Origin of the sequence: Pseudomonas gozinkensis (genome assembly GCF_014863585.1) — a bacterium.
In the GTDB taxonomy this organism is placed as follows: Bacteria; Pseudomonadota; Gammaproteobacteria; order Pseudomonadales; family Pseudomonadaceae; genus Aquipseudomonas; species Aquipseudomonas gozinkensis.
Genome location: NZ_CP062253.1, coordinates 4,431,766 through 4,489,436 on the forward strand (window position 1 = coordinate 4,431,766; position 57,671 = coordinate 4,489,436).

General features: G+C 60.4%; 49 protein-coding genes (2 of these 49 only partly in view). 19 read left to right on the plus strand and 30 right to left on the minus strand.

The features are described 5' to 3' along the window. The 3 genes in view from IHQ43_RS19640 to IHQ43_RS19650 are tightly spaced (at most 41 nt apart) and all read right to left on the minus strand, a layout consistent with a single transcriptional unit that may run on beyond the window. Positions 1–845, minus strand: the 5' portion of a protein-coding gene (locus IHQ43_RS19640) for a glycosyltransferase (RefSeq protein WP_192561792.1). Its footprint begins 232 nt before the window's first position; only the first 845 of its 1,077 coding nucleotides appear in the window; its start codon is at positions 843–845; the stop codon falls past the left edge of the window. 41 nt (positions 846–886) lie between these two features. Further along, the gene (locus IHQ43_RS19645; RefSeq protein WP_007951619.1) at positions 887–3,109 is read right to left on the minus strand and encodes a polysaccharide biosynthesis tyrosine autokinase; all 2,223 of its coding nucleotides are present in this window, start codon (positions 3,107–3,109) and stop codon (positions 887–889) included. 38 nt (positions 3,110–3,147) lie between these two features. After that, the gene (locus tag IHQ43_RS19650) at positions 3,148–3,588 is read right to left on the minus strand and encodes a low molecular weight protein-tyrosine-phosphatase (RefSeq protein WP_192561793.1); all 441 of its coding nucleotides are present in this window, start codon (positions 3,586–3,588) and stop codon (positions 3,148–3,150) included. A gap of 290 nt (positions 3,589–3,878) precedes the next feature. Here IHQ43_RS19650 and IHQ43_RS19655 point away from each other — a divergent pair, with 290 nt between their 5' ends. Both IHQ43_RS19655 and tal read left to right on the plus strand, forming a co-directional pair. Continuing rightward, a complete protein-coding gene (locus IHQ43_RS19655; RefSeq protein ID WP_192561794.1) occupies positions 3,879–4,823 on the plus strand; it encodes a glycosyl hydrolase family 5 in 945 nt (314 codons plus the stop codon). 190 nt (positions 4,824–5,013) lie between these two features. Next, on the plus strand, positions 5,014–5,940 hold the full coding sequence (gene tal / locus IHQ43_RS19660; protein WP_007951616.1) for a transaldolase: 927 nt from the start codon (positions 5,014–5,016) through the stop codon (positions 5,938–5,940). Between the two features lie 73 nt (positions 5,941–6,013). Here the strand turns inward: tal and rssC are convergent, their stop codons facing one another. From rssC to IHQ43_RS19675, 3 genes are all read right to left on the minus strand, one after another. Next, complete coding sequence (rssC, locus tag IHQ43_RS19665) at positions 6,014–6,496, minus strand: anti-sigma factor antagonist RssC (protein WP_003226553.1); 483 nt, start codon at positions 6,494–6,496, stop codon at positions 6,014–6,016. Continuing rightward, positions 6,496–7,677: a two-component system response regulator RssB gene (gene rssB, locus IHQ43_RS19670; RefSeq protein WP_041475374.1), complete on the minus strand. Its 1,182-nt coding sequence runs from the start codon at positions 7,675–7,677 to the stop codon at positions 6,496–6,498. Before rssB ends, rssC begins: the two co-directional genes overlap by 1 nt. 322 nt (positions 7,678–7,999) lie before the next feature. Next, entirely contained in the window at positions 8,000–8,689 is a 690-nt protein-coding gene (locus IHQ43_RS19675; protein ID WP_192561795.1) for an MlaA family lipoprotein, read from the minus strand. Positions 8,690–8,874: 185 nt separating this feature from the next. Here IHQ43_RS19675 and pcrP point away from each other — a divergent pair, with 185 nt between their 5' ends. Both pcrP and IHQ43_RS19685 read left to right on the plus strand, forming a co-directional pair. Continuing rightward, the gene (gene pcrP, locus IHQ43_RS19680; protein WP_192561796.1) at positions 8,875–9,495 is read left to right on the plus strand and encodes an HAD superfamily inactivated hydrolase PcrP; all 621 of its coding nucleotides are present in this window, start codon (positions 8,875–8,877) and stop codon (positions 9,493–9,495) included. A gap of 108 nt (positions 9,496–9,603) precedes the next feature. Beyond that, positions 9,604–9,867: a DUF4404 family protein gene (locus tag IHQ43_RS19685; protein ID WP_192561797.1), complete on the plus strand. Its 264-nt coding sequence runs from the start codon at positions 9,604–9,606 to the stop codon at positions 9,865–9,867. A 63-nt stretch (positions 9,868–9,930) separates the two neighbouring features. Here the strand turns inward: IHQ43_RS19685 and queF are convergent, their stop codons facing one another. Both queF and copI read right to left on the minus strand, forming a co-directional pair. After that, positions 9,931–10,761 (minus strand): NADPH-dependent 7-cyano-7-deazaguanine reductase QueF, encoded by an 831-nt coding sequence (queF, locus tag IHQ43_RS19690; RefSeq protein WP_192561798.1) that lies wholly within the window; start codon positions 10,759–10,761, stop codon positions 9,931–9,933. 61 nt (positions 10,762–10,822) lie between these two features. Beyond that, complete coding sequence (gene copI / locus IHQ43_RS19695) at positions 10,823–11,356, minus strand: copper-resistant cuproprotein CopI (protein ID WP_192561799.1); 534 nt, start codon at positions 11,354–11,356, stop codon at positions 10,823–10,825. A 154-nt stretch (positions 11,357–11,510) separates the two neighbouring features. Between copI and IHQ43_RS19700 the strand changes: the two genes are divergently transcribed. Together IHQ43_RS19700 and IHQ43_RS19705 are read left to right on the plus strand one after the other, a co-directional pair. Further along, positions 11,511–12,191 carry a heavy metal response regulator transcription factor gene (locus IHQ43_RS19700; protein WP_007951608.1) on the plus strand — a complete coding sequence of 227 codons (681 nt, stop codon included), beginning with the start codon at positions 11,511–11,513 and terminating at the stop codon, positions 12,189–12,191. After that, complete coding sequence (locus IHQ43_RS19705; protein ID WP_192561800.1) at positions 12,191–13,528, plus strand: heavy metal sensor histidine kinase; 1,338 nt, start codon at positions 12,191–12,193, stop codon at positions 13,526–13,528. The genes IHQ43_RS19700 and IHQ43_RS19705 overlap by 1 nt, the downstream gene beginning before the upstream one ends. A gap of 124 nt (positions 13,529–13,652) precedes the next feature. Here the strand turns inward: IHQ43_RS19705 and IHQ43_RS19710 are convergent, their stop codons facing one another. The 3 genes from IHQ43_RS19710 to IHQ43_RS19720 form a co-directional block, all read right to left on the minus strand. Beyond that, positions 13,653–14,897: a lipoprotein-releasing ABC transporter permease subunit gene (locus tag IHQ43_RS19710; RefSeq protein ID WP_011335181.1), complete on the minus strand. Its 1,245-nt coding sequence runs from the start codon at positions 14,895–14,897 to the stop codon at positions 13,653–13,655. Positions 14,898–14,960: 63 nt separating this feature from the next. Beyond that, complete coding sequence (gene lolD / locus IHQ43_RS19715; RefSeq protein ID WP_162831788.1) at positions 14,961–15,644, minus strand: lipoprotein-releasing ABC transporter ATP-binding protein LolD; 684 nt, start codon at positions 15,642–15,644, stop codon at positions 14,961–14,963. Positions 15,645–15,651: 7 nt separating this feature from the next. Next, on the minus strand, positions 15,652–16,902 hold the full coding sequence (locus tag IHQ43_RS19720; protein ID WP_192561801.1) for a lipoprotein-releasing ABC transporter permease subunit: 1,251 nt from the start codon (positions 16,900–16,902) through the stop codon (positions 15,652–15,654). 94 nt (positions 16,903–16,996) lie between these two features. Between IHQ43_RS19720 and IHQ43_RS19725 the strand changes: the two genes are divergently transcribed. Together IHQ43_RS19725 and IHQ43_RS19730 are read left to right on the plus strand one after the other, a co-directional pair. Beyond that, positions 16,997–17,578 carry a PilZ domain-containing protein gene (locus IHQ43_RS19725; protein ID WP_192561802.1) on the plus strand — a complete coding sequence of 194 codons (582 nt, stop codon included), beginning with the start codon at positions 16,997–16,999 and terminating at the stop codon, positions 17,576–17,578. A gap of 17 nt (positions 17,579–17,595) precedes the next feature. Beyond that, positions 17,596–18,318: a glycerophosphodiester phosphodiesterase gene (locus IHQ43_RS19730; protein ID WP_007953017.1), complete on the plus strand. Its 723-nt coding sequence runs from the start codon at positions 17,596–17,598 to the stop codon at positions 18,316–18,318. 42 nt (positions 18,319–18,360) lie between these two features. On the opposite strand, the gene sthA is transcribed toward IHQ43_RS19730, so the two are convergent. After that, complete coding sequence (gene sthA / locus IHQ43_RS19735; RefSeq protein WP_007953019.1) at positions 18,361–19,755, minus strand: Si-specific NAD(P)(+) transhydrogenase; 1,395 nt, start codon at positions 19,753–19,755, stop codon at positions 18,361–18,363. Positions 19,756–19,952: 197 nt separating this feature from the next. Then, the gene (locus IHQ43_RS19740) at positions 19,953–21,002 is read right to left on the minus strand and encodes an FAD:protein FMN transferase (protein WP_192561803.1); all 1,050 of its coding nucleotides are present in this window, start codon (positions 21,000–21,002) and stop codon (positions 19,953–19,955) included. A 53-nt stretch (positions 21,003–21,055) separates the two neighbouring features. On the opposite strand from IHQ43_RS19740, the gene tcuC reads away from it, so the two are divergent. Further along, on the plus strand, positions 21,056–22,357 hold the full coding sequence (gene tcuC / locus IHQ43_RS19745) for an MFS transporter (RefSeq protein ID WP_192561804.1): 1,302 nt from the start codon (positions 21,056–21,058) through the stop codon (positions 22,355–22,357). 181 nt (positions 22,358–22,538) lie between these two features. On the opposite strand, the gene IHQ43_RS19750 is transcribed toward tcuC, so the two are convergent. Continuing rightward, a complete protein-coding gene (locus IHQ43_RS19750) occupies positions 22,539–24,002 on the minus strand; it encodes a glyceraldehyde-3-phosphate dehydrogenase (protein ID WP_007953026.1) in 1,464 nt (487 codons plus the stop codon). A gap of 354 nt (positions 24,003–24,356) precedes the next feature. On the opposite strand from IHQ43_RS19750, the gene mfd reads away from it, so the two are divergent. The 3 genes from mfd to IHQ43_RS19765 are packed head-to-tail and all read left to right on the plus strand — an operon-like array spanning position 24,357 to position 31,085. Continuing rightward, a complete protein-coding gene (mfd, locus tag IHQ43_RS19755; RefSeq protein ID WP_192561805.1) occupies positions 24,357–27,806 on the plus strand; it encodes a transcription-repair coupling factor in 3,450 nt (1,149 codons plus the stop codon). Positions 27,807–27,816: 10 nt separating this feature from the next. After that, positions 27,817–28,383, plus strand: coding sequence for a CsiV family protein (locus IHQ43_RS19760; RefSeq protein ID WP_192561806.1), 567 nt, complete (start codon positions 27,817–27,819; stop codon positions 28,381–28,383). Between the two features lie 11 nt (positions 28,384–28,394). Next, on the plus strand, positions 28,395–31,085 hold the full coding sequence (locus IHQ43_RS19765) for a DEAD/DEAH box helicase (protein WP_192561807.1): 2,691 nt from the start codon (positions 28,395–28,397) through the stop codon (positions 31,083–31,085). A 114-nt stretch (positions 31,086–31,199) separates the two neighbouring features. Here IHQ43_RS19765 and IHQ43_RS19770 read toward each other — a convergent pair whose 3' ends face one another. The 3 genes from IHQ43_RS19770 to IHQ43_RS19780 all read right to left on the minus strand — a co-directional run bounded on the left by IHQ43_RS19770 (position 31,200) and on the right by IHQ43_RS19780 (position 33,826). Then, complete coding sequence (locus IHQ43_RS19770) at positions 31,200–31,937, minus strand: S-methyl-5'-thioinosine phosphorylase (protein ID WP_007953033.1); 738 nt, start codon at positions 31,935–31,937, stop codon at positions 31,200–31,202. A 12-nt stretch (positions 31,938–31,949) separates the two neighbouring features. Beyond that, positions 31,950–32,960 carry a beta-N-acetylhexosaminidase gene (gene nagZ, locus IHQ43_RS19775; protein WP_192561808.1) on the minus strand — a complete coding sequence of 337 codons (1,011 nt, stop codon included), beginning with the start codon at positions 32,958–32,960 and terminating at the stop codon, positions 31,950–31,952. 158 nt (positions 32,961–33,118) lie between these two features. Continuing rightward, a complete protein-coding gene (locus IHQ43_RS19780) occupies positions 33,119–33,826 on the minus strand; it encodes a TetR/AcrR family transcriptional regulator (RefSeq protein WP_007953037.1) in 708 nt (235 codons plus the stop codon). Between the two features lie 230 nt (positions 33,827–34,056). On the opposite strand from IHQ43_RS19780, the gene lexA reads away from it, so the two are divergent. Further along, positions 34,057–34,665: a transcriptional repressor LexA gene (gene lexA / locus IHQ43_RS19785; protein ID WP_007953044.1), complete on the plus strand. Its 609-nt coding sequence runs from the start codon at positions 34,057–34,059 to the stop codon at positions 34,663–34,665. 10 nt (positions 34,666–34,675) lie between these two features. Next, complete coding sequence (gene sulA, locus IHQ43_RS19790; protein ID WP_007953046.1) at positions 34,676–35,149, plus strand: SOS-induced cell division inhibitor SulA; 474 nt, start codon at positions 34,676–34,678, stop codon at positions 35,147–35,149. Positions 35,150–35,232: 83 nt separating this feature from the next. Here sulA and IHQ43_RS19795 read toward each other — a convergent pair whose 3' ends face one another. The 7 genes from IHQ43_RS19795 to IHQ43_RS19825 all read right to left on the minus strand — a co-directional run bounded on the left by IHQ43_RS19795 (position 35,233) and on the right by IHQ43_RS19825 (position 43,680). Continuing rightward, positions 35,233–35,466 carry a hypothetical protein gene (locus tag IHQ43_RS19795; protein ID WP_007953047.1) on the minus strand — a complete coding sequence of 78 codons (234 nt, stop codon included), beginning with the start codon at positions 35,464–35,466 and terminating at the stop codon, positions 35,233–35,235. Between the two features lie 106 nt (positions 35,467–35,572). Continuing rightward, on the minus strand, positions 35,573–36,097 hold the full coding sequence (locus IHQ43_RS19800; RefSeq protein WP_192561809.1) for a DUF6586 family protein: 525 nt from the start codon (positions 36,095–36,097) through the stop codon (positions 35,573–35,575). A 171-nt stretch (positions 36,098–36,268) separates the two neighbouring features. Next, complete coding sequence (gene topA, locus IHQ43_RS19805; protein ID WP_192561810.1) at positions 36,269–38,899, minus strand: type I DNA topoisomerase; 2,631 nt, start codon at positions 38,897–38,899, stop codon at positions 36,269–36,271. Between the two features lie 114 nt (positions 38,900–39,013). Beyond that, a complete protein-coding gene (locus tag IHQ43_RS19810) occupies positions 39,014–39,250 on the minus strand; it encodes a DUF1653 domain-containing protein (RefSeq protein ID WP_007953059.1) in 237 nt (78 codons plus the stop codon). 99 nt (positions 39,251–39,349) lie between these two features. Further along, on the minus strand, positions 39,350–40,525 hold the full coding sequence (gene fadA, locus IHQ43_RS19815) for an acetyl-CoA C-acyltransferase FadA (RefSeq protein WP_007953060.1): 1,176 nt from the start codon (positions 40,523–40,525) through the stop codon (positions 39,350–39,352). A 29-nt stretch (positions 40,526–40,554) separates the two neighbouring features. Beyond that, positions 40,555–42,702, minus strand: coding sequence for a fatty acid oxidation complex subunit alpha FadB (gene fadB / locus IHQ43_RS19820; RefSeq protein ID WP_007953061.1), 2,148 nt, complete (start codon positions 42,700–42,702; stop codon positions 40,555–40,557). Between the two features lie 540 nt (positions 42,703–43,242). Continuing rightward, positions 43,243–43,680, minus strand: coding sequence for a hypothetical protein (locus IHQ43_RS19825; RefSeq protein WP_192561811.1), 438 nt, complete (start codon positions 43,678–43,680; stop codon positions 43,243–43,245). 103 nt (positions 43,681–43,783) lie between these two features. Between IHQ43_RS19825 and IHQ43_RS19830 the strand changes: the two genes are divergently transcribed. Continuing rightward, a complete protein-coding gene (locus IHQ43_RS19830; protein WP_192561812.1) occupies positions 43,784–44,221 on the plus strand; it encodes a universal stress protein in 438 nt (145 codons plus the stop codon). A gap of 74 nt (positions 44,222–44,295) precedes the next feature. On the opposite strand, the gene IHQ43_RS19835 is transcribed toward IHQ43_RS19830, so the two are convergent. After that, complete coding sequence (locus IHQ43_RS19835; RefSeq protein ID WP_192561813.1) at positions 44,296–46,218, minus strand: ATP-binding cassette domain-containing protein; 1,923 nt, start codon at positions 46,216–46,218, stop codon at positions 44,296–44,298. Positions 46,219–46,433: 215 nt separating this feature from the next. On the opposite strand from IHQ43_RS19835, the gene IHQ43_RS19840 reads away from it, so the two are divergent. After that, positions 46,434–48,362 (plus strand): transglycosylase SLT domain-containing protein, encoded by a 1,929-nt coding sequence (locus tag IHQ43_RS19840; protein ID WP_192561814.1) that lies wholly within the window; start codon positions 46,434–46,436, stop codon positions 48,360–48,362. A gap of 85 nt (positions 48,363–48,447) precedes the next feature. Here the strand turns inward: IHQ43_RS19840 and IHQ43_RS19845 are convergent, their stop codons facing one another. Next, positions 48,448–49,482 (minus strand): Fic family protein, encoded by a 1,035-nt coding sequence (locus tag IHQ43_RS19845; protein WP_192561815.1) that lies wholly within the window; start codon positions 49,480–49,482, stop codon positions 48,448–48,450. 65 nt (positions 49,483–49,547) lie between these two features. Next, the gene (locus tag IHQ43_RS19850; protein WP_192561816.1) at positions 49,548–51,323 is read right to left on the minus strand and encodes an ABC transporter transmembrane domain-containing protein; all 1,776 of its coding nucleotides are present in this window, start codon (positions 51,321–51,323) and stop codon (positions 49,548–49,550) included. Positions 51,324–51,582: 259 nt separating this feature from the next. On the opposite strand from IHQ43_RS19850, the gene IHQ43_RS19855 reads away from it, so the two are divergent. Then, complete coding sequence (locus IHQ43_RS19855) at positions 51,583–51,762, plus strand: PA1571 family protein (protein ID WP_085686838.1); 180 nt, start codon at positions 51,583–51,585, stop codon at positions 51,760–51,762. Between the two features lie 57 nt (positions 51,763–51,819). Here IHQ43_RS19855 and pdxB read toward each other — a convergent pair whose 3' ends face one another. Beyond that, positions 51,820–52,962, minus strand: coding sequence for a 4-phosphoerythronate dehydrogenase PdxB (gene pdxB, locus IHQ43_RS19860; protein ID WP_192561817.1), 1,143 nt, complete (start codon positions 52,960–52,962; stop codon positions 51,820–51,822). A 179-nt stretch (positions 52,963–53,141) separates the two neighbouring features. Between pdxB and IHQ43_RS19865 the strand changes: the two genes are divergently transcribed. Then, positions 53,142–54,551 carry an MATE family efflux transporter gene (locus tag IHQ43_RS19865; RefSeq protein ID WP_192561818.1) on the plus strand — a complete coding sequence of 470 codons (1,410 nt, stop codon included), beginning with the start codon at positions 53,142–53,144 and terminating at the stop codon, positions 54,549–54,551. 49 nt (positions 54,552–54,600) lie between these two features. On the opposite strand, the gene tusA is transcribed toward IHQ43_RS19865, so the two are convergent. Then, positions 54,601–54,852, minus strand: coding sequence for a sulfurtransferase TusA (tusA, locus tag IHQ43_RS19870; RefSeq protein WP_007953079.1), 252 nt, complete (start codon positions 54,850–54,852; stop codon positions 54,601–54,603). A 65-nt stretch (positions 54,853–54,917) separates the two neighbouring features. After that, positions 54,918–55,991: a 23S rRNA (cytidine(2498)-2'-O)-methyltransferase RlmM gene (gene rlmM, locus IHQ43_RS19875; protein ID WP_192561819.1), complete on the minus strand. Its 1,074-nt coding sequence runs from the start codon at positions 55,989–55,991 to the stop codon at positions 54,918–54,920. A 221-nt stretch (positions 55,992–56,212) separates the two neighbouring features. Here rlmM and acnA point away from each other — a divergent pair, with 221 nt between their 5' ends. Continuing rightward, positions 56,213–57,671, plus strand: the 5' portion of a protein-coding gene (acnA, locus tag IHQ43_RS19880; RefSeq protein WP_192561820.1) for an aconitate hydratase AcnA. 1,283 nt of this gene lie beyond the right edge of the window; 1,459 of the gene's 2,742 nt are visible here — the first part of the coding sequence; the start codon lies at positions 56,213–56,215; its stop codon lies off the right edge, out of view.

The following is a 57,671-nucleotide window of genomic DNA, read 5'->3' on the forward strand; positions in this document are numbered from 1 at the left end:
AAGCCCAGCGCCATGCCTTCCAGCGGCACCATGGCAAAGCCTTCCCAGCGACTCGGGACGATCAGCGCATCGGCTTTCTGATACAGCGCGTGCACTTCGGTTGGCGTCACCCAAGGCAGGTATTCCACCCCATCCAGCGGCGGACATTCGACGACATCCTCGTTCACCGCACTGCCGACCACCGTCAGTTTCAGGTCGCTGCGCTGTGCTTCGCTGTAGGCCTTGAGCAACACGTCGAAGCCTTTCTGGTAGTCGAGGCGGCCGACAAACAGCAGATGAATCGGTGCCGGATCGTTGGCCTTGCGTTCGTCATTCTTGTGATCAATGCCGTTGTAGATCAGCGTCATGCGCTTGCGCTCGATGCCAAACTTCGCGGCCTTGTCCAGCTCGAACTGGCTGACGCAGATGATCGTGTCCGTGACCTTCTGCAGCACCCGCTCAATCCCCGCATAGATTTTCTGCTTGATCGGCGAGCTTTCCATCAGGAACGAAAACGCATGGGGGCAGTAGACGATTTTCGGCTTGCGCCACGGTCGCAACAGCACGCACACACAACGGCCGATCACCCCGGAAAAGGTGCTGTGCAAATGCACCACGTCGGGTTTTTCCTTGAGCAGGACCCGCGCCAGTTGCCAGGCAAAACGCAACAGCGACGGCACATTCCGCCCGCTGCGGGCGAAGGTGCGGATCTGCTGTGCATCGATGCCGTGCAGTTCTTTCTTCTGGTCGAGCGGGACCAGATACACCAGCTCATAGCGCCCGTCTTCCGGCGCCGCCGAAATCGTGCGGATGACCGTCGCCACCCCACCTTTGATCGTTTCCGCCACGTGCAGTATTTTTTTCACAACCCACCCACTTTCATGCCTGTAAGGACCGTCGCTGAGATTCAGGACTGGTCGGACGCGTATTCGTAGTTGTAATAGCTGCCGTTGCCGTAATAGCTGGCCGCACGCTTCTCGACGCCGTTGAACACCGCGCCCTTCAACTCGATACCGTTCTGGGCGAAACGACGGATCGTCATTTCGATTTCCTTGGCCGGGTTCACCCCGAACCGCGCAACGATCAGGCTGATGCCGGCTTCACGGCCGACAATCGCCGCATCCGTCACGGCCAGCAGCGGTGGCGTGTCGATGATCACCACGTCATAGCGCTCGCTGAGCTGCGCCAGCAGTTCGCGGAAATTGGCGTGCATCAACAGCTCGGAAGGGTTCGGTGGAACCTGGCCACGGCTGATGAAATGCAGGTTGTCGACTTCGACTTTGTTGATCGCCTGATCGAGGGTGCAGCGCTTGACCAGCAGATCCGACAAACCGTTGGTGATCGGCGTGTTCAGGGTCTTGTGCAGGTGCCCTTTGCGCATGTCGGCGTCGATCAGCACCACGCGCTGCCCGCTCTGCGCCATGACCGCCGCGAGGTTGGAAGAGACGAAGGTCTTGCCGACCTGCGGGCTCGGGCCGGAAATCATGATGCGGTTGTTGGTCGAATCCAGCGCCGCGAAGTGCAGGCAGGTGCGCAGGCTGCGGATCGATTCGATGGACAGGTCCGTCGGGTTGCGCAGGGCCAGGAGGTACGCCGGCGTGTCCGCCGCGACTTTGGCCCGGACTTTTTTGCTGTCCTCTTCCTGTTGCAGGGCGCTGTAGGGGATCGACGCGTAGACCGGCAAGCCGAGCTGCTCAATGGCTTCCGGCCCTTCCAGGCCTTTGCTCAAGGATTTGCGCAACAGCACCAGCGCCACGCCGACGAAGGCGCCGAGGAAAGTGGCGATCAGCACGATCAGGGCTTTTTTCGGTTTGACCGGGCTGGTCAGGTCGACGTCCGCCGTATCCACCAGACGCACGTTACCCACGGCACCGGCGCGGATGATGTCCAGCTCCTGGGATTTGTTCAGCAACTGGGTGTAGATCTGCGAGGCGACTTCGACATCGCGGGTCAGGTTGAGCAGTTCCTGCTGCGTGGCCGGCAGGTCCTGAACCTTGCCTTCCAGCGAACGCTGTTGCTGGGTCAGTTCACCGATCTGGGTCATCAGCGCGCGGTAGGCCGGGTGCTGTTTGGTGAACTTGCGGTCCATCTCCGCCTGTTGCAGCTTCAGCTCGGAAATCCGCGTTTCGAGCGCCACGGACTGGCCGAGCACCGATTGGGTTTCCAGCGAGATATTCACGGTCTTGCCGTGGGTCTGGTAGGCGTTGAGCGCATCGCTGGCCTTGGCCAGATCGCGCTTGACCTGCGGCAACTGACTTTGCAGGAAGGCCAGGCTCTGCGCCGCCTCGGCGGAGGTGCGGCGTACGTTCTGATCCACGTACAGCGAGGCAATCTTGTTGAGGATCTTCACCGCTTCGGCGGCGTCGCTGCTGGCCAGGGCCAGACGGATGATCCCCGATTCCTTGCCTTGCTCGGAGATGTCCAGAGCGTCCTGATACCCCTGAATGGTCACGATTCGTGGGTAGCGCACCACTTCGAAACGGGTACCGGGGTTGGCCAACAGTTGCGCGACCTGCCCTTCTACGCCGTCCTGCGCGAAGGCTTCGCCCGCCACGCCGTCGACCAGCAGGTTGTCGTTGTCATCCAACAGCTGGAAGCGATGTTGTTCGCCGGCGATCAAGGTGAGCTTCTTGCCCAGCAGTTCCTTGGGCAGATTGAGTTTTGCAAACTCCAGGCGTTCACCGCCCCAGGCGTAGCTGCTCAGGCCGAAACGCGGCGGTGCGACGCTGAGTTCGGTCTCACCGCGATAGCGCCGGGAAAGAAAGCCGCCGATCAGCGGAAAGGTGTTGGGGGTGACGTCGATATCCAGCCGCAGGTCGTCGACCGTCTTGCCGATCACTGCGCGGGATTTGATGATGCCGATTTCGGTCACCGACGGCGATTGCCCGCCGAGCATGCTGTTGAGGTCGGAAAAACCGAGCATGTCGTTCTTTTTCGGTTCGACCTGCACCAGCGCGTTGGCCAGATACACCGGCGTGGCCAGAATCGCATAGGCGACACCGGTCATCATGAACGCGCCGGTGAAGGCGCCGATCAACCATTTCTGATCGATCAGGCTGCCGAAGATGCCGAGAAGATCAATACTGTCTTGATCGTTGTCGCGGGTGCCGATTACTGACGGTAACTGCATAAGTCTTTCTTACCATTCACTGAACTGAAGAATATTCATCAACGCGCCAGGCGTTGCGCCCATGAGCTAACAGCATCTTCAATCAATGCATGGGCATGAATAAAAGCGGCTTGCCCCTGACGATACGGGTCCTGTATTTCTCGTTCGCTCTGCCACTTGCCCAGCAGAAACACTTTGCCCCTGGCGTGAGAGGCAATCTTCAGTACTTGATTAACATGTTGTTTTTCCATGACCAGAATCAGGTCTGATTCATTGACGATGTCCGCTGTCAGTTGCCGAGCCTTGAACCCTTCGGCACTGTGTCCGTGGTCTTCCAGCACCTGGCGCGCATTCGATTCCATGCCTTCGCCGACCCGTGCAGACAGGCCTGCGGAGGTCACGTTGATCGCCGAGGGTGTCAATGCATTGCGCAACAGAAGTTCCGCTGTCGGACTTCGGCAGATATTGCCTACGCAAACGACAAGAATCTTTTTGAACAAGGTTTACTTTCCCGTGTAATGTCAAACGGCCAACATGCCTGGCAAATTCGAATGAACCCGCAAGACCTTCCCTCACTCGGAAATAGATTCACCCTTAATACCGATGCATTAAGTACCACGGCCTCTAAAAGTCCCCCAACCAGAATTACCGGACTAAAAATAACTGTGATTTTCGGGCGAAAGTTTTCCGACAAAAAATAACATTTGTGCACTTCGCGCCCACTTCGCCATCGAAATACAGGCAACGAGATAACTATTGGCTAGATGTCATTCTCATCAGGAGAGCCGACATGAAATCAGCACATCTCAAACATCTTGGTGCCGCCGCCCTGTTGATGCTCAGTGCAACCGCACAGGTTCACGCCAGCGCGCTGTTCCCGTCGCTACCCGCCAGAACCATCGGCGTTCAGGTCAAGATCCAGAACTTCACCCCGGCCGATGCCGAGCAGATCAAAGCGGCCGGGTTCAGTTTTGTACGCTTCGGCGTGTGGAGCGACAGCCTCGGCGCCAAGGCCTACCAGAAACAGATCAGCGATGCGTTTGCGGCGGCGCGATCGGCCGGGCTCCCGGTCTTGATGACTGTGCGCGCCACCAAACCGTTGACCGGTGACCTGGCGAGCGCCGGTGAAGCCTTCGCCAACGCGGTGACCGGGCTTGAGCAAGCCTGGAGCGCGCAATTGGTGGGAATCGAAATCTGGAACGAACCGGACCTCGACACCTACTGGCCCACCGGAGACTTCAAAAACACCTTCGTGCCGTTCATGACGGCCATGTGCAAGACGCTGCAGGGCAAGCCGCAATCGACGCCTCTGGTGGGATTCGGTTTCGCCCGCCCGCCGACGGCCGGCTCTGCCTCGACCGTGGCACTCAACAGCATTCTTGGCACCTATCCCGAGTGTCTGGATGCCATTTCCTATCACCCTTACGGCATGACCGCGACGCAGATCGGTAACGCGCAGTCCTTCATCCAGCAAAATTTCCATTTGCCGGGCGTCATCAGTGAATGGGGCATCTCGGCGCTCGCTTCCAACGGCGGGCCGGACGGGCAAGCGAGTAAAATCGGCGCGTTCATCGCCGATGTTAAAAAACTCAACATCCCGCTGACGTCGATTTACGAATGGAAGAACAGCGAGTCGGGCAGTAACGACCGGGAGAAGAATTTCGGCCTGCTGACCTCCGACGGCCGGGCGAAACCGGCGCAAACGGCGGCCTCGACCCAGCTCAACGCCGAATAGGCACTGCGCAACGGGTCGGTTGCTTTGAACCTGTGGTCCTTTTTGGCATCGTATTGATCGATAACGCGCCCCGCCTTTCAAACAGTCGTTTTCAGGTTGTTGCCTGCGGGGCGCTCGATACGCCGACATGCCCTTGAGTGGCTGTCGGCGCTCGGGTAATGTCACCAGACCCATAGGACAGAGCACGCTCATGACTTCCAAGCTGGAACAACTCAAACAGTTCACCACCGTCGTGGCCGACACCGGCGACTTCGAAGCGATTGCCCGGGTCAAACCGGTCGACGCCACCACCAACCCTTCCCTGCTGCTCAAGGCCGCGGCGATTCCGGCCTACGCCGAACTGCTGAACGCCAGCGTGCGCGACTGCAAGGGCGATGTCGGCCTGGCCAGCGACCGTTTCGGCGTCGCGGTCGGTCAGGAAATCCTCAAGGTCATTCCGGGCCGCATTTCCACCGAAGTGGATGCGCGCCTGTCGTTCGACAAGGACGCGATGCTCAAGCGTGCGCACCGTCTGATCGAGCTGTACGACAAGGCCGGCGTTGGCCGTGACCGCGTGCTGATCAAGATCGCCTCGACCTGGGAAGGCATCCGCGCCGCCGAGATCCTCGAGAAGGAAGGCATCCAGACCAACCTGACCCTGCTGTTCTCCTTCGCTCAGGCCGCTGCCTGCGCCGATGCCGGCGTGTTCCTGATCTCCCCGTTCGTGGGCCGCATCTACGACTGGTACAAGAAGGCCAACGGCAACGACTACACCGGTGCCGACGATCCGGGCGTGCAGTCGGTGACGCGCATCTACAACTACTACAAGGCCAATGACTACAAGACCGTGGTCATGGGCGCGAGCTTCCGCAACCTCAACCAGATCGAGCAACTGGCCGGCTGCGATCGCCTGACCATCAGCCCGGACCTGATCGAGAAGCTGGCAGCCGACACCGGCAAGCTGGAACGCAAACTCGCTCCGGGCCATGCCGGCGAAGCGCGCCTGAGCCTCAACGAAGCGCAATTCCGCTGGTTGTCCAACGAAGACGCGATGGCCACCGAGAAACTGGCCGAAGGCATCCGTCAGTTTGCCCGCGACCAGGAAAAACTCGAGGCGCTGCTGCAAGCCAAGCTGTAATCGGCCGAGCGCAAACGCAAAAAGGGCGAACCCTCACAGGTTCGCCCTTTTTTGTGCCTCGCGTTCTGGCTGATCAGTGCCGTTCGAGGGCATTCACCAGGTCATGGAAAGCTTCGCGGTTGGAGTCGTTCAGGCCCATGAGGATCTTGTGCGCTTCGAGCACCTTGATCCGCACCACCTCTTCCGACTGATCCTGATCCGGCAGGTCATCGAGGCATTCCGGGCACGGCACGGGATGGTTGACGATATTGAACACCTGCTCGAAACCCATCGACTGCAGCAGACGGGTGATGTCCTCGTGGGTGGTGACCACGGTCGGCAGCAGGCCGACCTTCTGCCGCGACAGGATCGACAGTTTGGCCAGCAGGCCCAACGTGGTGCTGTCGATGCTGCGGGTTTCGGTCAAATCGATCACGATCGCGTTGAAATTCAGCGCGGTGAAGATTTTTTCAATAGTCGCATCCAACGCCGAACACAGGGTCAGGCGAACTTCACCGACGAACTTGAGGACGAAGGTGCCATCCTGCTCGGCGAACTGGATTCTACCGGTACTCATCAAAGATTCCTGCTCAACACCAACAGGGCGATATCATCCGGCATCTCCCCTAGCGTGGCCAATCCAAAAACCTGCCGCAGACCATCCAGGCTGCCGCCCGCCGACTTCACCTTTTGCGGTAAAGCGGCTTCTTTCTCTTTGAGTGTGGGCTCTGGCAAAAGATCCAGAATGCCATCAGACATCAGCGTCAGGCTGAACGTCGGTGGCAGCTCGAGCACGTGGTCTTCGTAGGTGGCTTCGTTGAAAAGCCCCACGGGCAGACCGCGCCCCTCGAGGTAGCGAACACTGTCAGGCGTGTACAACACAGGCAACGGCAGATGGCCGCCGATGCTATAGGTCAACAAACCGGTCTCCTCGTCGATGACTCCACCGACCATTGTGACGTGTTTACCCAGCTTACAACTGATCAGCCCCCGGTTGATATGACCGAGGACTTCCGAAGGCTTGAATTCCGGCAGCGTGCCGTTGCGCTTGGATTCGAACAGCAAGCGCGTGGTCATGAACTTCAGCAGCACGGTGACGAACGCCGAAGAGGCGCCATGACCCGAAACATCCGCCAGGTAGAACGCCACCCGGCGCTCGTCGACCCGGAAGTAGTCGACAAAATCACCCGACAGGTACAACGACGGGATGATCTGGTGCGCGAACCTGAATTCGTCGATGGCCCACGGACTTTCCGGCAGCATGTTCATCTGCACCTGGCGACCGGCGTTCTGGTCTTCCTGGAGCAGGTTCAGGCTGGCTTCGAGTTCGCGGTTGGCCTTTTCCAGCTTCTCGCGGTAGCGCTGGTTTTCCAGCAGCAGGCGCGCACGATCCAGGGCCCGGCGCACAGAGTGCTCGAGCACGGCCAGATCTTCGAGAGGCTTGATCAGGTAATCCGCCGCGCCCAGGCGCAGGGCCTCGACCGCGTCGTTCATCACGCCGGCGCCCGAGACCACGATCACCGGTGTCTGCGGTGACCGCTCAGTGACCTGACGGATGAGTTCGAGACCGCCCATCTGCGGCATGCGCAGATCGCAGATGACCAAGTCGGGCGTGTCTTGCTCGAATACCTGAAGACCCTGCTGGCCGTTACTGGCCTGCAAGACGCTGAAACCACTGTCTTCCAAATAGGCCGCGAGGCTCGCGCGCACTACTTCGTCATCATCGATTATCAGCAGCGTGGCACTGGTTTTTGGCATGTGGGCAAACGGCGCCAGAATTAGGTTGGCGTAGCAGGCGGGGCAACGGCCCGGCGCAGACTACTGGATTCGCTTTCTAGCCTCTCTGCTGCACCGCTTCGGAGCGTTCGCTCCGCACACGGTTGCACCAGAGGTGCCCTTCTAAGGCGCAGACGGTACTCCCATCCTTCGAGCGTTTCAAGCATGCGCCGATGGTCGCTTGGAGACTTTGTTTGTCAAATCACTCGCAGTTATAAGAACGGCTTCAACCGTAACCCAATCATTGGACGCGCCCACAAAAAAGGCGACCTCGCGGTCGCCCTTTTCTGCCGATCAATCGAGATCAGAAATCGTCTTCAACCTGCCCGTCCTTGACCTTGAACTCGCGGTTCTGCAGGTAGGCGTTGCGGATGAAGGTGTACTTGTCGCCGCTGATCAGCTTCTCGCTCGACAGCAGGCTGGCGCGGGTGTCGACGATGTTCAGGCCGAAAATCGAGTTACGTACCGGCACATCGTTGATGTAGCGATACGGGCCGGTGTAGCTGTCGACGTATTTGGACGGCGCATCGCGCAGAGTGCTCGGGCCCATCAGCGGCAGCATTACGTAAGGACCGCTGCCGACGCCCCAGTAGCCGAGGGTCTGGCCGAAGTCTTCGTCGCTGCGGTTCAGGCCCATCTTGGTGCCGACGTCGAAGAAACCGAGCAGGCCGAACGTTGTGTTGAAGATCAGGCGCGCGGTGTCCACGCCAGCGGCGGCCGGTTTGGCCTGAAGAATGTTGTTCGCCAGGTTGGTGACATCACCGACGTTGCGGAACATGTTGTGGATGCCGTCTTCCAGGAATTGCGGAGTAACAAATTCGTAGCCCTGCGCCAGCGGCTTCAGCGCATAGGTGTCGACGAAATCGTTGAACTCGAAGATCGGACGGTTGACGCTTTCCCAAGGGTCTTCTTCCGTTGCGGCCTGAGCGGCGAACGGCACCAGCATTACGCTGGCACATACACAAAGCTGAGCAAGAGGATGGCTCCAGCGCATAGAAAACTCCTTGGATAGTACGGACGCAGCACCTGGGCCGCGGCGATTAGTGCGTCAGTATAAGACGGAAACGGCGCTTTAGGCAGTTCCCCAGTGAAACCCTCTGTAGGACGCTTCGTCATTCGCCTGTCATGCAACTGTCACCGATGTTGCCTAGCCTGATCGCTATTTCAGGGACGTTTTCCATGCCTCAAGCCGAAGCCATGCCCCTCGCGGCACCGACGCTGACCGCCGTGCTGTTCGGACTCAGCGGCTGTCTGGTGGACTTCGGCGCCCGCGCCCGTCATCACACCAGCGTCGGCCCTGAACACGCCGATGTCACACCCGGCGCCCTCGACAGCCTGCACAGCTTACAACGCCAGCAAATTCCCTGCGCCTGGCTGGATGAGCTGTCTGCGAACTTCACTCAAGTGCTGTCATCGGCACTGCCTGACTGGATCAAACCGCCGCAACATTCGGCAACAATCAATCCTTGGCCCGCGCCCAATGCCTGCTGGCAAGCGTTGATGGGACTGAATGTCGAGCGCCTCGACGGTTGCGTGCTGGTCAGTGGTGAACCGCGCCTGCTGCAATCAGGCCTGAATGCCGGGTTGTGGACCATTGGCCTGGCGTCCTGCGGCTCACTGTGCGGCCTGGCGCCGAGCGAATGGCAAGCCCTGAGTCAGAAAGAACGCGAACAACTACGCGGCAAGGCGACGGTGCAGCTGTTCGGCCTCGGCGTGCACTCGGTGATCGATCATCTGGGCGAACTCGACACCTGTCTGGCAGACATCAGCCTGCGCCGTCTCAAAGGCGAAAAGCCCTGACCGGGATCATGCAGGTTGGCCAAGAGTGGATTAATCTAAAGGTCAGTCATAGACCTTTGGCGCGCGGCTGCGGTCAATGCCAGTGCCTATTGATAAAAGGAAACCATCATGCCCGCCCAAGAACTGCAAAAACAGCTCGATACCCTGCGCGAGCAGCTGGAACAGAATCCACCGCTGTCGCAAGTTGAACGCGAAGATCTACACGCGCTGATGGCGCAGATTGAATCCGAAATAAAACTCGAGACTGCGACTCAAGACTCCAGCATCGCCGATGGCGTGAATCTGGCAGTTGACCGCTTCGAACTCGAACACCCCGCCATCGCCGGCACGTTGCGCAACATCATGAATTCCCTGGTCAGCATGGGCATCTGAAACCCGCGAATGCAAAAAAGCCCTGCCATCACTGGCAGGGCTTTTTCATGTCCGCGATACGGGTTACTGACGAACCAGACGATGGTTCGGCAGTTGCACGCTTTCAGTGCTGCGATACGGGTTGATGTCCAGCCCGCCCCGGCGCACATAACGCGCGAACACCGTGAGTTTTTCCGGTTTCAGCAGGCGCTGCAGGTCGAGGAAGATCCGCTCCACGCACTGCTCGTGGAAGTCCGAGTGCTGACGGAAGCTGACGATGTATTCCAGCAGACTGGCGTGATCCAGCGCCGCGCCACGGTATTCCACCACCACGCTGCCCCAGTCGGGCTGACTGGTCACCGGGCAGTTGGATTTGAGCAGATGACTGTGCACGCTCTCCTCCACCACGCGCGAATCGTCGCAGCGCAGCAGTTCAGGACGCGGGTGTTCGTAGTTGCTGACGCTGATGTCCAGATCGTCGATGCACACACCCGGCAGCGCGACAACGCCTTCAGCTTCGACGTCTTTCAGGCTGCGGACACGCACGCCTACCGGTTTACCGGCAGCAGCGGACAAATCCTTGACCAGCGTCGCTTCGAGACTTGCGATATCGGCAAACGGCGTCTGATTCAGCGAGTTCAGGTACAGCTTGAACGACTTGGATTCGATGATGTTCGGCGAATCTGCCGGAATGCTGAATTCACCGATCGCCACCACCGGTTTGCCCGACGGCAGCAGCCACGACAGCTCGAAGCAGTTCCAGAAATCCACGCCGTTATACGGCAGGGTCTCGGCGGTCAGGCCCAGTTCGGCCCATTTCGCGGTGCGCGGGATCGGGAACAGCAGGGACGGCGTGTACGTGGCGATGTATTCGCTGGATTTGCCCAGCGGCGAATGTTCGGCTGCGGGATGCATGGCGGAAACCTGACTGAAGAATCAGCGGATTCTACCAGCCTTTGCTCCCGCCTTTGAGTGCTTACTGACTGACAGTCAGTTTGCCGACCATTCCGGCCTGGTAATGCCCGGGAATGTTGCAGGCAAATTCCAGGTTCACGGCTTTGCTGAAGGTCCAGGTCAGCTCGGCGGTCTTGCCCGGTTCCACCAGCACACTGTTGGGGTCGTCGTGCTTCATGCCATGCCCCATCGAGCCGTGATCCATGCCTGCCATGTCGTGGGACATTTCCTTCATGCCGGTCGGCGTGAGCATGCCGCTTTGCTGCATCTGCAACATTTCCTGCTGGTGTTTTGCATGCATCGCCGCGTCGCCGAGGTTGAATTCGTGCAGCAACTGGCCTCTATTCACCAGCACAAAACGAACGGTCTCACCGGCCTTGATCTCGATCGCCTTCGGATCGAAGCTCATGTCGCCCATCACCACTTCAATGCTGCGAGTGGCCTTGGCCGCCGGGGCCGGCTGGCCGAAGTCATAGGTGTGCGCCGGCGATGCCCACAGCGGCGAACTCAGCGCCAGCAGACACGCAGCAAGGGCCAGACGGTTACGCAAAAACATAGTCGTACTCCAACAAATCAAGGTTCAGCCTGTGGGAAACTCTAGCCCGCCTGCGCTGGCAGCGACCTGACAGGCAGATTACAACTTTGTCAGGTTGGCGCTCACCGCGTTCGCCCACGGTATAACGTCCTCGTTCCCGATACCCGAGTCGCCCATGAAACTGCTGATCGTCGAAGACCAACCCAAAACCGGCCAATACCTGCGCCAGGGCCTGACCGAGGCCGGTTTCAACACCGAACTGGTGGCCGACGGCACCACCGGTCAGCAATTGGCGTTGAGCGGCGACTATGCGCTGCTGATCCTCGACGTGATGCTGCCCGGTCGCAATGGCTGGCAGATTCTGCAAGCGGTACGCAGCGCCGGCCTGGAAACGCCGATCCTGTTTTTGACCGCCAAAGACACCGTGGAAGATCGGGTGCATGGCCTTGAACTGGGCGCCGACGATTATCTGGTCAAACCGTTCGCCTTTTCCGAATTGCTGGCGCGGGTGCGCAGCCTGTTGCGCCGCGGCAGTTCCACGCCCCAGGAAACCAGCCTGCGCCTGGCCGATCTGAGTCTGGACCTGATTCGCCGCCGGGTCGAACGCAGCGGCCAACGCATCGACCTCACCGCCAAGGAGTTCGCCCTGTTGGAAATGCTCCTGCGCCGCCAGGGCGAAGTGTTGCCCAAATCGCTGATCGCCTCGCAGGTCTGGGACATGAACTTCGACAGCGACACCAACGTGATCGAAGTGGCGATTCGTCGACTGCGCCTGAAGATCGATGACGACTTCCCCCACAAGCTGATTCACACCGTGCGCGGCATGGGCTACGTCCTTGAAGAGCGTGCCGACTGATGCGCAGACTGTCCTTGAGCGGTCGGCTGGCGCTGTTGTTTGCTGGCTGCACCGCAGTGGTTTCGCTGGTCGCCGGGGTTGTCTTCAATCAGGCCAGCGAAGGCCACTTCATCGAACTCGACCAGCAACTGCTCGAAGGAAAACTGCTCAGCGTGCGTCAGACGCTGCTGAGTGGTAGCGACGCCGCGCACATCACCGATGAGTTGAGCCAACAGGATGATGTCTCACTGCGCATCAGTAGCCCTGAGGGCCAGCGTTGGTTCGGTCGCTCGTTGCATACCCCGGCGAATCTGCCGCAGCAGCCAGGCCTGGCCACCATCAACGACAACGGCACGGACTATCGCCTGCTCAACGCCGCGCTTGAACCGGAAAAACCTGATTCCCCGCAATTGACCTTGCTGCTGGACATCACCCACCACCAGCACTTTCTGCAACGCATGCAGCATCTGATCTGGCTGACCGTCGGCCTTTCGGCACTTGCCACAGCGCTGCTCGGCGCCTGGGCTGCCCGCAGCGGTCTTCGCCCGCTACGACGAATGAGTGCCGTGGCCCGTGGGATTTCGGCGCAATCGCTGAATGCCCGATTGCCGGAAGCCCGAATGCCCGCAGAACTCGCGGAATTGGCCCACAGCTTCAACGCCATGCTCGGACGCCTCGATGACTCTTTTCAGCGGCTTTCAGCGTTCTCCGCCGACATCGCCCATGAACTGCGTACCCCTCTGTCGAACCTGTTGACTCACACTCAGGTCACCCTGACCCGCCCTCGCCCTCTCGAAGACTATCGTGAAGCGCTGCACAGCAACCTCGAAGAGCTGCAATGGATGGCACAACTGGTCAACGACATGCTTTATCTGGCCAAGGCTGACCACGGTTTGCTGGTGCCCAAGCGTGAACCGCTGGAGCTGGCGGAAGAAGCCGATGCGTTGCTGGAGTTTTTTGCGCCGCTGGCCGAAGACGCTCAGGTCAGCCTGAGCCGTGAGGGTGCGGGGCGGTTCGAGGGTGATCGCGCGATGTTGCGCCGGGCGTTGTCGAATCTGCTGGATAACGCGTTGCGCTTTACCCCGGCCGCCGGCGAAGTGCACGTGCGGGTGGCCGAGCAGGCGAAATCCTTGAGCGTGACCGTGGAGAACAGTGGCGAGGGGATTTCTGCGGAGTTGCTGCCGCGCTTGTTCGACCGCTTCTACCGGGCGGACCCTGCGCGCCAGGAAGGCAGCAGCGAGCATGCGGGGTTGGGGCTGGCGATTACTCAGTCGATCATACGGGCCCATGGCGGGCAGATTCATTGCGAATCGGCTCAGGGCTGGACGCGGTTTGTGATGGAGCTGCCCAAAGATTGAGGCCAGCAGTGCCGGCCCTTTCGCGAGCAAGCTCGCTCCCACAAGTACCGAGTCTCACCACACAACCGTGTGGCGCCCCATAACAATGTGGGAGCGAGCTTGCTCGCGAAGGCGGTTTTGAAGCTTACGAATAGCGCAACGCGTGCGCCGGTTCGATCTTCGCCGCCCGCCACGCCGGGTAAACCGTGGCCAGGAAGCTGAGGATGAAGCCTGCCGAGCAGATCAGCAGCACGTCACCACCCTGCAACTCCGATGGCAGGTTGCTGACGAAATACACGTCCGAACTGAAGATGTGCTGCCCGGTCACTCGCTCGACCCAGCCCACCATCTCACTGACGTTCAGCGCGGCAATCACGCCCAGCACGCCACCAATGATGGTGCCGACGATCCCGATCACGGTGCCCTGCACCATGAAGATCGCCATGATCTGCCGTGGCGTGGCGCCGATGGTGCGCAGGATCGCAATATCCGCGCCCTTGTCGTTCACCACCATGATCAGGGTCGCGATGATATTGAACGCCGCCACCGCGACGATCATCAGCAGCAACAGGCCGATCATGGTTTTTTCCATTTTCATCGCGCTGAACAGGCTGCCCTGGGTGTGGGTCCAGTCGTCAGCCTTGAAATCGGCGCCGAGGCCGCTGGCGATGTCCGACGAAACCTTCGGCGCGGCGTACAGATCCTTCACCGCCAGACGCACGCTCTGCACCTGATTTGGCTCCCAGTGCTGCATGGTCGCGGCGTCGGAGACGTGGATCAGGCCCATGGAACCGTCGAGTTCGGCACCCACCTTGAACACGCCAACCACGTTCAGGCGCTGCATGCGCGGGGTGATGCCGCCCGGTGCGGTGCTGACTTCCGGCACGATCAGGGTGATCTTGTCGCCGACATTGAGGCGGAAACGCCGGGCGGTGATTTCACCCAGCACTACGCCGAACTCACCCGGTTTCAAGGCATCGAGACGGCCCTGAACAATGTGCTGGGCAACGATCGACACCTTGCCTTCCTGGGCCGGATCGACGCCGCTGATCTGGATCGGCTGCATCATGCCCTTGTAGGACAGCATGCCTTCCATCTCGGTGAATGGCACGGCGGCCGTCACTTCCGGGTTCTTCATCGCGGCTGCGGCCACTGGCTGCCAGTCATCGATCGGCTTGACGCCAACGATGGTCGCGTGGGGCACCATGCCGAGGATGCGCGAGCTCATTTCGCGCTGGAAGCCGTTCATCACCGACAGCACCACGATCATCGCCAGCACGCCGAGGGCGAGGCCGATCATCGAGGTCATCGAAATGAACGAAACAAAGCGATTGCGGCGCTTGGCGCGGGTATAGCGCGTGCCGATAAAGATCGATAACGGTCTGAACATTCGCTGGGGCACCGTATAAAAATAAAAGACCCGATGCCTTTTCAGGCATCGGGTTTCACGCCGTCAGATGGGGGTCAGGCAACCTTCCTGCAATTGCAGGACGCGGTCCATCTGGCGAGCCAGGTTCATGTCGTGAGTCACCACCAGAAACGCCGTGCGCATCGAAGTGCTGAGTTCCAGCATCAGGTCCTGAATGCCTTCGGCGGTGTGGGAGTCGAGGTTGCCGGTCGGCTCGTCGAGCATCACCAGCCCTGGGTTGTTCACCAGCGCCCGGGCGATGGCCACGCGTTGACGTTCGCCACCGGACAGCTCTGCCGGCTTGTGTTCCAGGCGATGGCCCAGACCGACCCGCTCCAGCAACGCCGTGGCACGCTGACGCGCTTCCGGGATCGCGGTCTTGCCGATCAGCAGCGGCATGCAGACGTTTTCCAGCGCGGTGAATTCCGGCAGCAGGTGGTGGAACTGGTACACGAACCCGAGGGCACGGTTACGCAGCAGGCCACGCTTCTTCTCGCTCAGCGCCGACAGCTCTTCACCGTCGAGCCAGACACCGCCCTTGGTCGGCGTGTCGAGACCGCCCAGCAGATTGAGCAAGGTACTTTTGCCCGAACCGGACTTGCCGACGATCGCCACCCGCTCACCTGGATGCAGTTCCAGTTGCAGGTTGGCCAGCACTTCCACCGACTCCGGGCCTTCCTCGTAGGATTTGCCCAGGTTGCGGCAGCTCAAGATTGCTTTTTCACTCATGCCCGACTCACTCATAACGTAGCGCCTCCGCCGGCTGGGTGCGCGCGGCACGCCAGGCTGGATACAGGGTGGCGAGGAAACTCAGGACCAACGCAGCGGCGCAGACCATGATCACGTCCTGGCTCTGCACCTGCGACGGCAGGTAATCGATGAAATACACGTCGGCGTTAAGGAATTTGTGCCCGATCACGCCTTCGAGGGCCGAAATCGCGGCGCTGACGTTGAGCGCGGCGAAGATCCCGACCACGGCGCCGATGGCCGTGCCGACCACACCGATCACCGTACCTTGCACCATGAACGTGCGCATGATCGTGCCCGGCGTGGCGCCCAGTGTGCGCAGAATGGCGATGTCGCCCTTCTTGTCGTTCACCACCATCACCAGTGTGGAAATGATGTTGAAAGCAGCAACAGCGACGATCAGCAGCAACAGCAGACCAATCATGGCTTTTTCCATGCGGATCGCCTGATACAGGTTGCCGTGGGTGCGGGTCCAGTCGCGGGCGTAGTAATGGTCTTCGCCAAGCCGTTGAGCGATGTTCCACGCCTCGCGCGGCGCCTGGAACAGATCGTCGAACTTCAGGCGCAGGCCCTGCACCTGATCAGGCTTCCAGCGGTGCATCTTCGCCAGATCCTGCAGGTTGGTCACGCCCAGGTAACCGTCCAGTTCACCGGCGCCGACATGGAAGATGCCGACCACGGTGAAGCGTTTCATGCGCGGGAACATCCCTGCCGGGGTCACACTGACCTCCGGGGCGACGAAGGTGACCTTGTCACCGATGCCCACGCCGAGCTTGGTCGCGGCCTTGTCGCCGATCACGATGCCGAAGCTGCCCGGCGTCAGGTCGTCAAGTTTGCCCTGTTTCATGAAGTTGTCGATGATCGAGACGTTGCGCTCCAGCGCCGGGTCGATGGCATTGAGCAACACCTTGGACACCTGACCGTTATTGGTCAGCAACCCCTGCATCTGGGTGAACGGCGCAACGGCCGCCACCTGCGGGTTCTGCTTGACCTTGGCGGCCAGGCTCGGCCAGTCGTTGATGGCTTCACCGGACTCGATGGTCGCGTGGGGCACCATGCCCAGCACGCGGGTGCGCATCTCATGATCGAAGCCGTTCATCACCGACAGCACCACGATCATCACGACCACGCCAAGGGCGAGCCCGATCATCGAAGTCAGGGAAATGAATGACACAAAATGATTGCGGCGCTTTGCACGGGTATAACGCGTGCCGATAAATACGAAGAGAGGTCTGAACATGTCGGGGCTTGTTCGGAGGGAAAAGGAACGTCCTTGTGGCGGGGGTCGATAACCAGCTTTACACTCAGACCACCGCCGCTACCATGGGTTCGCCATGTCGACATTAGATGAAGAAGATCGCCGCGAATACTACCGTATCGAGGACATGATCGCACTGGAAATTCGGCCCCTGTCCGCTCCCGAAGCCGCAGGCCAGGAAGTGTTGCAGGATGCTTCTCCACTGTTCAACCTGCTCAGCGAATTGCACCTGAGCGAATTCGAGTCGCAGCACCTGCTGCGCCAGATCAGCGAACGCGACCGCGCCATCGCCGCGTTCCTGAAATCCCAGAACAAACGCATCGACCTGCTCAGCCAGGTGGTCGCCCTGACCGTACTCGGCCACATCGGCGAGCCGCAGTCAGTGATCCTCTCCGAGGGCGGCATCGACTTTCAGCACCCGACCCCGATCGCCACCGGCGCCCACCTGTCGGTGAAACTGGTGCTGATGCCCCAGGCGCTTGGCCTGTTGCTGCGCGCCCGCGTGACTCATTGCGACCGCAAGGGCGACGGCTACGACGTCGGCACCGAGTTCGAACACCTGACCGACGCCCAGCGCCAGCTGCTCGCCCGCTATATCTTGCAAAAACAGGCCCAGGAACGACGTCTGGCCCGCGAACAGAACGAATCAGGCCTCTAAATCATTAAGGAAGAACCGTGACCCTCATCTACGGCCACCGCGGCGCCAAGGGCGAAGCACCGGAAAACACCCTGAGCAGTTTTCAGGAATGTCTCAAGCACGGCGTTCGCCGTTGCGAGCTGGACCTGCACCTGTCCAAGGACGGCGAGCTGATGGTCATTCACGATCCGACCCTCAAGCGCACCACCGACCGGCGCGGCAAGGTGGTCGAGCACACCGCCGCCGATCTGGTGACCTACGACGCGCGCAAGGGCGGCCCGGGCTGGATCAAGCCCTGCCCGATTCCGACGCTGGAAGAACTGTTCGAGAAGTGTGATTTCGAGCACTGGCAGTTGGAAGTCAAAAGCGCTTCGCGTACCCGCGCCGCGACCACCGTGCTGGCGATCCGTGAAATGGCAGTCAGGCACGGGCTGCTCGACAAGGTGACGATCACCTCGAGCTCGCGGGAAGTATTGAAGGCTGCACTGGATCTGGTGCCCGACGTATCACGCGGCCTGGTGGCCGAATACGCCTGGCTCGACCCGCTGAAGGTCGCGCAAAGTTACGGCTGCGAGATTCTGGCGCTGAACTGGACGCTGTGTACGCCGGAACGCCTGCAAAAGGCGCAGCGTCAGGGGCTGCATGTGTCGGTGTGGACCGTCAACGAGCCTGCGCTGATGCGCAGACTCGCCGACTTCGGCGTTGACAGCCTGATTACAGACTTTCCCGGTTTGGCCACTGCCACCCTCGGGAATTGCTGAAATCGGTCTCCCCGGCCGGCTCAGGCCACCGGCCGGAGCCCGTCAAAAAAGCCGGTTGAGGCCGTCGTACGCCGCTACCCGATAGGCTTCGGCCATGGTCGGGTAGTTGAACGTCGTGTTGACGAAGTACTTCAGAGTGTTCAGTTCGCCCGGCTGGTTCATGATCGCCTGACCGATGTGCACGATCTCCGACGCCTGATAACCGAAGCAGTGAACGCCCAGCACTTCCAGGGTTTCACGGTGGAACAGGATCTTCAGCATGCCTTGCGGCTCACCGGCAATCTGTGCCCGCGCCATGCTCTTGAAGAACGCCTTGCCCACTTCGTACGGCACCTTGGCCTGGGTCAGTTCCTGCTCGTTCTTGCCGATCGAGCTGATCTCCGGAATGGTGTAGATGCCGGTCGGCACGTCATTCACGAAACGCCAGCTGCCGTTGTCGACAATGCTGCCAGCGGCCGAACGGCCCTGGTCGTGGGCGGCACTGGCCAGGCTCGGCCAGCCGATCACGTCACCGGCGCCATAGATGTTCTGCACGCAGGTGCGGTAGTTCTCGTCGACTTCGATCTGGCCACGGCTGTTGACCTTGACCCCGATGTTTTCCAGACCCAGCTGGTCGGTGTTACCGGTACGGCCGTTGCACCAGAGCAAGGCGTCGGCCTTGATCTTCTTGCCGGACTTCAGGTGCAGGATCACGCCGTTGTCCACGCCTTCGACGCGGTCATACTCTTCGTTGTGACGCACGGTGATGTTGTTGTTGCTGAAGTGGTAGCTCAACGCCTGGGAGATTTCCGAGTCGAGGAAGCTCAGCAACTGACCGCGGTTGTCCACCAGCTCGACCAGCACCCCCAGACCGCTGAAGATCGAAGCGTATTCACAGCCGATCACGCCGGCGCCGTAAACGATCAGTTTGCGCGGGGTGTGGCCGAGGCTGAGGATGGTGTCGCTATCGTAGATACGCGGGTGGTGGAAATCGATGTCCGCCGGGCGATATGGACGCGAGCCAGTGGCGATGATGATGTGTTTGGCCACCAGTTTCTCGACCACGCCGTTGGCGCAGACCACTTCGATGGTCTGCTCGTCGGCGAAGCTGCCGGTGCCGAAGAACACGTCGACGCGATTACGGGCGTAGTAGCCGGTACGCGAAGCGACTTGCTTGGAGATGACTTTCTCGGCGCTTTTCAACACGTCCGGGAAGGAGAACCAGCGCGGCTCGCCGATCGCACGGAACATCGGGTTGGTGTTGAACTGCATGATCTGCCGCACCGAGTGACGCAGGGCCTTGGACGGGATGGTGCCCAGGTGGGTGCAGTTGCCGCCGACCTGGCGACGGCTGTCGACCATCGCCACCTTGCGCCCTGCTTTGGCGGCGTTCATTGCCGCGCCTTCTCCCGCCGGGCCGGAACCCAGCACCACCACGTCGTAGTTGTAGACAGCCATGCGTACTCCTCAGAACAGGCCGCGGTGCCAGCAGCACCGGCGGCTAAATCACGCCGAACGACGGCGCGAAGGAACAATTGGGGGCCAGTAGAAAACCCGGACACAGTCTATAGAAGCGTCAACGCCGCGCACATTAACCCTTGGTCGCGTCGTAGGCTACTTTTGCCTGCACTACAACGCCAGCTTTCATACTGTTCTCAGTCAACTTTTGCGCCACTGAGCCGTTCGAAAGCGTGACTGGTGCGTGTGACGAAACCTGTATCGGCACGAATCACAAAGAATGCACCAATGTCGTGTTTTTCGGCATAGTCCCAGGCCCTTTCCGGCCCGAGAATCAGCAACAGCGTCGATAGTCCATCGGCCATCAACGCTGAAGGATGAATGACCGTGACCGACGCTAGATCGTGTAGGACCGGTGCACCGGTGCGGGCATCGAAGGTGTGGGAATAGCGCCGGCCATCCTGCTGAAAATAGTTGCGGTAGTCGCCGGACGTAGAAAGGCCATAACCATCCACATCGATAACGCGCTCTGCCACCTGCTGATCGTCGCGGGGCTCCTCCAGCGCAATGCGCCACGGCGAACCGTCGAGTTTCTTGCCGGACGCCTTGAGTTCACCGGTGGCTTCGGCCAGATAATCATGAATGCCCAGGGCCTCGAGCCGCGCGGCAATGCAGTCAACCGCGTAACCGGCGGCGATGCTGTTGAAATCCACCTCGACTGCCGCGTCCTTGCACAACCGTTCGCCGTCGATGCGCAGATGTTCATGACCAACCCGCTGCCTCACTTCGGCCAGCGCCGCCGCATCCGGGACCTTTTCTTCACGCCCCTGCGGGCCGAAACCCCATAAATTCATCAGCGGCTCAACCGTGAGGTCGTAGGAACCTTCGCTCTGCCGTGACAGCTGCTCGCCCACGCGGATCAATTCAAGGACCGGCGCGGACATGACCTGACAGCGATCAGTCGGTAATGCATTGAAGCGCGAGATATCGGAGTCTGCGCGGTAAGTCGACATTTCCCGATCGACGTCCGCGAGGATTTTTTCCACTTCGACACGCACCTCCTGCGGGGCAGGCAGATTGGCGTGGCGCACGTACTTGATCGAATAGGTGCTGCCCATCGTCGGGCCACCGAAAGTCTCGAGGGAATCGCCGTTGCCGCAGCCGGACAAAAACCCGGTCAACAGCACGAGAATCCCCCACCGTCCAGTTAACAATTCTTCATCTCCCCGCAAAACCGCGCCGGCCATTATGGGCTACGAGCGCAACGCTTTCTTACAAGATTTAGAGTGAGTACCTACCCATGTCCTCCACGACCGGCAAAGGCAAAGCGATTTTTCGCGTTGTCAGCGGCAACTTTCTCGAGATGTTCGACTTCATGGTCTACGGCTTCTACGCCACGGCCATTGCCAAGACCTTCTTCCCCACCGACAGCGCCTTCGCTTCCCTGATGCTCTCCCTGGCCACGTTCGGAGCCGGCTTCCTGATGCGTCCGCTGGGGGCGATTTTTCTCGGCGCCTACATCGACCGTCATGGCCGACGCCAGGGCCTGATCATCACGCTGGCTCTGATGGCGGCCGGCACCGTGTTGATTGCCTGCGTACCCGGCTACGCCACCCTTGGGGTTGCCGCGCCGCTGATCGTGCTGTTCGGCCGATTGCTGCAAGGCTTCTCGGCCGGTGTGGAACTGGGCGGCGTGTCGGTGTATCTGGCGGAAATCGCCACGCCCGGCCGCAAGGGTTTTTTCGTCAGCTGGCAGTCCGCCAGCCAGCAAGCAGCCGTGGTGTTCGCCGGCCTGCTCGGTGTCGGCCTCAACCACTGGCTGAGCCCTGAGCAGATGGGCGAATGGGGCTGGCGCGTGCCGTTCCTGATCGGCTGCATGATCGTCCCGGTGATTTTCGTCATCCGCCGCTCGCTGGAGGAAACCCCGGAGTTCCAGGCGCGCAAACATCGCCCTACCCTGCAGGAAATTGTCCGTTCGATCGGGCAGAACTTTGGCATCGTCATTGCCGGCATGGCGCTGGTGGTCATGACAACGGTGTCGTTCTACCTGATCACGGCGTACACGCCGACGTTTGGTAAAGCGGAACTGCATCTGTCGGATCTTGATGCTTTGCTGGTGACCGTGTGCATCGGCCTGTCTAACTTCTTCTGGCTGCCGGTGATGGGCGCAGTGTCTGACAAGGTCGGGCGTAAACCCCTACTGTTGGCGGCGACGATTCTGGCGATCCTGACGGCTTATCCGGCGCTGTCGTGGCTGGTGGCGAATCCGAGCTTCAGCCATTTGTTGATCGTCGAGTTGTGGCTGTCGTTCCTGTACGGCTCGTACAACGGAGCGATGGTGGTGGCACTCACCGAGATCATGCCGGTAGAAGTTCGCACGACCGGTTTCTCATTGGCCTACAGTCTGGCGACCGCAACTTTCGGTGGCTTTACGCCGGCAGCCTGCACCTATCTGATCCATGTGCTGGACAACAAGGCGGCACCGGGGATCTGGCTCAGCGGCGCAGCCGTATTGGGCCTGATCGCCACGCTGGTGCTGTTTCGCGGCAACAGACATGAACAGCGCACGGCACAAGCATCGATAGTCGGCGGCGCCCGATAGGACGCTATCGCTGGCAAGCCAGCTCCCACAGGGTTTCGGGTCGCTCACAAATGTATGGCACAACTCAATACCTGTGGGAGCTGGCTTGCCAGCGATGAGGCCGCAACAGGCAACAGATATTTTCCAGGCATAAAAAAAACGCCCCGACCAGAGTCGGGGCGTTTTCATTTGCAGCTAAGGCTTAGCGCGGGAACGCTGGCGGGTTTACACCGGCCATGTCTTCCATCACGCGGATCACCTGGCAGCTGTAACCGAACTCGTTGTCGTACCACACGTACAGAACAACGCGGTTGTCCTGAACGATGGTCGCTTCAGCGTCGACCACACCGGCGTGGCGCGAGCCAACGAAGTCGGTCGAAACCACTTCCTGCGAGTTGACGAAGTCGATTTGCTTGTGCAGATCGGAGTGCAGCGCCATGTAGCGCAGGTACTCGTTCATCTCTTCACGGGAGGCGGCTTTCTCAAGGTTCAGGTTGAGAATGGCCATCGACACGTTCGGCGTCGGAACACGGATCGCGTTACCGGTCAGCTTGCCGGCCAGCTCAGGCAGGGCCTTGGCAGCAGCGGTGGCAGCACCGGTCTCGGTGATCACCATGTTCAGCGCGGCGCTACGGCCACGGCGATCGCCCTTGTGGAAGTTGTCGATCAGGTTCTGGTCGTTGGTGTACGAGTGAACGGTTTCGACGTGACCGTTGATGATCCCGAACTTGTCATTCACGGCTTTCAGCACCGGCACGATGGCGTTGGTGGTGCAGGAAGCGGCGGACACGATCTTGTCGTCAGCAGTGATTTCGTTGTGGTTGATACCGTGAACGATGTTCTTCAGCTTGCCCTTGCCAGGCGCGGTCAGAACAACGCGGTCGATACCCGGGCACTGCAAGTGCTGGCCCAGGCCATCGGCATCACGCCATACACCGGTGTTGTCCACCAGCAGCGCATCTTTGATGCCGTACTGGGTGTAATCCACTTCGGTAGGGTTCTTCGCGTAGATAACCTGGATCAGGTTGCCGTTGGCGGTGATGGTGTTGTTTTCTTCGTCGATGGTGATGGTGCCGTTGAACGAACCATGTACCGAATCGCGGCGCAGCAGGCTGGCGCGTTTGGTCAGGTCGTTTTCGGCACCCTTGCGCACCACGATGGCACGCAGACGCAGGCCGTCGCCGCCACCGGTTTTCTCGATCAGGATACGCGCCAGCAGACGGCCGATACGACCGAAGCCATAAAGCACAACGTCGGTGCCTTTGCGTGCCGAAGCGTTTTGCTGGCCAACCACGTCAGCCATTTCTTCGCGAACGAACTGCTCGGCAGTACGGCCGTTGCCTTCGTTGCGGAATTTGTACGCCAGCTTGCCCAGATCTACCGAGGCCGCGCCGAGCTTGAGCTCGCTCATGGCCTTGAGCAGCGGGAATGTTTCGTGGACGGAGAGTTCGCTGTCGTCGGCAGAGCGGTGGCGAGCAAAGCGGTGAGCTTTGAGAATCGCGATGACAGACTGGTTGATCAGGCTGCGGCCATAGATCGAGCTCACCACGTTGTTGTTGCGGTAGAGCTGACCGATAAGCGGAATCATCGCTTCTGCGAGTGCTTCACGGTCGATCCATTCACCAAGACACTGGTCGGGCTTCTGAGTCACGGTAACCTTCCACATGTAGGGGCAGAAAAAAGGGGCTACATTATGCCGCCGAGAACCTCTTGTAGCAATGCGCGCTTGTCGCGCAATCGGTAACAAAAATCCGTCCAAAAAAATAACGCTCTCCGCCAGCCCAGTAAAACCGGGGCTTCCAGCGCAGTCAGTTTTTCGACGACTGTTAGACGATGTCTGTAACCCTCCGTAACACCACCGACTTTTGGCACTACATAACCGTAAAAAAAGCGCTGGTTTTTATGGTTACCACTACATTTTTCCCAAACAGTGCAGATAGACGCATCCTGCAACTGACAGGCGGCACCTGACGCCGCTACAATTACCGACTTTGTCGCAACGCCTGGAGCTCAACCTTCCGTGCCTGTTCTGCGTCTACCGCTTCTCCCTGCCGCGGCAGGTAAACAGCACTGGGGCAACCTCCCCGGTGCCGCCCTGAGCCTGGCAATTGCCGAGGCTGCCAGCGCTGCCAAGCGCTTCACGCTGCTTTTGACCGCCGACAGCCAGAGTGCCGAACGGCTGGAGCAGGAGCTGAGTTTCTTCGCCCCGGATTTGCCGGTGCTGCATTTCCCGGACTGGGAAACCCTGCCTTACGACCTGTTTTCGCCGCACCAGGACATCATCTCTCAGCGCATCGCCAGCCTTTATAGACTGCCCGAGCTGGAACATGGCGTGCTGGTGGTGCCAATCACTACCGCCCTGCACCGTCTGGCGCCGACCAAATTCCTGCTCGGCAGCAGCCTGGTGCTGGATGTCGGGCAGAAACTCGATGTCGAGCAAATGCGTTCGCGGCTTGAAGCCAGCGGCTATCGCTACGTCGACACGGTCTACGAGCACGGCGAGTTCACGGTGCGCGGCGCACTGATCGACTTGTTCCCGATGGGCAGCAAACTGCCCTATCGCATCGACCTGTTCGACGACGAAATCGAAACCCTGCGCACTTTCGATCCGGAAAACCAGCGCTCCATTGACAAGGTCGATTCGGTCAAGCTGCTGCCGGCAAAGGAATTCCCGCTGCAAAAAGAAGCGGTGACCCGCTTCAAGGCGCGTTTTCGCGAGCGTTTCGACGTCGACTTCCGCCGCTGCCCGATCTTCCAGGATCTGAGCAGCGGCATCACGCCGGCCGGTATCGAGTACTACCTGCCGCTGTTCTTCGAAGAAACCTCGACCCTGTTCGATTACCTGCCACAGGACACGCAAGTGTTTTCGCTGCCGGGCATCGAGCAGGCGGCGGAAAACTTCTGGAACGACGTGCGCAATCGATATGAAGAGCGCCGCGTCGATCCATCGCGTCCTTTATTGCCACCGGCCGAACTGTTCCTGCCGGTGGAAGACTGCTTTGCCCGCCTGAAGAACTGGCCGCGTGTGGTCGCCAGTCAGCAGGACGTGGAAACCGGCGCCGGCCGCGAACGCTTCCCGGCCCAGGCATTGCCGAACCTGGCGATCGAAGCCAAGGCTACGCAACCGCTGGCCGCGCTCTCGTCATTCCTCGACGAGTTCCCCGGTCGCGTGCTGTTCACCGCCGAATCCGCGGGCCGTCGCGAAGTACTGCTGGAATTGCTGGAACGCCTGAAGCTGCGCCCGAAAACCGTCGACAGCTGGCCGGACTTCGTCGCGAGCAAGGATCGCCTGGCGATTACTATCGCTCCGCTCGACGAAGGCCTGATGCTGGACGACCCGGCGCTGGCACTGGTTGCGGAAAGTCCACTGTTCGGCCAACGCGTGATGCAGCGTCGCCGTCGCGAAAAACGCGCCGACGCCAATAACGATGCGGTGATCAAGAATCTCACCGAGCTGCGCGAAGGCGCGCCGGTGGTGCACATCGACCATGGTGTCGGTCGCTACCTCGGCCTGACGATTCTGGAAATCGACAGTCAGGCTGCCGAGTTCCTGACCCTCGAATATGCCGAGAACGCCAAGCTTTACGTGCCGGTGGCCAACCTGCATTTGATCGCCCGCTACACCGGCAGCGACGATGCGCTGGCCCCGCTGCACCGCCTCGGCTCCGAGACCTGGCAGAAAGCCAAGCGCAAGGCCGCCGAGCAAGTGCGCGACGTTGCCGCCGAACTGCTCGACATCTATGCCCGTCGCGCCGCCCGCGAAGGTTACGCGTTTGCCGATCCGAAGGCCGATTACGCGACCTTCAGCGCCGGCTTCCCATTTGAGGAAACCCCGGACCAGCAATCCACCATCGAAGCCGTGCGCGAAGACATGCTCGCGCCGAAACCGATGGATCGACTGGTCTGCGGCGACGTGGGTTTCGGCAAGACCGAAGTGGCCATGCGCGCCGCGTTCATCGCGGTGCACGGCGGCAAACAAGTGGCGATTCTGGTGCCGACTACCCTGCTCGCCCAGCAGCACTACAACAGCTTCCGCGACCGCTTCGCCGACTGGCCGGTGACCGTGGAAGTGATGAGCCGCTTCAAGTCGGCCAAGGAAGTGAACGCCGCGGTGGCCGAACTGGCCAAAGGCAACATCGACATCGTCATCGGCACCCACAAGCTGCTGCAGGACGACGTCAAGATCAAAAACCTCGGACTGGTGATCATCGACGAAGAACACCGCTTCGGTGTCCGTCAGAAGGAACAGCTCAAGGCCCTGCGCAGCGAAGTCGACATTCTTACGCTGACCGCCACGCCGATTCCGCGCACGCTGAACATGGCGGTATCGGGCATGCGCGACCTGTCGATCATCGCCACGCCGCCGGCGCGACGCCTGTCGGTGCGCACCTTCGTCATGGAGCAGAACAAGAGCACGGTCAAAGAGGCCTTGCTGCGAGAGCTGCTGCGCGGCGGTCAGGTCTATTACCTGCACAACGACGTGAAGACCATCGAAAAATGCGCCGCCGACCTGGCCGAACTGGTGCCGGAGGCGCGAATCGGCATCGGCCACGGGCAGATGCGCGAACGCGAACTCGAACAGGTGATGAGCGACTTCTATCACAAGCGCTTCAACGTGCTGATCGCCTCGACCATCATCGAGACCGGCATCGACGTGCCGAGCGCCAACACCATCATCATCGAGCGCGCCGACAAGTTCGGCCTGGCGCAACTGCACCAATTGCGCGGCCGTGTCGGTCGTAGTCACCACCAGGCCTACGCCTACCTGCTGACCCCGCCACGCCAGCAAATTACCGGTGATGCGGAAAAACGTCTGGAAGCGATTGCCAACACTCAGGATCTGGGCGCCGGCTTCGTACTGGCCACCAACGACCTGGAAATCCGTGGCGCCGGTGAACTGCTGGGCGATGGTCAGAGCGGGCAGATTCAGGCGGTCGGATTCACGCTATACATGGAAATGCTCGAGCGCGCGGTGAAGTCGATCCGCAAGGGCGAACAGCCGAACCTCGATCAACCTCTCGGCGGTGGCCCGGAAGTCAACCTGCGGGTGCCTGCGCTGATTCCGGAAGATTATCTGCCGGATGTACACGCACGCCTGATCCTGTACAAGCGCATCGCTTCGGCCACCGACGAGGAAGGCCTGAAGGATCTGCAAGTGGAGATGATCGACCGCTTCGGTCTGCTGCCGGAGCCGACCAAGAATCTGGTGCGCATCACGGCGCTGAAATTGCAGGCCGAGCAGCTGGGCATCAAGAAAGTCGATGGCGGCCCGCAAGGTGGGCGCATCGAGTTCGCGGCGCAGACGCCGGTCGACCCGATGACCCTGATCAAACTGATCCAGAGCCAGCCGAAACGCTACAAATTCGAAGGCGCCACGATGTTCAAGTTCCAGGTGCCGATGGAGCGCCCGGAAGAGCGCTTTAATACTGTGGAGGCGCTGTTCGAGCGCCTCATCCCGAAAACTGCTTGAAGGACGCCGCATGCGCCTGTTTCGCTCTCTGACTTTGCTACTGACTCTGGTAGCGCCCTCGGTGTTTGCCGATGACCTGTATCAGGTCGAAATGATTCTGGTGCGCCAGAACGCCGTGCCGGCCATCGTCAGCCGTGCCGCACCCGAAGACTGGGCCGCCGGCGCCCAACGCCTGGGCGATGACAGCAAGCGCACCACAGCGCTGAACGACGTCGCCACCAAACTCACCGCCAGCGGCGAGTACAGCGTGCTGATGCACAAAGCCTGGCAGCAGACTCTCGGAGAGACGCCAGCCAAAGTCGCAGTCAGCGAAGGTCAGGAGCAGTTCGGTCAATTCCCTATCGAAGGCACGATTGAAATGAAGCTCGGGCGCTTCACCGACGTGAACGCCGACTTCTGGGTCAACCAGATCGACGCCAACGGCATGGTCACCGCCAGCGAGCGCCTCAAACAGGACAGCCACACCAAGAACGGCCAACTCAACTACCTCGACAACGGCCACCTGGCCCTGCTGATCAAGATCACTTCACTGACGGCGCCCGCGCCTCGGGAAGCGCCTGAAGTCGTTCCGGACTGATCGAAGTCCTTATGCTCCCGCCATTGAGTAAACCGCTGGCCTCCTCCTGGGTCAGCCGATTCAAGGAACAAAGCCTGGAGCGTGGCCGCCGCTACGCGCTGGAAAACCGGGTGCGATTCGTGCAGGTCGGCGATGCGACCATTACCGCCAACTGCGAAGGTTCTGGCGGTAACGTCTACCGTCAGACTATTCACCTGCGCGAGTCGGCCAAAGGCACGCTGCTGATGGTCGATGCCACCTGCACCTGCCCGGTACACAGCAACTGCAAACACTGTGCGGCGGTATTGCTGCAAGTGCAGGAAACCCTCGAATACCCCGCCGCCGCCAAAGACGCCGAACTGCTGGAAAAACTCCAGGCCGTGCTGGAAAACCGCAGCCCGAAAGCGCCGCCGCAAGTGCTGGTGGACAACGTGCAACCGGTGCCGCGCCTGTGGCTGGCGAGTGTCGAGTTCAGCGCGTTCGAGCCGCGCAACGGCAAGATGCAGCGATACATCCAGCACCGTGCGGCGCTGTCCTTCAGCTATCTCGACGAATACGTCAGCGGCCAGAAGAACAGCGACATTCTGATTCGCCAGGAAGCCCAGACCCTGCGGGTCAAACGTCACCCGGACATCGAACAGAGCTACCGCGAGCAGCTGCGAATTCTCGGTTTTCGCATCGCCACCCGGCAGAGCAAGGCCCTGCCGGAAAGCGCCGGCGAACTCTACGAGATGGTCAACGACAGCGCCTGGCTGACGTTCACCCTTAACGATCTGCCGAAGCTGCGCACCCAGGGCTGGGAGCTGCTGGTCGACGACGAGTTCGGCTTCGACCTGACTGCCGTCGACGATTGGTACGCCACCGTCGAGCAGACGCCGGAACGCGACTGGTTCGATCTGGAGCTGGGGATCATCGTCAACGGCGAGCGCCTGAGCCTGCTGCCGATCCTGCTCAACCTTATGCGCTCGCACACGGAAATCCTCAATCCGGAACGTCTCGCCCGCCGTCGCGACGATGAACTGATTCTGGTGAACATCCCGCAACGCAACAGCGAGCACGGTCCGTTGCAAGTGGCCCTGCCCCTCGGCCGGCTGAAACCGGTGCTGGCGACCCTTGGCGAGTTCTATCTACAAGAGCCGGGCGAAACCACCCTGCGCCTGAGCAAGGCCGACGCCACGCGCCTGAATTCGCTTGAAGGCATTCCCCTGCTCTGGGAGGGTGGCGAGCAGATTCGCAGCTTCGCCCAACGCTTGCGTGATATCCGCGACTACAGCGCCAAAGCACCGAAGGGGCTGAATGCGACGTTGCGTCCTTATCAGCTCGAAGGCTTGAGCTGGATGCAGTCGCTGCGGCAACTTGAAGTCGGCGGGATTCTCGCGGATGACATGGGCCTGGGTAAAACCCTACAGACCCTGGCGCATATTCTCAGCGAGAAGAACGCTGGACGCCTGGATCGACCGTGCATGGTGGTGATGCCTACCAGCCTGATTCCCAACTGGCTGGACGAAGCGGCGCACTTCACGCCACAACTCAAGGTTGTAGCCCTGTACGGTGCCAGCCGTAAAAAGCATTTCGAGCATCTGGCCGATTACGACCTGATCCTCACGACCTATGCGCTGCTGCCCAAGGATGTCGAACGCCTGGCGCAGCAGCCGCTGCATGTGCTGGTGCTGGATGAAGCGCAGTACATCAAGAACCCGAACAGCAAAGCCGCCCAGGCTGCCCGTGAACTCAACGCTCGCCAGCGCCTGTGCCTGAGCGGTACCCCGCTGGAAAATCACCTGGGCGAACTGTGGTCGCTGTTTCACTTCCTGCTGCCCGGCTGGCTCGGCGACGTTAAAAGCTTCAACGCCGATTACCGCGTGCCGATCGAAAAACGCGCCAGCGAAGTCAGACTTCAGCACCTCAACGGTCGGATCAAACCGTTCCTGCTGCGCCGCACCAAGGAACAGGTTGCGACCGAGCTGCCGCCGAAAACCGAGATCATCCATTGGGTCGAGCTCAACGAAGCGCAGCGTGACGTATACGAAACCATGCGCCTGGCCATGGACAAGAAGGTTCGCGACGAGATCACCCGCAAAGGTGTGGCACGCAGCCAGATCATCATTCTTGAAGCGCTGCTCAAGCTGCGTCAGGTCTGCTGTGACTTGCGCCTGGTCAACGACGCCACCCTGCCCGCTCGCGGCAGCACCTCGGGCAAGCTCGACAGCCTGATGGAAATGCTCGAGGAGTTGTTTGAGGAGGGCCGGCGGATTCTGCTGTTCTCGCAGTTCACTTCGATGCTGTCACTGATCGAGGACGAGCTGAAAAAACGCAATGTCGCGTATGCGCTGCTAACGGGACAGACTCGGGATCGGCGTACGCCGGTGAAGGAATTCCAGAGCGGCAAGCGTCAGATCTTTCTCATCAGCCTGAAGGCTGGCGGCGTGGGCCTGAACCTGACGGAAGCGGACACGGTGATTCACTACGATCCGTGGTGGAATCCGGCGACCGAGAATCAGGCAACCGACCGCGCGTATCGCATTGGTCAGGAAAAGCCGGTATTCGTCTACAAGATGATTGCCCGGGGTACGGTCGAGGAAAAGATTCAGCACTTGCAGAAGGAAAAGTCCGACCTGGCAGCCGGCGTGCTGGATGGGCGCAAGGCCGGAGACTGGAAGTTGCAAAGTGATGATATCGAGGCGTTGTTTGCGCCGTTGCCGGACAAATTCGACAAGCGCTGAAGTCCTTGTCGTCTACCAGACCGATTCGCGGGCAAGCCCGCTCCCACAGAGATAGCGCTTAACCTGTGGGAGCGGGCTTGCCCGCGAATGGCTCGACTCGGTTTTGAGCCAGACTCAGCCCTTCAGCACCCGCGCCAACGTCGACTTCACCTTGCCCATGCCATCATGCAACGCCTGCTCGATCTCGGCCATGGTGATCACTTCAGTGGTCTTGCCCGCCGCCGGGTTCACCACCAGCGAAAGACAGGCGTAATCCAGATCCAGCTCACGAGCCAGCGCCGCTTCCGGCATGCCGGTCATACCGACGATGTCGCAGCCGTCACGCTCCAGGCGCACGATCTCGGCCACGGTTTCCAGTCGTGGCCCTTGGGTGCAGGCGTAAACGCCCTGATCACTGTATTCGCAGCCTTCGGCGGCCAACGCGGCAATCAGTTGCTGACGCAGCGGTTCGCTGTAGGGAAAGCTGAAGTCGATGTGTGTGACATGTTCCAGGTCATCGGCGAAATAGGTGTGCTCGCGACCGCTGGTGTAGTCCACGATCTGATGCGGCACGCAAAAATGTCCGGTGCCCATTGCAGGATGAATCCCGCCCACGGCGTTGACCGCGATGATCGCTTCCGCCCCGGCCTGCTTCAACGCCCACAGGTTGGCGCGGTAGTTGACCTTGTGCGGCGGGAAGCGATGCGGGTGACCGTGGCGAGCGAGGAACAGCACTTCCTTGCCGGCGTATTCGCCAATCTGAACCTCGGCCGATGGCGCGCCATAAGGCGTATCCACCGCCAGCGATTGGCGAATGCTCAGGCCTTCCAGCTGGGTCAGGCCAGTGCCGCCGATGATTGCGTAAACCGTCATAGCGAAAAATCCTTAATCGATCAGTTGAGCGTCTTTGAGCGCGCCGACAGCGGTCAGCCAGCGCGGATCCTGACGGTATTCGGTGCTGGCGAACGCCTGACCGCGCATGCGCGCGATGCGCGGCGACGGCTTGACCTTCATGCGCTGCGCAGCGCTCAGGGCCAGCTCGGCAGCTGCGCGGTCGTTGCACACCAGGCCCATGTCGCAGCCGGCGCTGAGTGCCGCTTCGATACGACTGGCAGCGTCCCCGACCACGTGCGCGCCAGCCATCGACAGGTCGTCGCTGAAGATTACGCCGTCGAACTGCAGCTCGCCGCGCAGGATGTCCTGCAACCAGCGCCGGGAGAATCCGGCGGGCTGCGCATCGACTTGCGGATAAATCACGTGGGCCGGCATGACGGCGGCCAGTTGCTTGCTGAGTCTGGCGAACGGCACGAGATCGTTGGCGCGGATCTCATCGAGGCTGCGCTCGTCGTTGGGGATTGCGACGTGGGAATCGGCTTCCGCCCAGCCATGGCCGGGGAAGTGCTTGCCGGTGGCCGCCATGCCGGCGCTGTTCATGCCGCGGATGAACGCCCCGGCAAGTAGCGCAGCGCGCTCCGGATCGCCTTCGAACGAGCGGGTGCCGACGACGGCACTGCGCTGGTAATCCAGATCAAGCACCGGCGCGAAGCTCAGGTCGAGCCCGACCGCCAGCACTTCAGTGGCCATGATCCAGCCGCATTGCTCGGCCAGATATTCGGCGTTCGGGTTGTCAGCGATGGCGCGCATGGCTGGCAAACGGACGAAGCCCTGACGCAGACGCTGGACGCGACCGCCCTCCTGATCCACCGCCAGCAGCAGGTCCGGACGTACGGCACGAATCGCCGCGCTCAGCTCGCGCACCTGACGTGGATGCTCAATGTTGCGGGCAAAGATGATCAGGCCGCCCACTTCGGGCTGGCGCAACAATTGGCGATCTTCGGCCGTCAGCCAGGTACCGGCGACGTCCACCATCAACGAGCCTTGCAGGCCAGCAGTCATAGATATTCCTTGAAAACGAAAAACCCGTCGCCCACGAAATCACCGCCTGGGGCATTGCCCGGCGGGTCGGTGATTTCAATGAGAAACGGGTTCAGAACGAGAGTCGACATGGGCGGCTAGCTTAGCGGATGTCAGCTGCCTCGCCCACCCATGGACGGTTAAACCTTGGCAGGTGCCGGTGCGGACTTGCTGCGTGGTCGCAACTGCGCAGTGGCCATGGCCGTGTCGGTGACGCCGGTTTCGGCACGCATGCCGGCTGCCAGGAACGGCACCATCAGACGCATCACCTGCTCGATGGAGGTATTGACGCCGAAATCGGTCTCGGCAATCGCGCGCAGGGCCTTGATACCCGACATGCTGAATGCTGCGGCACCGAGCATGAAGTGCACGCGCCAGAACAGTTCGATCGGAGGAATACGCGGTGCAGCTTCGTTCACCAGCAACATGTAGCGGCGGAAAACCTTGCCGTACATGTCTTCCAGATAACGACGCAAGTGGCCCTGGCTCTGACTGAATGCCAGACCGAGCAGGCGCATGAAGATCGACAGATCGTTGCCGCTGCGTGGCTGTACCACCAGCGCTTGCTCGACAAGGATCTCCAGCAGCTCTTCAAGCGAAGGCTTGTTCTCGGGCTTGGCCTGACGCCGCTCCAGCTCTTTGTCGAGACTGATGCAGAACGGACCGAGGAAGCGCGAGAAAACCGCCTGGATCAGCGCCTTCTTCGAACCGAAGTGATAGTTCACCGCAGCGAGGTTGACCCCTGCCTTGCTGGTGATCAGACGCAATGAGGTTTCGGCGAAACCTTTTTCCGCGAACAGCTGTTCTGCAGCATCAAGAATGCGTTCAACGGTTTCCGACTGGGCCATGGCTACTCCGCCTGACAAACACTTGTTTGAAACATACGTTTCAGCCTATGCCTTGTCAAGCCTGCCAGTTCGTTTTGGGAATGGTCGGTCAGTTATTTAACCACAACAAGGACGCCACATTAATCGGCGTCGTCACTGACCGTCCGGCGGCATGGCAAAAAACGATCATTGCCAAGACTGCTTCACTGTATATAATCCCAGTCACTGTATAAAAAGACAGAGCGATCAATATGCTTAAGCTGACGCCACGCCAAGCCGAGATTCTGGCCTTTATCAAACGCTGCCTCGAAGACAACGGTTATCCGCCGACCCGCGCGGAAATCGCTCAGGAACTGGGTTTCAAATCGCCCAACGCGGCCGAAGAGCACCTCAAGGCACTCGCCCGCAAAGGCGCGATCGAGATGACACCCGGCGCCTCTCGCGGCATTCGAATCCCTGGCTTCGAAGCCAAGGTCGACGAATCCACCCTGCCGATCATCGGTCGAGTGGCTGCGGGCGCGCCGATTCTCGCCCAGCAGCACATCGAAGAGTCCTGCAACATCAACCCCGCCTTCTTTCATCCGCGCGCCGACTACCTGTTGCGCGTCCACGGCATGAGCATGAAGGACATCGGCATTTTCGACGGCGACTTGCTGGCGGTTCATACCACCCGCGAGGCACGCAACGGTCAGATCGTGGTTGCGCGGATCGGCGACGAAGTCACCGTCAAACGCTTCAAGCGTGACGGCAGCAAAGTCTGGCTGATTGCCGAAAACCCCGAGTTCGCCCCTATCGAAGTCAACCTGAAAGACCAGGAACTGGTCATCGAAGGCTTGAGTGTCGGCGTCATCCGCCGCTAAAGGAGGCTTTATGCAGTTCCCACACGCACCTCAGCAAACACAACTGCCGTTGTTCGAAGCGTTTCTGGCGCAGCCCATCGCCCCCATCCTCAAGGATGTCGTCGAGCGGCCGTGGAATACCGAACCCGAAGCGTTCAGTGAGCTGTCACTGCGCGGTGCGGCCGGGAACTGCCTGAACCTGCTGGCACCTATTCTTCGCGAATTGAGTGAAGATCAGGACGCACGCTGGCTGACCCTGATTGCGCCACCGGCGAGCCTGACCCAGACCTGGCTGCGGGACGCTGGACTGAACCGAGAACGCATCCTGCTGCTGCAACCGCGCGGAGCTCAAAGCGCTCAGCAGCTGGCCTGTGAAGCATTACGCCTGGGCCGCAGCCACACGGTCGTCACATGGTTGAATCCGCTGAGCGCAGGGTCACGGCAACAGCTGATCAGCGCCGCCCGTACCGGGGACGCTCAAAGCCTGAACATTCGTCTGGGATGATGCAACAATGCGCGCCATGTGAAGCGCAGGGCTTCTCCAAGGATAGAGAAGCCGGTCTGGAGCAGTAACTGACAGACAGCGGATCAATGAAGAACCCGCGGCCCCTCATCCTTATCGAATTCGCCTTCAACCATACGCCCCGCCATCTGCACGCCGACGCTCAACATCGCCTTGGCAATTTCAACGTGCTGGCCCTGCAGAAACGCCTTGGCATCCTCGGAGAAATCCAGAGTCACCAGAGAACCCTCGTCCTCGGCCCTGCGCAGTTCGATTCGGCCGTCTGGTAGCTCGACAATTTCTAGAAAGGACGTTGGCATATAGGTCTGTTCTCCACGAAAGGCAGGGATTATATAGACATCATTCAGGCTTCGCTCGGGATCTTGACCAGCAGCACGCCTCTCGTCGCCGCCAGTCCACAGCTCCTCAGCACTCGTTCAAGCCTTCACGGAAACGGATTGCCAGCCCCTTGAGGTTCTGCCGCCAGCTCTCGAGCTCTTCGCGGCTCAACTCTTCAACTGCCTCTTCTTCATCCAGATTCACAGCCTGAATCAACGGTTGCGTCACATCGCCCTTCGGCTTGTGTGGCACCCGTGGCGGCTGAAACAACGCCGAGTGCGCGGCCAGAAATTTAGCCAGCCAGGTCTCCGGATTGCCAGCCAACTCAATCATCTCCGCCAGCTCAGGAATGGCAATCGACTCCAGCACTTCGCGGGTCAGCAGAGTTTCCGCCCGCGACGCATTGGCTTGCGGCAGACGATAGAAGCCGGCGATTTCATGACACAGCCCCAACAACGCACCGTAGAGATGAAACAGTGCGGATTCGCGCCCGGCCTGGATCAACGCCAGCGAGTTCATCGCCCGCCCCTCTTCGGCTCTGGCCAGCGCTTCCAGCGACAAACCCGCGAAATAGATCTTCTGATTGGTACGGGTATAGAGTTCGTGGGCCATGTCGGCACTCTCCACAACGAAATAATTGCTTCACACAGGCCGGACAGTGTCATGGATCAACCAATCCGACCGCAAGCATTAAACAAAAAGGCCGCATGAAAACCAGAAGGTTGTCATGCGGCCTTTTGTATTGAAGATGCCCAGTCAGGACACCTTCAGATCAGCGCTTGCTCAAGCCTTGGCTTTCGCCGGACGCTTGTCCTCGACCGTCCACTTGCCACCGTCAAAGAACGCTTTCCAGCCAGTCGGCTTGCCGTCGACTTCGGTCTGAACGTATTGCTCCTTGGTCTTGCGGCTGTAGCGGATCACGGCTGGCAGGCCATCCGGATCCTTCTGCGGCGCTTCGCACAGGAAGTGGTACTTCGGATCGATCTCGTCCTTGTGCGGCAGAATCTCGATCACCAGCGGAGCACGGGTCTCGCGGTTTTTCGGGAACTGACTGGCCGCCAGGAACAGGCCGGACGCACCGTCACGCAGAATGTAGGTGTCGTTGACCTTTTCGCATTTCAGCTCAGGCATCTTCACCGGATCCATCTTCGGCGGCGCCGCATCACCGCTCTTCAGCAGTTTGCGGGTGTTCTTGCACGTCGGGTTGGTGCAACCGAAGAACTTGCCGAAACGGCCGGTCTTTAGCTGCATCTCGCTGCCGCACTTGTCGCACTCCAGGCTCGGACCTTCGTAGCCCTTGATGCGATAGCTGCCTTCTTCGATTTCGTAGCCGGCGCAATCCGGGTTGTTACCGCAGATGTGCAGCTTGCGCTTCTCGTCGAGCAGGTAGGCGTCCATCGCCGTGCTGCAGATCGGGCAGCGATGCTTGCCGCGCAGCACCAAAGATTCCGACTCGCCCTCGTCGTCCGCCGCGATTTCATCGCCCGGCACCAGGTTGACGGTGGCCTTGCAGCGCTCTTTCGGCGGCAGGCTGTAACCCGAGCAGCCTAGGAAAACACCCGTCGACGCAGTACGGATCTGCATCGGACGGCCGCAGGTGGTGCACGGAATATCGGTCATTACCGGCTGGTTGGCACGCATGCCGGCTTCCGGATTCTCCGCCACTTCGAGTTTTTTCTTGAAGTCGCCGTAGAACTCGTCCAGCACGTTTTTCCAGTCGCGCTCGCCCTGGGCCACGTCATCGAGGTTCTCTTCCATGCCGGCAGTGAAGCCGTAGTCCATGAGGTTCGAGAAGCTTTCCGACAGACGCTCAGTGACGATGTCGCCCATCTTTTCCGAATAGAAACGACGGTTGTGCAGGGTCACGTAGCCGCGATCCTGAATGGTCGAGATGATCGCCGCATAGGTCGAAGGACGACCGATGCCGCGCTTTTCCATTTCCTTCACCAGGCTGGCTTCCGAATAACGGGCCGGCGGCTTGGTGAAGTGCTGGGACGGATCGAGCTTGATCAGCTTCATCACGTCGCCCTGCGCCATGTCCGGCAGAACGTCGTCGTCGCCAGGCTTGGTGATTTGCGGCAGCACGCGGGTATAACCGTCGAACTTCAGGATGCGGCCCTTGGCGCGCAGCTCGAAATCGCCGGCAGCGACGCTGACGGTAGTCGACAGGTATTGCGCCGGCAGCATCTGGCAAGCCAGGAACTGGCGCCATATCAGCTCATAGAGGCGCTCAGCGTCGCGCTCCATGCCGGCCAGCTTGGCTGGCGTGGTGTTGGCGTCGGAAGGACGAATCGCTTCGTGAGCCTCTTGTGCGCCTTCCTTGCTGCTATAGACGTTCGGCGACTCCGGCAGGTACTTCTTGCCGAACTCGGTTTCGATGTAATCACGCGCCATCGCCACGGCATCAGCCGAGAGGTTGGTCGAGTCGGTACGCATATAAGTGATGTAGCCAGCTTCGTAGAGACGCTGTGCCATCATCATGGTTTTCTTCACACCGAAGCCCAGGCGGTTGCTCGCGGCCTGTTGCAGTGTGGAGGTGATGAACGGTGCCGACGGCTTGCTGCTGGTCGGTTTGTCTTCACGCTTGACGATGCTGTAGCTGGAGGATTTGAGCTTCTCCAGCGCGGCCGTCGCCTGCGCTTCGTTCAGCGGCTTGAAGGCTTCGCCTTTCTCGCGAGCCACTTCGAAACGCACGGTCGAGCCTTTGGCGGTGCCGAGATCGGCATGCACTTCCCAGTACTCTTCCGGGTTGAACGCACGGATTTCACGTTCACGCTCGACCACCAGTTTCACGGCAACCGATTGCACGCGACCGGCAGACAGACCACGGGCGATCTTGGCCCACAGCAGCGGCGAGACCATGTAGCCGACGACGCGGTCGAGGAAACGACGGGCCTGCTGCGCGTTCACTCGATCGATGTCGAGTTCGCCCGGCTCCGAGAAGGCTTCCTGAATCGCCTTCTTGGTGATTTCGTTGAACACCACGCGCTTGTAGCGGCTGTCATCACCACCGATGGCTTCGCGCAGGTGCCAGGCAATGGCTTCCCCCTCGCGATCCAAGTCGGTTGCGAGATAGATGGTGTCAGCATCCTTGGCGAGCCGGCGCAGCTCTTCGATGACCTTTTCCTTGCCCGGGAGGATCTCGTACTTGGCTTTCCAGCCATGATCGGGATCGACACCCATGCGCGAGACCAGCTGCTTGCGCGCCTTCTCTTTGGGCGACAGCGCTGGCGCTTCGCCCGCAGCAGCCTTGCCGCGCTTGGCGGCTGGCTCCTTGCTGGCGCTAGCCGAACCGCTGGTGGGCAGGTCTCGGATATGGCCGATACTCGACTTCACCACGTATTGGTTGCCCAGATACTTGTTGATGGTCTTGGCCTTAGCCGGGGATTCCACAATGACCAGCGATTTGCCCATGGATCAGAAAATTCCTGAATTCTAGAAGTGAAAGGCGGTTGGCGCCTGACGCGGCACCGCTATATATAGTGGCTACAAGGTGAGGTCAAGCGCAGGGTTTTGCGCGCACTCGCCTTACGGCTTCGAAAAAAGGCTCGGTTCGGCTTGCACCAAAGCAAAGCGTGGGACCTGCTCCCCGTCAACCTCGACGGACTCCAGGAACATGCTCAAGGGACGTACCCAGAAGCCGTAATCGCCATACAGGGCTTGGTAAAAGACCACTTCTTCCTCGGTCTCGGAATGCCGCGCGACACTGAATACGCGGTACTGCGGACCTTTGTAATGTTGGTAGAGCCCAGGTTGTATCGGCATGCTTCGGCCCTCACTCAAATTTTTTCAAAATAAAAACAAAAATAAATCCGCAAAAACAAAAACCGGGGCACTTGGCCCCGGCTTCCATCGACGAGACGCTTAAACGCGTTCGAAGACGGTGGAGATGCCTTGGCCGAGGCCAATGCACATGGTGGCCACCCCGAAGGTGCCGCCATTCTGCTTCATCACGTTCAGCAACGTGCCGGAAATACGGGCACCGGAGCAACCGAACGGGTGACCCAGGGCGATCGCGCCGCCGTGCAGGTTAACCTTCTCATTCATCTTGTCGAGCACTTTCAGGTCTTTCAGCACTGGCAGGGCCTGTGCGGCAAACGCTTCGTTGAGCTCGAAGAAGTCGATATCGTTGATACCCAGGCCGGCACGTTTCAGTGCTTTCTGAGTCGCCGGTACCGGACCATAGCCCATGATGGCCGGGTCCACACCCGCTACCGCCATCGAGCGAATCACCGCCAGAGGCTGGATGCCCAGGTCCTGCGCACGCTGTGCCGACATCACGATCATGCACGAAGCACCATCGGTGATCTGCGACGAAGTACCGGCAGTCACGGTGCCGCCCTTTGGATTGAACGCCGGCTTCAGAGCCGCCAGACTTTCCAGGGTGGTTTCCGGACGAATGGTTTCGTCGTAGTCGAAGGTTTTCAGGAAACCGTTCTCGTCGTAACCCTGCATCGGGATGATTTCGTCCTTGAACTTGCCTTCCACAGTCGCCTTATGAGCGAGCTGGTGGGAACGCACGCCAAAGGCGTCCTGCTGTTCGCGAGTGATGCCGTGCATTTTGCCCAGCATTTCAGCGGTCAGGCCCATCATGCCCGAGGCTTTCGCCGCGTACAGGGACATGTGCGGGTTCGGATCGACACCGTGCATCATGCTCACGTGACCCATATGCTCGACGCCGCCAACCACGAACACGTCACCGTTGCCGGTCATGATCGCTTGCGCAGCGGTGTGCAGCGCGCTCATCGACGAGCCGCACAGACGGCTGACGGTCTGGCCGGCCGAGGTGTGCGGGATCTGGGTCATCAGCGACGCCATGCGCGCGATGTTCCAGCCTTGTTCCAGGGTCTGGTTCACACAGCCCCAGATCACGTCCTCGACTTCCGCAGGATCGACCTTGGTGTTGCGTTCCAGCAGTTTGCTGATCAGGTGCGCCGACATGTCTTCGGCGCGGGTGTTGCGGTGCATGCCGCCCTTGGAGCGGCCCATCGGAGTACGACCGAAGTCGACAATCACGACGTCTCTAGGATTCAAGCTCATAAGTTCACTCTCACTCTAGTTGGGGGCGCTTAACCGAAGAAGCTCTGGCCGTTCTTGGCCATTTCGCGCAGCTTCGCGGTCGGGTGGTACAGCGCGCCCAAATCAGCGTACTGGTCGGCCAGGGCAACGAACTCGGCAACACCGATCGAGTCGATGTAGCGCAGCGCACCGCCACGGAATGGAGGGAAACCAATACCGTAGACCAGACCCATGTCGGCTTCGGCGGCGGTTTCGACGATGCCGTCTTCCAGGCAACGCACGGTTTCCAGGCACAGCGGGATCATCATCCAGTTGATGATGTCTTCGTCAGTGACTTCGCGCTGCTCGTAGACGATCGGCTTGAGCACTTCCAATACCGACGGGTCGGCGACTTTCTTCTGCTTGCCTTTCTTGTCGGCCTCGTAGGCATAGAAGCCCTTGCCGTTCTTCTGACCCAGACGCTTGGCTTCGTAAAGCACGTCGATGGCCGAACGACGGTCGTCCTTCATGCGGTCCGGGAAGCCTTCGGCCATCACGTCACGACCGTGGTGGCCGGTGTCGATGCCGACCACGTCCATCAGGTACGCCGGGCCCATCGGCCAGCCGAATTTTTCCATGATCTTGTCGATACGGACGAAGTCCACACCGGCGCTGACCAGCTTGGCGAAACCGCCGAAGTACGGGAACAGTACGCGGTTGACCAGGAAGCCCGGGCAGTCGTTGACGACGATCGGGTTCTTGCCCATTTTCTTGGCGTAGGCAACGGTGGTGGCAATCGCCAGCTCGCTGGACTTCTCGCCACGGATCACTTCCACCAGCGGCATCATGTGCACCGGGTTGAAGAAGTGCATGCCGACGAAGTTTTCCGGACGCTTGAGGGCCTTGGCCAGCAGGCTGATGGAAATGGTCGAGGTGTTGGACGCGAGGATGGTGTCCTCTTTGACCTTGTCTTCGACTTCCGCCAGAACGGCTTGCTTGACCTTCGGGTTCTCGACCACAGCTTCAACGACCAGGTCGACGTGACCGAAATCGCCGTAGGACAGCGTAGGACGAATGCCGTTGAGCACTTCAGCCATTTTCGCGGCGGTCATGCGGCCTTTATCAACGCGGCCGACCAGCAGCTTGGCGGCTTCAGCCAGACCTTGCTCGATACCGTGCTCGTTGATGTCCTTCATCAGGATCGGCGTGCCTTTGGAGGCCGACTGATAGGCGATACCGCCACCCATGATGCCGGCGCCCAATACGGCGGCCTGCTTCACGTCCTTGGCGATTTCGTCGTAGGCCTTGGCCTTTTTCTTCAGTTCCTGATCGTTCAGGAACAGACCGATCAAGCTCTGCGCGGCAGAAGTCTTGGCCAGTTTCACGAAACCTGCCGCTTCGACTTCCAGCGCCTTGTCACGACCGAAGTTCGCGGCTTTCTGAATGGTCTTGATCGCTTCGACCGGGGCCGGGTAGTTCGGGCCAGCCTGGCCAGCCACGAAACCTTTGGCGGTTTCGAAAGCCATCATTTGTTCAATGGCGTTCAGCTTGAGCTTTTCCAGCTTCGGCTGGCGCTTGGCCTTGTAGTCGAACTCGCCGGAGACCGCGCGCTTGATCAGTTCAAGGGCAGCATCCTGCAGTTTTTCAGGAGCAACCACGGCATCGACGGCGCCGACTTTCAGCGCGTCTTCAGGACGGTTTTCCTTGCCGGCGGCAATCCACTCGATAGCGTTGTCCGCACCGATCAGGCGTGGCAGACGCACGGTGCCGCCGAAGCCCGGGTAGATGCCCAGCTTGACTTCCGGCAGACCGATCTTGGCCTTGGTCGACATGACGCGGTAGTCCGCCGCCAGGCACATTTCCAGACCGCCACCCAGGGCGATGCCGTTGATCGCGGCCACGGTCGGAACGTTGAGGTCTTCGAAATCGCTGAAGATCTTGTTGGCTTCGAGATTGCCAGCAACCAGCTCGGCATCCGGCAGCTTGAAGTTGTCGACAAATTCGGTGATGTCGGCGCCGACGATGAACACGTCCTTGCCACTGCTGACGATCACGCCCTTGATCGAAGCATCTGCCTTGATGGTGTCTACGGCCTGACGCAGTTCGTTCAGGGTAAGACGGTTGAACTTGTTGACGGACTCACCCTTGAGGTCGAATTTCAATTCGACGATGCCACTTTCAAGAGCTTTAACCGTGATGGCTTTACCTTCGTAAATCATCAACTGATCTCCACGATATGGAAGCTGAACAGTACACGTCGGACGCAGGCAAATGGCTCGGCAGGACGTTTTTTCGTCGATGCTGACACCCATCCACCCGGCACACCCGCCAACGCGATAGTCGGGATTCTGTAGGAGCAGTCTGCAATACAAACGCTCAATTCATACGCCCGTTTGATTTGGGTACGCCACCTTCACGGAATTTCCGACAATTGTCAATCGCCCTAAATACGGGTTGAAATGCGACTTTGCGGTCATTTCTGTAGGACGCAGCCCGGCCACACACGCTTGCATGTGAGGGCATTCATAAGATTAATAGTTAGAAAAGTCGCCCTAATTCAGCGCAAGCCTTGTTTAACAGGCTACGCTGGCTGGACTACGAAGGAAAACAGGCGCAGATTTGCTGACCGGATGACTCCGGTTCAACGCCAAAAAGAATTTCCGGCCTGCCTGGCCAACCCCGCCCGATGAATCATGTCGGGCTTTTTATTGCGCGTCTGCCAGACCTTTCGCACCGTTGCAGCGCGAAAAGTCCGCAAGTCATGCCAGCGCTTTCAGCGTGGCATCAATCTCCAGCAACACCGACGCTTCACCTTTCTCACCCCAATAGAGGGCGATCATCTGCTTGTCGGCTTCAACCTTGAAAACATTGCCCGGCAATTTTTCGAAATGATTGAGCAACAGCGGATCTTCACAGACTTCCTGCCACTGATTGACCCACACGCCCGGGGATTTCTGCCAATACGTCCAGCACGCCGGCTGCTTGCCACGCCGTGGCCGATGGTATTGCGCACACGGGTTCGGCGGCTCCTGGCTCAGCCAGTGCGGCCACTCCTGGGGCGCCAGTTGCATGGCCAGCCCAATGCGCCGGGCCTCCGTGCGCAAGGCTATCCGGCCACTCTGTGCACGGGACGGGCGCAACCACGCCAGGGGGCTCAGCACCACCAGCAGGATTGACACCACCAGCCAGACCGTCATATCTCTACTCCCGAATCTTGATGAGCCCATTGCGTCACTTTGGAACCAATGCGCTTGAAACCAGCCATACTTAACAATATTGATCCCTCACGAGGAGCACCTCATGCCCTACCACCATATCCTGGTCGCCGTAGATCTGACCGAAGAGTGCGACCCTGTGATCCACCGCGCCCGAGAGCTGTCGGTGAGCAATGGCGCCAAGCTGTCGCTGGTGCATATCGTCGAACCGATGGCCATGGCCTTCGGCGGTGACGTGCCGATGGATCTGTCACAACTGCAACAACAGCAGTTCGATCAGGCCAAGGAACGCCTCGAACGCCTGAAGCACAAGTACAGCGAGCTCGAAGGCGCCAACTGCCACCTGACCTACGGCCAGCCGCGTCAGGAAATTCACCATTTCGCCAAGGAACAGAAATGCGACCTGATCGTGGTCGGCAGCCATGGCCGGCATGGTCTGGCACTGCTATTGGGCTCGACCGCCAACGACGTGCTGCACGGCGCACCTTGCGATGTGCTCGCGGTGCACCTGGTCAAACGCTGATCCCAGTCACTCATGAAAGCTGAAAAGCCCGGCGCCCATCACTGGACGCCGGGCTTTTTCATACCTGGAAACAATCAGGCGTCCAGCTCGGCCCAACGCTCCACCAGCGCATCCAACTCAACCTGCAACTGCTCCAGCGAAGCAATCACCTTGGCCGTCTCGGCCGGCGGACGCTGATAGAAGCCGGCCTCAGCCATTTCAGCCTCGACCGCAGCGATCTGCTGCTCCTTGGCGTCGATGTCGCCCGGCAGCGCTTCCAGCTCGCGCTGAAGCTTGTAGCTCAGTTTCTTCTTCGCAGCCGGGGCCGCAACAACCGGCGCGGCAACCGGAGCCGGCTCGGCAGTGACCACCGCCGAGTTCAGGTCAGCCTTGCCGGATTTGCTTTCGGTCACGCCCAGCAGACGCGGCGAACCGCCCTGACGGATCCAGTCCTGATAGCCGCCGACGTATTCGCGAACCTTGCCTTCACCTTCGAAGACCAGAGTGCTGGTAACCACGTTGTCGAGGAATGCCCGGTCGTGGCTGACCATCAGCACGGTGCCGTTGAAGGTCAACAGCACTTCTTCGAGCAGCTCGAGGGTTTCCACGTCGAGATCATTGGTCGGCTCGTCGAGTACCAGCAGGTTCGCCGGCTTGCTGAACAACTTGGCCAGCAGCAGACGCGCGCGCTCACCACCGGACAACGCCTTCACCGGCGTGCGGGCACGCTGCGGGCTGAACAGGAAGTCGCCGAGGTAGCTCAACACGTGGCGGCTCTGGCCGTCGATATCGATGAAGTCGCGACCTTCGGCGACGTTGTCGATCACGGTCTTTTCCAGATCCAGCTGATGGCGCAACTGGTCGAAGTAGGCCACGTCGATCTTGGTGCCCTCTTCCACTTTGCCGCTGGTCGGTTGCAGACCGCTGAGCATCAGTTTCAACAGGGTGGTCTTGCCGGTACCGTTGGCGCCGAGCAGGCCGATCCGGTCGCCGCGCTGCAGCACCATGGAGAAATCGCGGATCAGGAACGGACCGCCCGGATGCGCGAAGCTCACGTTATCCAGCACCATCACCTGTTTGCCGGACTTCTCTGCCGTTTCCAGCTGGATGTTGGCCTTGCCGGTTCGCTCGCGACGCTCGCTGCGCTCCACGCGCAATGCTTTCAGGGCACGTACGCGGCCTTCGTTACGGGTGCGACGGGCCTTGATGCCCTGGCGAATCCACACTTCTTCCTGGGCCAGACGCTTGTCGAACAGCGCGTTGGCGGTTTCTTCGGCGGCCAGTGCGGCTTCTTTATGGACGAGGAAACTGGCGTAGTCACCGTTCCAGTCGATCAGGCCGCCGCGATCCAGTTCGAGGATGCGGGTAGCGAGGTTTTGCAGGAAAGAACGGTCATGCGTGATGAACAGCACGGCGCCCTGAAAATCCTTCAGCGCTTCTTCAAGCCAGGCAATCGCACCGATATCCAGGTGGTTGGTTGGCTCGTCGAGCAGCAGCAGATCCGGCTCGGACACCAGCGCCTGCGCCAGCAACACGCGACGACGCCAGCCGCCGGACAATTCGGCGAGGGTCTTGTCGGCCGGCAGTTGCAGGCGGCTCAGGGTGCTGTCGACAAGAGTCTGCAAGCGCCAGCCATCGCGGGCTTCGAGGTCGTGCTGAACGTGCATCAGCTTGTCCAGATCGGCGTCGGTGACGATGTTCTGGCTCAGGTGATGGTATTCGGCGAGCAAGGCGCCAACACCGTCGAGGCCTTCGGCGACCACGTCGAACACGGTCCGCTCGTCGGCTACCGGCAATTCCTGCGGCAATTCACCGATTTTCAGACCGGGGGCACGCCACACCGAGCCGTCATCAGGCTTCTGGTCGCCCTTGACCAGTTTCATCATGCTGGACTTGCCAGTGCCGTTGCGGCCGATGATGCACACCCGCTCACCACGGGCGATCTGCCAGGACACCTTGTCCAACAACGGCATCGCGCCGAATGCAAGGGACACATCGCTGAATTTGAGCAGGGTCATGAGCTTCTCCAAAAACCGGGCGCGCATTCTACCTGAATCGGGACCCGAGCAGGCCGGCAATTTCGCCGCTGACGCACTCTGCACAACAATTGTTGCGAACTTGTGCTGCAAGGCCCGCAAAGCTTTCGCCCGCTGCTGGCAAAAGGCTAAGCTACAGACAATTCAGTGCGGGTTTTGGGCCGGCACTTGTCATGATTTCTCTGCCCGGATGTCTCATGCGCAGTCGCCTCTTCAGTGTTTTGTCATGTTTGCTGCTTTCCGCCGCTGCCGTTCAATCCGCCCAGGCGGTGGACCTGTCCACCCAACGCCAGTATTACGATGAAGCCAAGCGCGCCCTGGCCAAGGGCGACACCGGCCCGTATTTCCGTTACAGCCAGGCCCTGGCCGACTATCCGCTGGAACCATACCTGGCCTACGATGAGCTGACCGCCCGGCTGAAGTCCGCCAGCAACGCGGAGATCGAAAAATTCCTCGCCGAACACGGAGACCTTCCTCAAGCCAACTGGATGAAATTGCGCTGGCTGCGCTGGCTGGCCGATCGCGGCGACTGGGCGACGTTCGTCAAGTATTACGACCCCAAACTGAATTTCACCGAGCTGGACTGCCTGAACGCGCAGTACCAGATCAGCCATAACAAGAAGGCCGAGGGCTACGCCAACGCCGAAAAACTGTGGCTGACCGGCAAGTCCCAGCCCGCCGCCTGTGACGCGTTGTTCGGCATGTGGGCCGCCGAAGGTCAGTTGACCGAACAGAAACGCTGGGAACGCGCCAAACTCGCCGCCCAGCACCGCAACTATCCGCTGGCCAACAGCCTGGTCAACGGCCTGACCACCCTCGCCCCGCGCGGCCGCCTGCTGGTGGACGTGGCGCAGAAACCGGAATTGCTCAACCAGCCGTCGCGCTTCACGCCGGCCGATGAACCGATGTCCGACGTGGTCAGCCTGGGCCTGCGCCGCCTCGCGCGTCAGGATCCGGACAAGGCCATGGCCCTGCTCGACGGTTATGCCAGCAGCATGCATTTCTCCCGGGATGAAAAAGTCGCGATCGCCCGGGAAATCGGCCTGACTCTGGCCCGCCGCTTCGACAGCCGCGCGCTGGACGTGATGACCAAATACGACCCGGAACTGCGCGACAACACCGTGTCCGAATGGCGCCTGCGTCTGCTGTTGCGTCTGGCGCGCTGGGACGATGCCTACCAGTTGACCCGCCGTCTGCCGCAGGATCTGGCCACTACCAACCGCTGGCGTTACTGGCAGGCCCGCAGTCTGGAACTGGCGCAACCGCAGAACCCGGAAGCGCAGACGCTGTACAAGAACCTGTCGCGGGAACGTGACTTCTACGGTTTCCTCGCCGCCGACCGCTCGCAATCGCCGTACTCGCTGAACAACAAACCACTGGTGCTCAGTCAGGCGTTGATCAACAAAGTGCGCAACACCCCAGGCGTGCGCCGTGCCCTGGAGTTCCACGCCCGTGGGCAGATCGTCGATGGCCGTCGCGAGTGGTATCACGTCAGCCGGCACTTCAGCCGCGACGAGATGGTCGCCCAGGCCAAACTGGCCTACGACCTGAAATGGTACTTCCCGGCCATCCGCACCATCAGCCAGGCGCAGTACTGGGATGATCTGGACATCCGCTTCCCGATGGCCCACCGCGACACCCTGGTGCGCGAAGCCAAGGTCCGCGGCCTGCACTCGAGCTGGGTGTTTGCCATTACCCGTCAGGAAAGTGCGTTCATGGACGACGCCCGCTCCAGCGTCGGCGCCAGCGGCCTGATGCAACTGATGCCCGGCACCGCCAAGGAAACCGCGCGCAAGTTCAGCATCCCGCTGGCCTCGCCACAGCAGGTGCTCGATCCGGATAAAAACATCCAGCTCGGCGCCGCTTACCTGAGCCAGGTGCACAGCCAGTTCAACGGTAACCGTGTGCTCGCTTCCGCCGCCTACAACGCCGGCCCCGGCCGCGTGCGCCAGTGGCTGCGCGGCGCCGACCACCTGAGCTTCGACGTCTGGGTGGAAAGCATACCGTTCGACGAAACCCGCCAGTATGTGCAGAACGTGCTGTCCTACTCGGTGATCTACGGCCAGAAACTCAACTCGCCGCAACCGCTGGTGGATTGGCATGAGCGGTATTTCGACGATCAGTGATCGAGGTGTGCATCACCGATAGATCGACGTATACAAAAATGCCCGCATCGAGAGATGCGGGCATTTTTTTTGAATCAACGCTTGGCTACATGTGCTGCAACTTCTGCACCTTCAATTTGCCGAGTGACGTCAGCCGATACTTCTGATTCGGACTCCTGGGTGAGTCAGGATCAGTCATTTCAATCAGCTCACCGGCTAATGCAGGTGTAAGGTAGTTCGCGCGAAAAGTTGCTTTATGGGCCAGCCCCAGCGCACTCATCAACTCATTTACGCTGAGCGGAACGCTTCCAGCGAGCAAATGAAGCAGCTTCTTTACTTGGTCGGTTACTTGGTCGGTTACTTGGTCGGTGGATGGCTCACTTTCGATCGCCTCACGCAACGCCAGATTCAACGCATTCAACATGTACTCCACGAAGGGCGTTGACTCTGCCATTCGGTCAGCGGCCGACAACGCCGCGTAGTAATCATCCTGCTGCTCGCGAATCACCGCCTCAACGGGCAAGTACGCCAACACCGGCCGCCACTGGCTGAGGATCAACGTTTGCCAGAGCCGTCCCATTCGCCCGTTGCCATCGGCAAATGGATGGATGAACTCGAACTCATAGTGGAAGACACAACTGGTGATCAACGGATGCCAGTCCGAAGCATCGAGCCACGCCAGCAAGTCATCCACCAACTGGTCAATCCGGCTTGGCGGCGGCGCCATGTGGACCAGTTGCTCACCTCGATAGATACCCACACCTGCCCGCCGAAAACGACCACTCTCGTCAATCAGCCCCTGCATCAACTGCTTGTGGGCGAGCAGTAAATCGGATCGATTGCCGGGCTTCCAGTCAATCAAGCATTCATAAGCGGCAAAAGCATTGCGCACTTCCTGAATTTCTCGAGGCAAACCCAGCACCCGTTGCCCGGCCAATACAGCAGTCACCTGCTCGACGCTGAGCGTGTTGTTTTCAATTGCCAGAGATGCCTGGATCGTTCGAATACGATTCCCACGACGCAACTGGGGTGTCTGTCGCCCACTGTCGGCAGCCGAAAGCTGACCGATCTGCTCACTGATCTCCGCGATCAGTGCGAGCATTCGAGGCGTCAGGGTCAATGGGGGCTGGTAGCGGCTCATATCCTTTCCGGGAGCATTTCAATGGTCGCCATAGTGCCCGATGCCATCGAGCTTGGCAGCCTTATTCAATGTGTTTTCTGACCATCACTGAACTGCAACGCCGCCAACCGCGCATACAGCGGATTGCTCGCGATCAGCTCCTGATGCGTACCGATCGCCACCAGTTTGCCCTGATCCATCACCGCGATCCGGTCGGCGTTTTTCACCGTGGCCAACCGGTGGGCGATGACCAGCGTGGTGCGGTTTTGCATCAGGCTCGGCAGCGCTTGCTGGATCAGGTGCTCGCTTTGGGCGTCGAGGGCGCTGGTGGCTTCGTCGAGCAGCAGAATCGGTGCGTCGACCAGCAGCGCCCGGGCGATGGCCAGGCGCTGGCGTTGTCCACCTGACAGGCCGAGACCGCCGTCACCCAGATGGGTCTGGTAACCATTGGGCATCTGTTCGATGAAGTCATGGGCGTGAGCAATTTTCGCGGCCTCCCGCACCTGCTCCAGCGTAGCGGTCGGGCAGCCATAGCGAATGTTCTCTTCGACACTGCCGAAGAACAGCGCCGGGGTTTGCGAGACCAGTGCGAAGCAGCGACGCAAGTCCAGCGGATCGAGGCTGGTCAGCGGCACGCCATCGATCAGGATCCGCCCTTCCCGGGGATCGTAGAAACGCAGCAACAAGTCATACACCGTGGACTTGCCCGCGCCGGACGGCCCCACGAGTGCAAGGGTTTCGCCGGCATTGATCGTCAGGCTCAAGCCATCGACGGCAAGGCTTTCGGGACGCGAAGGGTAGGAAAAACGCACATCCTGCAATTCCAAGTGGCCTTTGACCCGCTCCGGCAGCGTCACCAGTCCCGTGGCAGGGGGCTGAATGATGTTCTCCGAACGCAGCAGTTCGGCGATGCGCTCGGCCGCGCCGGCCGCCCGCTGCAACTCGCCAATCACTTCGCTCAACGTGCCAAACGCACTGCCGACGATCAGGCTGTAGAACACGAACGCCGCCAGTTCACCGGCAGAAATCCGCCCGGCAATCACGTCCATGCCGCCGACCCACAACATCACCGCGACGGCGCCGAGCACCAGCACAATCACCAGCGTGATCAGCCAGGCACGCTGGAAAATCCGTTTGCGCGCGGTTTCGAACGCCTGCTCGACGGTGCTGGCGAAACGCTGTTCGTCCTGCACCTGATGGTTGTAGGCCTGCACGGTCTTGATCTGGCCGAGGGTTTCCGAGACATAACTGCCAATGTCGGCGATCCGGTCCTGACTCAGCCGGGAGAGATTACGCACCCGGCGGCCGAAAATCAGGATCGGCGCAATCACCAATGGCAGCGCGATCACTACGATGCTGGTGAGTTTGGGGTTGGTGATGAACAGCAGCACCACACCGCCGATGACCATCAGCAAATTACGCAGGAACAGCGACAGCGACGAGCCGATCACCGATTGCAGCAGCGTGGTGTCAGCGGTCAGCCGCGACTGGATTTCCGAGCTGCGGTTGTCCTCATAGAACCCGGGATGCAGGTACACCAGATGGTTGAACACCTGTCGACGGATGTCCGCCACCACGCGCTCACCGATCCAGGACACCAGATAAAACCGCGCAAAGGTGCCGACCGCCAGGCCGAACACCAGCAGCATGAACAGGCCGATGGATTGGTTGAGCAAGTGCGGCGACTGGGTCATGAACCCTTGATCGACCAGCAGCTTGATGCCCTGCCCCATCGACAGGGTGATGCCCGCCGTGAGGATCAGCGCAAGCAGTGCGCCAAAGGCCGGCCAACGATAAGGGGCAAGGAAAGAACTGGTCAGGCGCAAGGCCCGGCGGTGGCGCGAGGAAAGCATCGGGATCATTCAGGTTCACGTCGTGTGCTGATGGATAGGGCCAGCCTTACAGACTCAATGGGGTGGAACTCTGTAAATCACAATGAGTCAGGTTAAATATGACCGGCCAGACTACCCCCTAGACGCTATTGGTCTAAGGTCCGGGTTGAGACAGACGGTCATTTCTGTTTGAGTGGAGATGCCGATCCGGACCGACCGCAGGGAGTTGTCACAGCCTGGTCACCTGACGGTTTTAATCTAGGCACACAACCTGATGAGGAGACAGGCCATGTCCTTGCAAAACAGCAGCGAAGACAAGATTGAAGTGATCCGCACCAAGCCCGGCCAACCTCTGGGTTGCTCGATCATCGACGAAAACGGGCGTGAAATTGAGATCACTGAAGACATGATCCAGGACGCTTGCCGCGAACTGGAACAGCGATTGGTCAAGCCTGCCGAACAAAAGTGATATCGCCACCGTCTTCCTGACCCGGCCTCTGCAGGCCGGGTTTTTTCTGCCCGTTGTTTATACGGCGACAGCGCCCAGCGCCGTCACGATCTGGCGCAGGGCCGGTGAATCGCCCTCGACTCGCACCTTCAAGCCTTCGATCTCGCGTCGCGACGGATACTGTTTGCGCAGTAGATCAAACGCGGCACGTTGCTCACCGACGCTGCCCAGCAGGGTGCGACGGAAATCCGCGTCATCCCGACGCGGGTCGTACACGCCGCGGCACAACATCGCCAGCGCCCAGGCCGGTTCGCTGTCGGCATGCAGCGAAACTTCCGACAGCCACGGTGCCGGCAGCAGATCACCGAGCTGAATGCTGGCCGGCTCACCGATAAATTCGCAGTAAGCCTGATAGATCTGCGCCGTGCCGCGTTGTTTGCCATCGAGGCTGTAACCGGCGATGTGCGGCGTTGCCAGCACGCAGAGTTCGGCCAGCGCCACATCGACCTGCGGCTCAGCTTCCCAGACATCCAGCACCGCTTGCAGGTCTTCACGCTCCAGCAGCACTTCGCGCAACGCGGTGTTATCCACCACCGGACCGCGAGCCGCGTTGATCAACCAGGCGCCGGGCTTGAGCTGCTGCAAACGCTGCTCGTCGAATAGATGCCAGGTCGCGCCGTCGCCGCTGCGGGTCAACGGGGTGTGCAGGCTGATCACATCGCACTGCGCGATGATCTGCTCCAGGCTGACATAGTCACCGCCCTCGGCCGCCTGACGTGGCGGGTCACAGACTTTCACGTTCCAGCCCAGGCCTTTGAGCACCTTGATCAGGCGACCGCCGACTTCACCGGCACCGATCACGCCGTAAGTGCGTTCACTCAAATCGACGCCTTCGATTTCGGCCAGGGTCATCAGGCTGCCGAGCACGTAATCGACCACGCCCCGGGCATTGCAGCCGGGCGCGCTGGACCAGGTGATGCCGGCCTCGTTGAAGTAATCGAGATCCAGGTGATCGGTGCCGATGGTGCAGGTGCCGACAAAGCGCACCTTGCTGCCTTCCAGCAATGCGCGGTTGACGTTGGTCACCGAACGCACCAGCAGCACGTCGGCCTGTTCGACCGTGGCCCCGTCGATGGAACGGCCTGGCACTCGGCGGATCTCGCCGAAACCGGCAAAAAAGGCATCGAGCAGCGGGATATTTTCGTCGGCAACAATCAGCATGGCGGGGCTCCTTGGGCGGATCGGCAGTGTAGGCGCTGGCACTGCGATGAGCCAGCAGGCTTTAATTTCTTGATGAGGCGCCGCGATTACAAATCCGCAACAGAGGATTTTTCCTGACCATAACGTCAGCGGCGTAGAATGCCCGGCCTTGCGCATCAACCCCTGTGGACGCTTTGCCTGTGAATTCCGTGACTGACCGCCCTGCTGCCGTTTCCCTCAACCGCCCTGCCCGGGTTCGCCTGGAGCTGAAGAATCTGCTCGGCCTGGCCCTGCCGATCATGATCGCGCAGCTGGCAACCACCGCCATGGGCTTCGTCGATGCGGTGATGGCCGGGCGCGTGGGGCCCAAGGATCTGGCGGCCGTGGCGCTGGGCAACTCGATCTGGGTGCCGGTGTTCCTGCTGATGACCGGCACCCTGCTGGCCACCACGCCGAAAGTCGCCCAGCGCTTCGGCGCCGGCACCCACAGCGAAATCGGCCCGATCGTGCGTCAGGCCTTGTGGCTCGCACTGGTGGTGGGCCTGATGGCGACCACCATGCTGTTCAGCGCCGAACCGATCCTGCACCTGATGAAAGTCGATCCGGAGCTGATCGGTCCGTGCATGCAGTACCTGCACGGCATCGCCAGCGGTCTGCCGGCCGTGGCTTTCTACCATGTGCTGCGCTGCACCAGTGACGGCCTCGGCCGCACCCGCCCGGCGATGGTGCTGGGATTGTGCGGTCTGGCGCTGAACATCCCGCTCAACTACGTGTTCATTTATGGCCACTTCGGCGTGCCGGCCATGGGCGGCGTTGGCTGCGGCTGGGCCACGGCCATCGTGATGTGGGTGATGGCGCTGGGCCTGGCTGGTTACGAGCGCTGGGCCCCGGCCTACAAGTCGAGCGAACTGTTCAGCCGTTTCGACTGGCCGCAATGGGCGGTGATCAAGCGTTTGCTGGCCATCGGTCTGCCAATCGGCGTCGCGGTGTTTGCCGAGTCGAGCATCTTCGCGGTGATCGCGCTGCTGATCGGCAGCCTCGGCGCCACCGTGGTGGCCGGGCACCAGATCGCGTTGAACGTCAGCTCGCTGGTGTTCATGATTCCGTACTCGCTGGGCATGGCCGTGACCGTGCGGGTCGGTCAGGCCCTTGGCCGTGAAGAACCTCGTGAAGCGCGTTTCGCCGCGGGCGTCGGCATGGGCACCGCGCTGGCTTACGCCTGCCTGTCAGCGAGCATGATGTTGCTGATGCGTGAAAACATTGCGGCGATCTATACCTCCGATCCGATGGTGATTCACATCGCGGCGATGCTGATCGTGTACTCGGCGCTGTTCCAGTTTTCCGACGCGATCCAGGTCACCGCCGCCGGCGCCCTGCGTGGTTATCAGGACACTCGCGTGACGATGATCCTGACCCTGTTCGCCTATTGGGGCATCGGCCTACCGGTGGGTTACGCCCTCGGCCTGACTGACTGGCTCGGCGAACCTCGCGGCCCGAGCGGCTTGTGGGAAGGCCTGATTGTCGGCCTCAGCTGCGCAGCGCTGATGCTGTCGATCCGCCTGACGCGCAGTGCGCGCAAACGCATTCGCATCAGCCGCTCGATGGGCTGATCGCCCATAAAAAAGACCTGCACATGCAGGTCTTTTTTTTGCCTTCCGATCAACCGGACTTCTTGCGGATCCAGTACAGATAGGTCCCGGCCTCTTCGTGCTGCCCCACCAGTTCATGGTCGAGAAACACGCAGAATTTGGGGATGTCGCGACGGGTCGACGGGTCGGTGGCGATCACCTTGAGCAGGCCGCCAGGCACCAGGTCACGGATGTGCTGGTGCAGCATCATCACCGGCTCCGGACAGTTGAGGCCCGTGGCGTCGAGGGTGCCGTCGACCGGCGTATCGATCATTTCACTCATGATTCACTCCTGAAACTGGCCGGCATTGTCGCCCAATGCCGGGTGTTCGGTCACCTGTCGCGCGCTCAGCGGGCTTTGGCTTTCTTCACGTCATGGCGGCGCAAATGGCAGGTCACTTCCTCGCGGTCGTGGTACAGCTGCTTGCAGCCGATGTCGACCTTGATGCCGCGGGCCTTGAAACCGTCGGCGATACGCTCGAGCAAGCGCTTCACTTCGGCGTAACGCTGCTTCATCGGCAGCTTCAGGTTGACCACCGCCTCCCGGCAATGGCCCTCGCCGATCCACTCTTCGAGCATCGCGGCGTTGCGCGCCGGTTTCTCGACGATGTCGCAGACCATCCAGTCCACCGGCTGCTTGGGTTTGAAGGTGAAACCGTCGGCCATCAAGTGCTGCACCAGGCCGGTGTCCATCAGGCTTTCGGCCATCGGGCCGTTGTCGATGGCGGTCACCAGCATGCCGCGATTGACCAGTTGCCAGGTCCAGCCGCCCGGCGCCGCGCCGAGGTCGACGCCGGTCATGTCGCTGTGCAGGCGATCTTCCCACTGATCGCGAGGGATGAAGTGGTGCCAGGCCTCTTCCAGTTTCAGGGTCGAACGGCTCGGCGCCTCGCGCGGGAACTTCAGGCGCGGAATGCCCATCGGCCACATCGCCGAGTTACCGGCGTCGGCCAGACCGAGAAACACTTCACGGCCGCTCTTGAAGGTCAGCAGCAGACGCGGCTTGCTGGCGTCCTCCACCAGTTTGCCGGCGCCGGTCAGGGCCTTGCGCAGCGGGCCTTCGAACTTCTTGCAGAAATTCGACAGTTCCTTGCCGTCGTTGGTGTCGACGACCTCCAGCCACAGGCTGCCGCACACCGGGAACTCAGCCATGTGCGCGAGGATCACGCTGATGCGGTCGTTTTCCGGCAGATCGATGAAAAGTCCACGTGCCCACTGGCGCGGGAAGATCAGCTCGGCGAAACGCTGGCCACGCATCAGGCGCTCGGCGCCGTCTTCTTCGGTGCAGACGAACTCGGCGCAAGCGGTGGCCGGTTTGGCCTTGGCGTAGCCGGCCACATTCAGTCGGGCGGCGAGGTCGGAAATCTCCGAGCAGACTTCGCCTTCGAAGCCTGGCCGGCAATGCATGAATAGGGTGTTCATTCTTACTCCTGGGCAGAGGGCGATCATTCATCCCCTGCGCGATGCCCAGACCTGCGTTGAAGCAAAGCCTGTCACGAAAACCGGCGCATGATAGCCCATGTCGGAACCTTGGACTTGCCCATAGAGTCCAGTTATTAGCCAGCTACTGAAAACAGGGCTACGTTGATAGCTCTGCCCGTCCCCTCAGTCCGTAGCCGTGCGGACTCAAAGGAGTGATCGTAATGCCGTCCCTTGATAGCCTGAACACCCTTAAAACACTGAAGATAGACGACAAGACTTACCACTATTTCAGCCTGCCGGATGCCGCCAAAAGCCTGGGCAATATCGACAAACTGCCCATGTCGCTGAAAGTCCTGCTGGAAAACCTGCTGCGCTGGGAAGACGAAAAAACCGTCACCGGCGCCGACCTCAAGGCGATTGCCGCGTGGCTCAAGGAGCGCCGCTCCGACCGGGAAATCCAGTACCGCCCTGCCCGCGTATTGATGCAAGACTTTACCGGCGTACCTGCTGTGGTTGATCTGGCCGCGATGCGCGCCGCCATGGCCAAGGCCGGCGGTGATCCGCAAAGAATCAACCCGCTGTCGCCGGTGGATCTGGTGATCGACCACTCGGTGATGGTCGACAAATTCGGCAGCGCCAGCGCCTTCGAACAGAACGTCGATATCGAAATGCAGCGCAACGGCGAGCGCTACGCCTTCCTGCGCTGGGGCCAAAGCGCCTTCGACAACTTCAGCGTGGTGCCGCCGGGCACCGGGATCTGCCACCAGGTCAACCTCGAATACCTCGGGCGTACGGTGTGGACCAAGGACGAAGACGGCCGCACGTACGCCTTCCCCGACACGCTGGTCGGCACCGACTCCCACACCACGATGATCAACGGCCTCGGCGTACTCGGCTGGGGCGTCGGCGGGATCGAGGCGGAAGCCGCGATGCTCGGGCAACCGGTGTCAATGCTGATTCCGGAAGTGATCGGCTTCAAACTCACTGGCAAGCTCAAGGAAGGCATCACCGCCACCGACCTGGTGCTGACCGTGACCCAGATGCTGCGCAAGAAAGGCGTGGTCGGTAAATTCGTCGAGTTCTATGGCGATGGTCTCGCCGACCTGCCACTGGCTGATCGCGCGACCATCGCCAACATGGCCCCGGAATATGGCGCGACCTGCGGCTTCTTCCCGGTGGATGACGTGACCCTCGAATACCTGCGCCTTTCCGGCCGTCCGCCGGAAGTGGTAAAACTGGTCGAGGCCTACACCAAGGCTCAAGGGCTGTGGCGCCTGCCCGGGCAGGAACCGGTGTTCACCGACAGTCTGGCGCTGGACATGGGCAGCGTCGAAGCCAGCCTCGCCGGGCCGAAACGCCCGCAGGACCGCGTCTCGCTGCCGAATGTCGGTCAGGCGTTCAGTGACTTCCTCGACTTGCAGTTCAAACCCGTCAGCAAGGACGAAGGACGTCTGGAAAGCGAAGGCGGCGGTGGCGTGGCGGTGGGCAATGCCGATCTGGTCGGCGAAACCGATTACGAGTACGACGGCCACACCTATCGCCTGAAAAACGGCGCCGTGGTGATTGCCGCGATCACCTCCTGCACCAACACCTCCAACCCTAGCGTGATGATGGCCGCTGGCCTGCTGGCGAAAAAAGCCGTGGAAAAAGGCCTGACCCGCAAGCCGTGGGTGAAAAGCT

Bases quoted from the DNA above. Each gene is read 5' to 3' on its own strand.
- IHQ43_RS19645 (WP_007951619.1), bottom strand. From the start codon at position 3,109: ATGCAGTTACCGTCAGTAATCGGCACCCGCGACAACGATCAAGACAGT.
- IHQ43_RS19655 (WP_192561794.1), top strand. From the start codon at position 3,879: ATGAAATCAGCACATCTCAAACATCTTGGTGCCGCCGCCCTGTTGATG.
- tal (WP_007951616.1), top strand. From the start codon at position 5,014: ATGACTTCCAAGCTGGAACAACTCAAACAGTTCACCACCGTCGTGGCC.
- rssC (WP_003226553.1), bottom strand. From the start codon at position 6,496: ATGAGTACCGGTAGAATCCAGTTCGCCGAGCAGGATGGCACCTTCGTC.
- rssB (WP_041475374.1), bottom strand. From the start codon at position 7,677: ATGCCAAAAACCAGTGCCACGCTGCTGATAATCGATGATGACGAAGTA.
- IHQ43_RS19675 (WP_192561795.1), bottom strand. From the start codon at position 8,689: ATGCGCTGGAGCCATCCTCTTGCTCAGCTTTGTGTATGTGCCAGCGTA.
- pcrP (WP_192561796.1), top strand. From the start codon at position 8,875: ATGCCTCAAGCCGAAGCCATGCCCCTCGCGGCACCGACGCTGACCGCC.
- IHQ43_RS19685 (WP_192561797.1), top strand. From the start codon at position 9,604: ATGCCCGCCCAAGAACTGCAAAAACAGCTCGATACCCTGCGCGAGCAG.
- queF (WP_192561798.1), bottom strand. From the start codon at position 10,761: ATGCATCCCGCAGCCGAACATTCGCCGCTGGGCAAATCCAGCGAATAC.
- copI (WP_192561799.1), bottom strand. From the start codon at position 11,356: ATGTTTTTGCGTAACCGTCTGGCCCTTGCTGCGTGTCTGCTGGCGCTG.
- IHQ43_RS19700 (WP_007951608.1), top strand. From the start codon at position 11,511: ATGAAACTGCTGATCGTCGAAGACCAACCCAAAACCGGCCAATACCTG.
- IHQ43_RS19705 (WP_192561800.1), top strand. From the start codon at position 12,191: ATGCGCAGACTGTCCTTGAGCGGTCGGCTGGCGCTGTTGTTTGCTGGC.
- IHQ43_RS19710 (WP_011335181.1), bottom strand. From the start codon at position 14,897: ATGTTCAGACCGTTATCGATCTTTATCGGCACGCGCTATACCCGCGCC.
- lolD (WP_162831788.1), bottom strand. From the start codon at position 15,644: ATGAGTGAAAAAGCAATCTTGAGCTGCCGCAACCTGGGCAAATCCTAC.
- IHQ43_RS19720 (WP_192561801.1), bottom strand. From the start codon at position 16,902: ATGTTCAGACCTCTCTTCGTATTTATCGGCACGCGTTATACCCGTGCA.
- IHQ43_RS19725 (WP_192561802.1), top strand. From the start codon at position 16,997: ATGTCGACATTAGATGAAGAAGATCGCCGCGAATACTACCGTATCGAG.
- sthA (WP_007953019.1), bottom strand. From the start codon at position 19,755: ATGGCTGTCTACAACTACGACGTGGTGGTGCTGGGTTCCGGCCCGGCG.
- IHQ43_RS19740 (WP_192561803.1), bottom strand. From the start codon at position 21,002: ATGGCCGGCGCGGTTTTGCGGGGAGATGAAGAATTGTTAACTGGACGG.
- tcuC (WP_192561804.1), top strand. From the start codon at position 21,056: ATGTCCTCCACGACCGGCAAAGGCAAAGCGATTTTTCGCGTTGTCAGC.
- IHQ43_RS19750 (WP_007953026.1), bottom strand. From the start codon at position 24,002: ATGTGGAAGGTTACCGTGACTCAGAAGCCCGACCAGTGTCTTGGTGAA.
- IHQ43_RS19760 (WP_192561806.1), top strand. From the start codon at position 27,817: ATGCGCCTGTTTCGCTCTCTGACTTTGCTACTGACTCTGGTAGCGCCC.
- IHQ43_RS19765 (WP_192561807.1), top strand. From the start codon at position 28,395: ATGCTCCCGCCATTGAGTAAACCGCTGGCCTCCTCCTGGGTCAGCCGA.
- IHQ43_RS19770 (WP_007953033.1), bottom strand. From the start codon at position 31,937: ATGACGGTTTACGCAATCATCGGCGGCACTGGCCTGACCCAGCTGGAA.
- nagZ (WP_192561808.1), bottom strand. From the start codon at position 32,960: ATGACTGCTGGCCTGCAAGGCTCGTTGATGGTGGACGTCGCCGGTACC.
- IHQ43_RS19780 (WP_007953037.1), bottom strand. From the start codon at position 33,826: ATGGCCCAGTCGGAAACCGTTGAACGCATTCTTGATGCTGCAGAACAG.
- lexA (WP_007953044.1), top strand. From the start codon at position 34,057: ATGCTTAAGCTGACGCCACGCCAAGCCGAGATTCTGGCCTTTATCAAA.
- sulA (WP_007953046.1), top strand. From the start codon at position 34,676: ATGCAGTTCCCACACGCACCTCAGCAAACACAACTGCCGTTGTTCGAA.
- IHQ43_RS19795 (WP_007953047.1), bottom strand. From the start codon at position 35,466: ATGCCAACGTCCTTTCTAGAAATTGTCGAGCTACCAGACGGCCGAATC.
- IHQ43_RS19800 (WP_192561809.1), bottom strand. From the start codon at position 36,097: ATGGCCCACGAACTCTATACCCGTACCAATCAGAAGATCTATTTCGCG.
- topA (WP_192561810.1), bottom strand. From the start codon at position 38,899: ATGGGCAAATCGCTGGTCATTGTGGAATCCCCGGCTAAGGCCAAGACC.
- IHQ43_RS19810 (WP_007953059.1), bottom strand. From the start codon at position 39,250: ATGCCGATACAACCTGGGCTCTACCAACATTACAAAGGTCCGCAGTAC.
- fadA (WP_007953060.1), bottom strand. From the start codon at position 40,525: ATGAGCTTGAATCCTAGAGACGTCGTGATTGTCGACTTCGGTCGTACT.
- fadB (WP_007953061.1), bottom strand. From the start codon at position 42,702: ATGATTTACGAAGGTAAAGCCATCACGGTTAAAGCTCTTGAAAGTGGC.
- IHQ43_RS19825 (WP_192561811.1), bottom strand. From the start codon at position 43,680: ATGACGGTCTGGCTGGTGGTGTCAATCCTGCTGGTGGTGCTGAGCCCC.
- IHQ43_RS19830 (WP_192561812.1), top strand. From the start codon at position 43,784: ATGCCCTACCACCATATCCTGGTCGCCGTAGATCTGACCGAAGAGTGC.
- IHQ43_RS19835 (WP_192561813.1), bottom strand. From the start codon at position 46,218: ATGACCCTGCTCAAATTCAGCGATGTGTCCCTTGCATTCGGCGCGATG.
- IHQ43_RS19840 (WP_192561814.1), top strand. From the start codon at position 46,434: ATGCGCAGTCGCCTCTTCAGTGTTTTGTCATGTTTGCTGCTTTCCGCC.
- IHQ43_RS19845 (WP_192561815.1), bottom strand. From the start codon at position 49,482: ATGAGCCGCTACCAGCCCCCATTGACCCTGACGCCTCGAATGCTCGCA.
- IHQ43_RS19850 (WP_192561816.1), bottom strand. From the start codon at position 51,323: ATGATCCCGATGCTTTCCTCGCGCCACCGCCGGGCCTTGCGCCTGACC.
- IHQ43_RS19855 (WP_085686838.1), top strand. From the start codon at position 51,583: ATGTCCTTGCAAAACAGCAGCGAAGACAAGATTGAAGTGATCCGCACC.
- pdxB (WP_192561817.1), bottom strand. From the start codon at position 52,962: ATGCTGATTGTTGCCGACGAAAATATCCCGCTGCTCGATGCCTTTTTT.
- tusA (WP_007953079.1), bottom strand. From the start codon at position 54,852: ATGAGTGAAATGATCGATACGCCGGTCGACGGCACCCTCGACGCCACG.
- rlmM (WP_192561819.1), bottom strand. From the start codon at position 55,991: ATGAACACCCTATTCATGCATTGCCGGCCAGGCTTCGAAGGCGAAGTC.